Origin of the sequence: Halomonas stenophila, from assembly GCF_014192275.1 — a bacterium.
In the GTDB taxonomy this organism is placed as follows: Bacteria; Pseudomonadota; Gammaproteobacteria; order Pseudomonadales; family Halomonadaceae; genus Halomonas; species Halomonas stenophila.
The window spans coordinates 338,215-395,885 of the sequence record NZ_JACHXR010000001.1; the positions used below are offsets into that span (position 1 = coordinate 338,215).

Below are 57,671 nucleotides of genomic sequence, written 5' to 3' on the forward strand. Positions count from 1 at the left end.
CGCCTTGCCGGCCTGGCGCAGCCTCACCGCCCAGGAACGCGCCGATGTCCTCATGAAGTGGCACGACCTGATGCTCGAGCATCAGGATGACCTGGCCATGATCATGACCCACGAGCAGGGCAAGCCCCTCAAGGAGTCGGCCGGGGAGATCGCCTACGCGGCGAGCTTCCTGCGCTGGTTCGCCGAGGAGGCACGTCGGGTCTATGGCGAGACGGTGCCCGCGGCCAAGCCCCAGCAGCGTATCCTGGTGACCAAGCAGCCCGTCGGCGTGGTCGGCGCCATCACCCCCTGGAACTTCCCCGCCGCGATGATCACCCGCAAGGCCGGCGCCGCCCTGGCCGCCGGCTGTACCTTCGTGGTCAAGCCGGCCAGCCAGACCCCGTTCTCGGCCACGGCCCTGGCCCTGCTGGCCGAGCGAGCCGGCGTGCCCCGCGGCGTGTTCAACGTGGTGCCCGGCCGGGCCGCGGAGATCGCCGCGGCCCTCACCGAGTCTCCGCTGGTACGCAAGATCACCTTCACCGGCTCCACCGAGGTGGGGCGCGAGCTGATGGCCCAGGCGTCCCGCCACGTGCAGAAGATCTCCCTGGAACTGGGCGGCAATGCGCCCTTCATCGTCTTCGAGGATGCCGACCTGGATGCGGCGGTGGATGGCGCCATGGCCGCCAAGTTCCGCAACGCCGGCCAGACCTGTGTCTGCACCAACCGCTTCCTGGTGCAATCCAGCGTGGTCAACGCCTTCTGTGAGAAGCTGGCGGTGGCCATGAACAGCGAGCTCAAGGTCGGCGATGGCACCCAGAGTGGCATCAACATCGGCCCGCTGATCGACGACAAGGCCGTGGCCAAGGTCACCGAGCATGTCCAGGACGCCGTGGACCACGGAGCCGAGCTGTTGCTGGGCGGGCATGCCCACCCACTGGGCGGCAACTTCTTCACACCGACCCTGATCAGCGATGCCAGCGGCGCCATGAAGGTGGCCAGCGAAGAGACCTTCGGTCCCCTGGCCGCGGTCTTCCCCTTCGAGGACGAGGAAGACGCCGTGGCGATGGCCAATGACACCGAGTTCGGCCTGGCCTCCTACTTCTACTCCCGCGACCTGGGGCGCGTCTGGCGGGTGGCCGAGGCCCTGGAATACGGCATGGTGGGCATCAACACCGGGCTGATCTCCAATGCCGCCGCGCCGTTCGGCGGGGTCAAGGCCTCGGGCCTGGGCCGCGAGGGCGGTCACCAGGGCCTCGACGAGTTCCTCGAGACCAAGTACCTATGCATCGATCTCGGCGACTGAAGCCGAAAGCTTGAAGAGCGCCGCTTCGCCGCTGGAAGCGGGAAGACAAACACCCCGCCGAGCACGTTCGGCGGGGTGTTTCCTTAGTGGCGGAAGTGGCGCATGCCGGTAAACACCATGGCGATGCCGGCCTCGTTGGCGGCGTCGATGACCTCCTGGTCGCGCATGGAGCCACCGGGCTGGATCACCGCGGTGATGCCGGCCGCCGCCGCCGCGTCGATGCCGTCGCGGAAGGGGAAGAAGGCGTCGGACGCCATCACCGACCCCGGCACCGAGAGGCCCTCGTCGGCGGCCTTGATGCCGGCGATCCGGGCCGAGTAGACACGACTCATCTGGCCGGCGCCCACGCCGATGGTCTGGCCGTTCTTGGCGTAGACGATGGCGTTGGACTTGACGTACTTGCCGACCTTCCAGGCGAAGGCCAGGTCGCGCATCTCCTGCTCGGAGGGCACTCGCTCGGTGACCACGGTGAGCTCGTCGCGGCCGACCATGCCGAGATCCCGGTCCTGGACCAGCAGGCCACCGGTGACGCGCTTGAAGTCGTGGGCATGCTCGCGCTCGCCGGGCCAGTGGGCGCCGATGTCGAGCAGGCGCACGTTCTTCTTCCCGGCGACGATCGCCCGGGCCGCGTCCTCGACCCCGGGGGCGATGATCACCTCGACGAACTGGCGGTCGATGATGGCCTGGGCCGTGTCTTCATCCAGCGGCCGGTTGAAGGCGATGATGCCGCCGAAGGCGCTGGTCGGGTCGGTGGCGAAGGCCTTGTCGTAGGCCTCCCTGGGGCTCGCGCCCACGGCCACGCCACAGGGGTTGGCATGCTTGACGATCACGCAGGCGGTCTCGGTGAAGGTCTTCACGCATTCCAGGGCGGCGTCGGTATCGGCGACATTGTTGAACGACAGCGGCTTGCCCTGCAGGGTCTCGGCGGTGGCCACGCTGGGCTCCTGGCAGTCGGCCTCGACATAGAAGGCGGCAGACTGGTGGGGGTTCTCGCCGTAGCGCATGGCCTGCTTCTTCTTGAACTGCAGGTTGTAGGTGCGCGGGAAGCCATCCTCGCCGCCCGGCACCCGCTGGCCCAGGTAGTCGGCGATGGCCGCGTCATAGCCGGCGGTGTGCTCGAAGGCCTTGACGGCCAGGTCGAAGCGGGTGGCCTGCTGCATGCCGCCCCGGGCGACCTCCCCGAGGACCCGGTCGTAGTCACCGGCGTCCACTACGATGGTGGTATAGGCATGGTTCTTGGCGCAGGCACGCACCATGGTCGGCCCGCCGATGTCGATGTTCTCGATGGCCTCCTCGAGGGTGCAGTCGGGGCGGGCCACGGTGGCCGAGAAGGGATACAGATTGACCACCACCATGTCGATGGGCGCGATGTCGTGCTCGGCCATGACCGCGTCGTCCTGGCCCCGCCGGCCCAGGATCCCGCCATGGATCTTCGGGTGCAGGGTCTTGACCCGGCCGTCCATGATCTCGGGGAAGCCGGTGTGCTCGGAGACCTCGGTGACTGGAATACCATGCTCCTGGAGCAGGCGATAGGTGCCGCCGGTGGAGAGCAGCGCGACGCCCTGCTCGCTGAGGCCGCGGGCGAAATCGACGATACCGGTCTTGTCGGACACGCTGATCAGGGCGCGGCGGACCGGGGTGGGGGAGGAGGCTTGGGACATGGGCGTCACTCTATTACGGGCGTGGGGATCGAAAAAGCGAGGATCGAGAACGCGCAAGGGCGCCACAAGGCGCCCTTGCGGCCATCAGATCAGGGCGTAGTGCTTGAGCTTCTTGCGCAGGGTGCCGCGATTCAGGCCGAGCATCTCGGCGGCACGGGTCTGGTTCCCCTGGGCGTGCTCGAGCACCGAGGCCAGCAACGGCGCCTCCACCTCGGCCATCACCATGGCATGGAGGTCGGTGACGCTGCTGCCGTCGAGGTGCGCGAAGTAGCGGCGCATGGCGGCCTCGACGGCCTCGCGCAGGGGCATGTCGTCCCGCGGCAGGCTGCCGCCTTCGGTGACCTCGGCGAGATCACGGGAGGCCCGGGCATCGAGCTCGGGCAGCGCGGGATTCTGGTCAAAGGCTTGGCTGCTGGTCATGCGGCACAGGTTCCATCCGGCGTCATGGCCTGGGCGACACGGCTGGGCGCCATGTCCGGCTCATGACGAAACAGTTCGTCGATGAAGTGGCACTGGGCATCGGCGCTGTCCAGGCCATTGAAGGTGGCACGCAGGGCGCGGCGGCCGGTGTCATCGAAGCGGGCATCTCCGGCCAGGTACCAGCCGAGGTGCTTGCGGGCGATACGCACGCCCATGTGCTCACCGTAGAAGTCGTGCAGGGCCACCAGGTGGCCGCGCAACACCCGGGCACGCTCGTCGTCGTCGGGGGGCGGCAGCGGGCGGCCATGGCGGAGGTGGTGGTCGATCTCGCGGAAGATCCAGGGGTTGCCCTGGGCCCCGCGGCCGATCATCACCGCATCTGCCCCAGTATAGTCGAGGACCCGGCGGGCCTTCTCGGCAGAATCGATATCGCCGTTGGCGAACACCGGGATGTCCACGGCCGCCTTGATCGCAGCGATGGTGTCGTACTCCGCCTGGCCCCCGTAGCGCTGCTGGCGATGGCGGCCATGCACGGCCAGGGCCTGGATGCCCGCGTCCTCGGCCAGCCGGGCGACACGAACGCCGTTGTTGCTCTCGGCACACCAGCCGGTGCGGATCTTCAGCGTCACCGGCACCGCCACCGCGGCGACCACCGCCTCGAGGATCTCGGCGACCAGGGCCTCGTCGCGCAGCAGCGCGGAGCCGGCGGCCTTGTTGCAGACCTTCTTGGCGGGGCAACCCATGTTGATGTCGATGATCTCGGCGCCCATCTCGGCGTTGAGCCTCGCCGCCTCGGCGAGCATCCTGGCGTCGCCGCCGGCGATCTGCACGGCACGGGGGCCGGGCTCGCCGTGGTGGTCCATGCGCAGGCGCGACTTGCGCGTGTGCCACAGGCTGGGGTCCGAGGTCACCATCTCGCCCACCACCAGTCCCGCCCCCAGGCGCCGGCACAGCGCGCGGAAGGGTCGGTCGGTGACGCCGGCCATGGGCGCGAGCACCACCCGGTTGGGCAGGGTGTGGCGGCCGATGCGGGGCAGGGGACGGGATTCGGGCATGGTCACGGTCGGTGGCTCGAAGGGGGACATATCATACGCCCCCGGCCATCCTGGGTGAAGGCGCCGTTCGTCTGTCGCGGTTCGTTCAGGCGGCGCGCCGCCCGGACAGCCGCACCCAGCCCTCGCGCACCTCCGGTTCGTCCATGGCCAGGCCCTGGGCCACATAGGCGGCACGCACCTCCTCGGCCTGGGCCTCGAGGATCCCGGACAGCGCCAGGCGCCCGCCCGGCGCGACGCGCCCGGCGATCTCCGCGGCCAGCTCGACCAGCGGGCCGGCCAGGATATTGGCGATCACGACCGGAAAGCTCGCCGAGGCATCCAGCTGCTCGGGATAACAGAGCTCGAAGGCCGTGTCGGGGATCGCGTTGCGCTGGGCGTTGTCGCGGCTGGCGGAGAGCGCCTGGGGGTCGATGTCGGTGCCCGTGGCCCGTCTGGCGCCCAGCTTGAGGGCGGCGATGGCCAGGATGCCGGAGCCGCAACCGACGTCCAGCACCTCGCGGCCTGCCAGCTCCCCGGCCACGGCCAGGCCGTCCAGCCACTCCAGGCACAGCGCTGTGGTGGGGTGGGTGCCGGTACCGAAGGCCAGCCCCGGGTCCAGGTGGAGGTTGACCGCCGCCGGATCCGGTGCCGCGTGCCAGCTGGGCACGATCCACAGACGCTCGCCCATCCGCAATGGCTGGAAGTCATCCATCCAGGCCCGTTCCCAGTCCTGGTCGTCGAGCAATTCGTGCTCGATCTCCGGGCAGGGTTCCCCGGGCACGGCCTCGGCCCAGGCGGCCGCCAGGCGCTCGAGCATCGCCGACAGGCCTTCGAGGTCGTCATAGAGGCCGGTCAGCACCGTCTCGTCCCATAGCGGGGTGGTGCCCCGCTCGGGCTCGAAGAGCGGGTCGTCCTGGGCGTCCTGCAGGGTGATGGCGGTGGCGCCTTCGGCCAGCAGCAGCTCCTCGAGCAGTTCGGCCTGCTCCGGGGCGATGCGGGCCTTGAGTTGCAGCCAGGGCATGGTGGGGCTCCCGGGGATCGGAGTGGGGAAACGACGACAGGGCGGCGCCGGCCGCCCATGGGGAAGGCTCGACGCCGCGGCTAGAGTTCGAGCTTCTTCTCCAGGTAATGGATGTTCACGCCGCCCTGCTGGAAGTAGCCGTCACGGACCAGATCCTTGTGCAGGTCGATGTTGGTCTTGATGCCTTCGACCAGCAGCTCGTCGAGGGCGTTGCGCATGCGGGTCAGCGCGGTGTCACGGTCGACGCCCCAGGTGATCAGCTTGCCGATCAGCGAGTCGTAGTACGGCGGGACCGTGTAGCCGGTGTAGACGTGGGAGTCCATGCGCACGCCGAGCCCGCCCGGCGGGTGGTAGAGGGTCACCTTGCCGGGCGAGGGCAGGAAGGTCCTGGCGTCCTCGGCGTTGATCCGGCACTCGAAGGCGTGGCCGGCCAGCTTGACGTCCTCCTGGCGGATCGACAGCGGCAGGCCGGAAGCGATGCGCAGCTGCTCGCGGACGATGTCGACGCCGGTGACCATCTCGGTCACGGGGTGCTCGACCTGGACACGGGTGTTCATCTCGATGAAGAAGAACTGGCCGTCCTCGTAGAGGAACTCGAAGGTGCCGGCGCCGCGGTAGCCGATGGTGATGCAGGCCTCGCGACAGGCCTCGAAGACCTCGGCGCGGGCCGCCGGGTCGAGCCCCGGCGCCGGGGCCTCCTCCAGCACCTTCTGGTGACGGCGCTGCAGGGAGCAGTCGCGATCGAAGAGGTGGATGGCATTGCCCTGGCCGTCGGCGAGCACCTGGACTTCCACGTGGCGCGGCTTCTCGAGGAACTTCTCCATGTAGACGGTGCCGTCGCCGAAGGCCGAATGGGCCTCGGTACGGGTCACGGTCACCGCGGAGATCAGGTGGGCCTCGGTGTGCACCACGCGCATGCCCCGGCCACCGCCACCGGCGGCGGCCTTGATGATCACCGGGTAGCCGATGCGCCGCGCGGTCGCCACGATCTCGCCCTCGTCGTCGCCCAGGGGGCCATCGGAGCCGGGCACGGTGGGCACGCCGGCCTTCTTCATCGACTCGATGGCGCTGACCTTGTCGCCCATCAGGCGAATGGTCTCGGCGCGGGGACCGATGAAGGTGAAGCCGGAGCGCTCCACCTGCTCGGCGAAGTCGGCGTTCTCCGAGAGGAAGCCATAGCCGGGATGGATGGCGCTGGAGTCCGTGACCTCGGCGGCACTGATCAGCGCCGGGATGTTCAGGTAGGACTGCGCGGAGGAGGCCGGGCCGATGCACACGGCCTCGTCGGCCAGGCGCACGTGCATCAGCTCGCGGTCGGCCTTGGAGTGGACCGCGACCGTACGAATGCCCAGCTCCTTGCAGGCGCGCAGGATGCGCAGGGCGATCTCGCCGCGATTGGCGATGAGAACCTTGTCCAGCATGAGGGAGTCCGCCAGGTTGGTGGGAAGATCAGGAGATGACGACCATCGGCTGCTCGAACTCGACCGGCTCGCCGTCCTCGACCAGGAAGGCCTCGATCACGCCGTCACGGTCGGCCTCGATCTGGTTCATCATCTTCATGGCCTCGACGATGCACACGGTCTCGCCCTTCTTGACGCCCTGGCCGACCTCGACGAAGGCCTTGGCGCCGGGCGCGGGAGAGCGGTAGAAGGTGCCCACCATGGGCGACAGCACGGCCTGGCCCTGGTAGCCGGGGCCTTCCTCGGCCGCCGGTTCGGCCGAGACGGCCGGCTGGGGTGCGGCGGGGGCCGGCTGGGCCGGTGTCGGCCAGGCGGGGGCCTGGGGCTGGGGATAGGCGCTGCCGTTGGGGTGACGGCTGATGCGCACCGATTCTTCGCCTTCCTGGATCTCGATCTCGCTGATGTTCGACTCTTCCAGCAGCTCGATCAGTTTCTTGACCTTGCGGATGTCCATGACGATGTCTCGCTCGGGTGGATTCGGGGTCGCCCGGCGCTGTCAACCGGGGCCAACTCGCAATAGATCGCGGCAAGATGTCGACTCTTGGCGTCTCTATTGGCCTTGGATAGCGCTGCCGGCGGAGTTTGCCGAAAATCGGCAGCGATGTCCAGCGGGCTCGAACGGCGTTCGCTGGCGGCCGGGGGCCCGGTATCAGCCGCGCCGGCCCGACAGCCAGTCGCGGACGCTCTCGAGGTGGCCGGCCAGGTCGGCTGCGTCGACCTCGCCCTGGATCCGGGCCTCGCGCAACTCCCGGTCGCCGTCGAAGAATAGCAGGCTCGGCGGACCGAACAGCGCGAGGTGGTCGAGCAGGGCGCGACTCTCGGCATCGGTGTCGGTGACGTCCACGTCGATGCGGCGGAAGCCCGACAGCGCCGCGACCACCGCCGGCGCCGGGAAGACCTCGCGTTCCATGATCCTGCAGGAGATGCACCAGTCGGCCGTGACATTGACCAGGGCGGGCCGCGTGCCCTCGGCGAGCGCCGTCTCGAGCGCATCCAGGCTCTCCACCACGGTGACCGGGCTTGCCGGCGCGCCGCTCTCGGTGCCGGTCGCCATGGGGCCGGCGGCCGGCACGGCCGCCAGCGGGCGCAAGGGGTCATGAGCGCCCCGGGAGGCGCCGATCACCAGGGTCACCCCCCAGACCAGCAGCAGGATACCGGCGGCCTGGCGGACCCGCGGCCAGCCCTGGGCCTGCTGCAGGCTCAGGGCGCCAAGGGCCAGCGCCGTGCCCACGGCCAGGGCCGCCCACAGCAGCAGGGTGACCGGCGGCGGCAGCAGGCGCTCGACCAGCCACACGCTGATGCCCAGCAGGAGAATGCCGAAGGCGGCCTTGACGCCGGTCATCCAGGCCCCGGTCCGCGGCAGCAGGGTGGTGCCGAAGGTACCGACCAGCAGCAGCGGGCCCCCCATGCCCAGCGCCAGGGCGAGCAGGGCGGCGCCGCCCATCAGGGCATCCCCGGTGGAGGAGATGAATACCAGGGCCCCGGCCAGCGGTGCCGAGACGCAGGGGGAGACCACCAGCACCGACAGGGCGCCGGCCAGGGCCAGGCCGGCCGGGCCGCTCTTCTGGGCGCGGGCCTGGAGGGCATCGATGCGTCCGGCCAGGCGCGGCGAGAGGCGCAGGTCGATGGCGCCGAACATGGCCAGGGCGAACAGGGCGAAGAGCACGGCGAAGGTGATCAGCACCGGCGCCGACTGCAGGCGGGCCTGGAGGTTCAGGCCGGCGCCGAACAGCCCCATCAGCACTCCCACCCCGGCGTAGGTCAGCGCCATGCCGGCCACGTAGCTGGCCGAGAGGGCGAAGGCGCGGGGGCGGCTAGGGTGCTGGCCGACGATGATCGAGGAGAGGATCGGCACCATGGGCAGCACGCAGGGCGTGAAGGTCAGTCCCAGACCGGCGAGGAAGAACAGCCCCAGCACCAGCGGCAGGCTGGCCTCGCGAATCAGGGCGCGGAAGTGGCCGTCCTCGCTGCGGGGCATGCCGGGCCCGGCGACCGACGGCGCATCGCCCGCCGCGGCGGTGATGCCTGGTGCGGCCTCGCCGGCGGCCTCGCCGGCGGCACCGGCGAAGGCCGCCGGCGCCGGCCCCTGGGGCGCCTGCAGGGTCACCCGCTCCGGCGGGTAGCAGAGCCCGGCATCGGCGCAGCCCTGGAAGGTCAGGGCCACCTCCAGGGGGCCCGAGGCGGGCGTGGTCAGGGGGACCTCGAACACCACCCGGTCGTAGAAGACGTTGACGTCGCCGAGGAACTCGTCGGTCTTGGCCTGGCCGGGCGGCAGTACCGGCTCGCCCAGGCGAATGCCCTCCTCGAGGGATGCCACCTCGAAGCGGTGGCGGTAGAGGTAGTAACCCTCGGCGTTCTCGATGCCGATTCGGAGGGTCTCGCCGTCATGCCAGGCCTGGGGCTGGAAGGCCTCCATCACCGGCAGGAAGTCCGGCTCGTCGCGGTCGGCAAACCACTGGGCCTGGGCGGCCAGGGGGATCAGCAGCAGGAGCAGGGCGGCAGCGAGGCGACGGGCGTTGAGCACGGGGGTTCCTTACATCCGAACGGCAATGGCGCGGTTATGACTCGTGGGGTGTCCTGGGGTTCCGCCACGGGCACCGCTATGATCAGATGCTAGGATATCGCAGCGACGTGGGGGTCGTGGAAGACCGGCGTCGCGCGAGGCCGCGCCGAATCGTCGCGCCCTCGACTCATCAGCAGCTAGGGAAACAGGGATCATGGCTTTGACGCGAAAGGCGGCGGACAGGCGCCGCAACAAGGTCGAGGCGCTGGAGCGCCCGCAGTATGGCTGGATCTGGAAGCCGCTTCTGGCGGTGCTGGTCATCTATCTGCTGGTGGCGCTGGGACTGGGCATCTGGTGGAGCCGTACGCCACCCCCCTTCGCCCTGGAGCCTGCCGTGGCCGAGCAGCGCGAGGCGACCACGGCGGCCCGGGGGGCGGTGACCACGGCCGGCCTGAGGGCGGTGATCGAGACGCTGCTCGACAAGCCCGGCGGCTACCTGCGCAACGACCTCGCCCCGCCTGGGCTGTGGCTCGACAACCTGCCGGCCTGGGAGCTCGGGGTGCTCAACCAGGGCCGCCGCCTCTCCCGTGCGCTGCCGGCCATGGCCCGGGGCGAGGCGGGGGAGCTCGAGCGGGTCGAGGCGCAGCTGCAGGGCGATAGTCGCGACTGGTTCTATCCCTCCACCGAGCACCGCCTCGAGCAGGCGTCGAGCGGCCTCGGCGCCTACCTCGAGCGCCTGGGCGGGGATGGTGAGGTCGCCTTCGCCGGTGGTGGGCGAGGCCTGGCGCCCTGGCTGGCCGACGTGGCCACCGGCCTCGATGACCTGGGGAGTCGGCTGTCGGCCAGCGTCGCGCGTCCCGCGGCCCTCGCCGATCTGGATATCGAGGCCGAGGGACTGCCCCGCGAGACGCCCTGGTACCGGGTCGATAACGTCTTCTTCGAGGCCCGGGGGCAGGCCTGGGCGCTGCTTCACCTGCTCGAGGCGGTGCGCCATGACCAGGCCGACGTACTGGCGGCGGCCGGCCTGGCGGGGCGTTGGGAGATGCTGGTCGCCGAGCTCGAACGCAGCCAGCGGCGGCTGTGGAGCCCGGTGGTGCTCAACGGCTCCGGGTTCGGCGTCTTCGCCAATCATTCCCTGGTGATGGCCAACCATGTGGTGCGGGCCCGGGACCTGAGCCGGGAGCTGGCCAGGACGCTTGAGCAGGCGGTGCCGGTGACCGTGCCCGGGGCGGCCGACGAGGCCGCGGAAGACGCCGGCTCGCCGACCCAGCCACCCGCCGAGAGCGACGCGCCGGTCGCGGAGGGCGAGGCGGCATCGGCCGATCAGGCCGCGGAAGACGCCGGCTCGCCGACCCAGCCGCCCGCCGAGAGCGACGCGCCGGTCGCGGAGGGCGAGGCGGCATCGGCCGATCAGGCCGCGGAAGACGCCGGCTCGCCGACCCAGCCGCCCGCCGATAGCGACGAGCCGGTCGCGGAGGGCGAGGCGGCGCACTGATGGCCTTGAACGGCAACGGGCCGCCCGAGGGCGGCCCGTTTGGTGAGCGCGACGCTGCCGCCGGCGATCAGGCCTTCTGGTAGGCGGCCACGGACTTCTCGATGGCCTTGCGGGCGGCCTCGACGCCTTCCCAGGACTCCACCTTGACCCACTTGCCCTTCTCGAGATCCTTGTAGTTCTCGAAGAAGTGGGCGATCTGCTGGCGCAGCAGCTCCGGCAGGTCGGTGACTTCCTGGATGTCATCGTACAGGCTGGACAGCTTGGGGTGCGGCACGCATACCAGCTTGGCATCCTCGCCGGCCTCGTCGGTCATGTTGAGGATGCCGACCGGACGTGCCCGGATCACGCTGCCCGGCGCGACCGGGTAGGGGGTGACGACCAGGGCGTCGAGGGGGTCGCCGTCGTCGGCCAGGGTGTGCGGGATGAAGCCGTAGTTGGCCGGGTAGAACATCGGCGTGGCCATGAAACGGTCGACCAGCAGCGCTCCCATGTCCTTGTCGATCTCGTACTTGACCGGGGCGTGGTTGGCCGGGATCTCGATCGCCACGTAGATGTCGTCGGGCAGATCCTTGCCGGCGGGGATGTTGTCGAAGTTCATGATCGCGTCCTTCTTGGCGGATGGCCGGGTCGAGTGGAGAAAAATCCGGCGAATTATACGAAGCCAGGTCGGCGATTACCAATCCGACATAGGTGTCGGGTCGGTCGGTGCCCACTGGGGGCTTGCTGGGCGAGCCAGTGGCGGCGGCGGCGGTGTATCATGAGCGACCGATGGAAGGGCCGGCCCGACCGGCGAGATGCGCGACCGCAAGGAGACTTGTTCTTGGCACCCGCACAGTTGTCACTGAGTTACGGTCAGGCCTTCGTGGCGCCGGAGCGCCGCCGGCATCGCAGCTCGATGTCCGTGCGCCTCCCCGAGGCGCCGCTGCTGACGGCGAAGGGCGCCTGTGCCCTGATCAGTGACTCCACCTCCCGCAACCCCCTGGCCAAGCAGGCCGGTGACATCAGCGTGCGGGGGTTTCTGGCCGACTACTTCTCCACGCCCGATCACTGGGAGGTGAAGACCGCGGCCACCCGGGTGCTGCGCGCGCTCAACGCCTGGTGTTTCGGTCAGAGCCGCCAGGTCAGCGACGGCGGCTTCGTCAGCTCGCTCTCGGCCATGGTCTTTCGCGGGCGCGAGGCGCACCTGTTCCACATCGGCGACACCCTGGTGTTTCGGCTGCGTGGCGCCGAGTTCGAGCAGCTGTCCCGGGATCACGTGACCGATCTCGGCGGCTATCGCTACCCGTCCCGCGCGATCGGCATGGATGCCAGCGTCGACATCGACTACGCCCGGTTGCCCCTCAAGCAGGGTGACATCTTCCTGTTCACCACCCAGGGCGTGCAGGGCACCCTGATGCCTTCCGACTACGTGCGGCTGATCCGCGAGGATGCCAGCGACCTGGACGCCGCCTGCGAACGGCTGGCGCAGACCGCCCGGGAGCGTGCCCGGGAACGCGGCTACGGCAGCGATCAGTTCTGCTTCCAGCTGGTACGCATCGATGCCCTGCCCGAGGAGGAGCAGGACCACCCCGGCAAGGTCTACGGCGACCTGCCGATCCCGCCGGAACTGGCCGTGGGGGAGCGGCTCGACGGCCTCGAGGTGCGCGAGGTGCTGTCGCGCACCGCCCAGTCCCGGGTCTATCGCGTCCGCGACGTGCGCACCGACCGCGACCTGGTGATGAAGGCCCCGAGCCCGGAGCTCTCCAACCGCAACGCCTACCTCGAGCACTTTCTGCTCCAGCAGTGGGTGGTGGAACGGGTCCATTCGCCCTTCGTGGTGCGGGTGATGGAGCCCTCCCGGCCGCGGCGTTTCCTCTATTACCTGATGGCCTATGTGGAAGGCGAGACGCTCACCGAATGGGCGCGTCGCCACCCCCAGGCGGGGCTCGACCAGCGGCTCGATATCGCCGTCCAGCTGGGCAAGGCCATCCAGGCGCTGCATCATCGCGATCTGCTCCACCAGCGGGTACATCCCGACAACGTGCTGATCGATCCCCATGGCCAGGTGGTGCTGGCCGACTTCAGCGCCTGTCACCTTCGCGATGTGGACGGCCACCGTCGCTCCCGGGGGCTGCTGCGCCAGGTGGGCATCACCGAGCACAGCGCCCCGGAATATGCCCTGGACGACGCGGTGGGACGCCGCAGCGACCAGTTCTCGCTGGCCTCCACCGTCTACTGGCTGCTCACCGGGGCGCTGCCCTATGAGATGCCGCTCAAGGAGCTGCTGCGCCATACCGATCTGGAGCGGATGGCCTACCGCAGCGCCCGGATCCTCAACCCGGAGATCTCCCCGGCCCTGGACGATGCCCTGCGCCGGGCCCTGTCGCCGCAGCGTGCCCTGCGCTTCCGACGGCTGTCGGAGTTCCTGCACGCCCTGCGCGTGAACGGCGAGTCGCGCCGCAGGACGCGCGGCGCGCTGGGCGAGCCGACCCGGTTCTGGCAGGGCGTGGCGGGGATCCTGCTGTTGCTGCTGGTGCTCTCCTGGCTGCTGAAATAAAGCGCCAAGCTGCAAGCGCCGAGCGCCCAGCGCCCAGCTGCTCGGTGACGGGCGGAGGATGTTGAAGAAGCAAACGAGAAACCCCACTGGATGTTGAGTCCAGTGGGGTTTCCTCATTGAGGTCCGAAATAGCCGTGAGACATCATCCTGTGACGCTCGACGCTCGACGCTCGACGCTCGACGCTCGGCGCTTAGATCTTGAATTCCGGCAGCCTGCGCTCGACCCGGTGCTTGGCGAGCTTGGCCACCTTCGGCAGGCCGTTCTCGAACGGCGGGAAGTCCTCGCCCTGGATCAGCGGCGACAGGTAGCGGCGGCAGGCCTCGGTGATGCCGAAGCCGTCCTCGCGGATGAAGTCGCGGGGCATGAACTTCTCGCGGTTGGCGACCTCGGCCAGCGGGGCGGCCTCGACGGTCCAGCCATAGGGGGCATCGCCGGTGCGCATGATGGCCGGCATCTGGGCATTCTGCCCGGCGAGTGCCAGCTCCACGGCCTTCTCGCCCACCGCATAGGCCTGGTCGACGTCGGTCTTGGAGGCCAGGTGGCGGGCGGCACGCTGCAGGTAGTCGGCCACCGCCCAGTGGTACTTGTAGCCCAGGTCCTGCTTGATCATGCCGGCCAGCGTGGGCGCCACGCCGCCCAGCTGGCGGTGGCCGAAGGCGTCGGTGTTGCCGGAGTCGGCCAGGAAGGTGCCGTCCTCGTAGCGGGCGCCCTCGGAGACCACGATCACGCAGTAGCCGTACTGCCTGACGGATTCCTCGACCCGGGCCATGGCCGCGGCCCGGTCGAAGGCCACCTCGGGGAAGATCACCAGGTGCGGCGGCTCGCCCTCGCCCTCGCCGGCCAGGGCGCCGGCGGCGGCGATCCAGCCGGCATGGCGGCCCATCACCTCGAGCACGAAGACCTTGGTCGAGGTGGCGCACATCGAGGCGATGTCCAGGGAGGCCTCCAGGGTGGAGGTGGCGATGTACTTGGCCACGCTGCCGAAGCCGGGGGAGTTGTCGGTGATCGGCAGGTCGTTGTCCACGGTCTTGGGGACGTGGATGGCGGTGAGCGGATAGCCGAGCTTCTCGGACAGCTGCGAGACCTTCAGGCAGGTGTCGGCGCTGTCGCCACCGCCGTTGTAGAAGAAATAGCGGATGTCGTGAGCCTTGAAGACCTCGATCAGGCGCTCGTACTGGGCGCGGTGGGTCTCGATGTCCTTGAGCTTGTAGCGGCAGGAGCCGAAAGCGCCGGCGGGGGTGTGGCGCAGCGCCGCGATGGTCTCGTCGCTTTCGCGGCTGACGTCGATCAGGTCCTCGGTCAGGGCGCCGATGATGCCGTTGTGGCCGGCGTAGACCTTGCCGATCTGCTCGGGGTGGCGGCGGCAGGCCTCGATGACGCCGCAGGCGCTGGCGTTGATCACGGCGGTGACGCCGCCGGACTGGGCGTAGAAGGCGTTGTGCTGAGCCATGGGGCTATCCTGTTGCTGGTCGCATCAAGGGAAGCGCGCGGCGGCCGTCTCGCCAGGCGTGTCGAGCGCTTCCGGTTCGGGTCCGGACAAGGCCGCCGATTCTAGCCTATCGGCCCTGCGGCTGCATCCCGTCGGCGATCCGCGACGCCCGGGGTGGGGCGCTGGAGGGCGCGCGGGGGCCATGCTAGTCTGCCGCTTTCCACCGGTCGGCCGGGCCACCGGTATGATCGTTCGGCAGCGGAGACTCCATGCATCTTCACATCCTCGGCATCTGCGGCACCTTCATGGGCAGCCTGGCCCTGCTGGCCAGGGAACAGGGGCATCGGGTCAGCGGCGCCGACGCCAACGTCTACCCCCCCATGAGCACCCAGCTCGAGGAGGCCGGGATCGCGTTGATGGAGGGCTATTCGGCCGACCACCTCGTGCCGCGGCCGGACCTGGTGATCATCGGCAATGCGCTGTCCCGGGGCAATCCCGAGGTCGAGGCCGTGCTCGACGCCGGCCTGCCCTACGTCTCCGGGCCCCAGTGGCTGGCCGAGCATGTGCTGCCGGGGCGGCGGGTCATCGCCGTGGCCGGGACCCACGGCAAGACCACCACGGCCAGCCTGGCCGCCTGGCTGCTCGAGTCGGCGGGCCAGTCACCGGGCTTTCTGATCGGTGGCGTGCCTCGCAACTTCGGCGTCTCGGCGCGGCTCGGGGCCGTTGATGCCCCCTTCGTGGTGGAGGCCGACGAGTACGACACCGCCTTCTTCGACAAGCGCTCCAAGTTTGTCCACTACCGGCCCGAGATCGCCATCCTGGGCAACCTCGAGTTCGACCATGCCGATATCTTCCCGGACCTCGCGGCCATCGAGCGGCAGTTCCATCACCTGGTGCGTACCGTGCCGGGCAAGGGACAGCTGCTGGTGGCGGACGGGGAAGCGGCCCTGGAGCGGGTGCTCGCCGAGGGCTGCTGGACGCCGGTGTCGCGCTTCGGCGAGGCGGCCGACAGCCCCTGGCGCTTCGCCCTGGAACGCGAGGATGCCAGTCGCTTCCGGGTCATCCACCGCGGGGGGGAGACCGGGGTCGACGAAGATGCCGTGGTCGATTGGGGATTGACCGGCGAGTACAACGCGCGCAATGCCCTGGCGGCGCTGGCCGCCGCCCATGCCTGCGGCGTCGACCTGGCCCGGGGCTGCGCCGCCCTGGCGCGCTTCGAGACGCCTCGGCGGCGCCAGGAAGTCCGCGGGGAGGTGGCCGGCATCCAGGTCATCGACGACTTCGCCCACCACCCCACGGCCATCGCCGCGACCCTGGCGGGCCTGCGGGCGGCCACCGCCAGGGGGCGACTGCTGGCGGTGATCGAGCCGCGTTCCAACACCATGCGCCTGGGCACCCTGCGCGACCGGCTGGCCGGCAGCGTGGCCCGTGCCGATGCGGCCTACTGGTATCGGCCCGCGGGGCTCGACTGGTCGCTGGCGCCGCTGATCGAGGCCGGTCCGGTGCCCGGGCGGGAGTACGACGACCTGGAGGCCCTGGTCGCCGCCCTGGTCGCCGAGGCCCGGCCCCATGACCGCATCGTGGTGATGTCCAACGGCGGTTTCGGGGGCATCCACGAGCGACTGTTGACCGCCCTGGAGGTCGCCCATGGCTGATGCCTTCCGTGCGCCCGTCACCGTGGCCATCACCGGGGCCTCGGGGGCCCAGTACGGGCTGCGCCTGATCGACGCCCTGGTGGCGGCGGACCACGAGGTCTGGGTGATGATCTCCAAGGCCGCGCACCTGGTCATCGCCACCGAGACGCAGGCCGAGTTGCCGGCCCGCCCCGAGCGCCTCACCGCGGCGCTCGGCGAGCGCAGCGGGGCGCGGCCCGGGCAGATCCGCTGCTTCGGCCGCGAGGACTGGATGGCGCCGGTGGCCTCGGGCTCGGGGGCCAGCTCGGCGATGGTGATCTGTCCCTGTTCCACCGGCACCCTCTCGGCGGTGGCCTGCGGGGCCAGCAACAACCTGATCGAGCGCGCCGCCGACGTGGCCCTCAAGGAGCGCCGCCGGCTGATCCTGGTCCCCAGGGAGACGCCGCTCTCGGCGATCCACCTGCAGCACATGCTCGACCTGAGCCGTCTCGGCGCCGTGGTGCTGCCGGCGGCGCCGGGGTTCTATCACCAGCCCCGCACGGTGGAGGACCTCGTCGACTTTATCGTCGCGCGCATCCTCAACCAGCTGGACATCGAGCATCGCCTGATGCCGCGCTGGGGGGACCCGGCTTCGCCGGGAGCTTGAAGCCATAAGCTTGAAGCGGGAAGAAAACCCGACCCGGGCGGCGACCAGCAGTTAGGGAGGCGCTGCCAGGGCAATCGCAGTTGGGTGGCGAGGGGCGCCGGGGACAGGTCGTCGAGGGGGTCCTACGCCAAGGATGGCGTCGGTAGCGCCCAGGGAGGGGTTCACAGCGCCCCCTCGACGACCTGTCGACGGATCAGCCCCGAGCGACAACGCTAACTGCGATAGCCCTGGAGGCGCTGCCCAGCCAATTGACATGGAGGTTTCTCGAATGGTCAGCCTGGGCCTGCTGTCGGTCTTCGTGCCGACCTTCCTGCTCGTCTCGTTGACCCCGGGGATGTGCATGACCCTGGCCATGGTGCTGGGGATGACCCAGGGCGTGCGACGCACCCTGTGGATGATGGCCGGCGAACTGGTCGGCGTGGGCCTGGTGGCGGTCGCCGCCGGGGCCGGCGTGGCCGCGCTGATGCTGCGCCTGCCGGAACTCTTCGCGGTCTTCAAGTGGGTCGGCGGTGCCTACCTGGGCTACCTGGGGATCATGATGTGGCGCTCGCGGGGGCGCATGGCGATTCCCGAGACGCTGGATGCCGAGGCGCGGGCAGGCCGCCGTGAACTGGCCGTCCAGGGGCTGGTCACGGCGGTGGCCAATCCCAAGGGCTGGGCCTTCTTCATGGCCCTGCTGCCGCCCTTCCTGGATGCCTCGCGGCCCCTGGCGGACCAGCTCGCCGGGCTGATCGCGATCATCCTGTCCATCGAGTTCCTGGCGCTGGTGCTCTATGCCACCGGGGGCCGGACCCTGCGCCATCTGCTGGGCAGGAGTCGTAACGTGCGCCTGCTCAATCGGCTCGCCGGCACCCTGATGGTGGGGGTGGGGCTCTGGCTGGCGCTGGGCTGAGCGGCTAGGCCGGCCCCAGCCAGGCCACCCGGGCGACGCTCAACCCCAGCGAGGCCGCCACCAGCAGCGGCCAGGGGCAGGGGGCCAGGGGCGCGCGGGGATGGCGCTGCCAGGCCAGCTGCACCAGGGCACAGACCACCAGACCCAGCAGGGCGCCGCCGACCAGGTCGCTCAGCCAGTGAACGCCGATCACCAGTCGCGACAGCGCCATGGGCACCACCACGGCGATGCCCCCCCAGTAGACCCAGAAGCGTCGCCCCAACGGCAGCTCCCGGGCCGTGAAGGCGGCTGCCAGGCCGAACACCACCACGGCGGTGGAGGTGTGGGCGCTGGGATAGGCCAGCGACTCGGCCAGGTAGTCCGGCACGCTGGGTCGGGCGCGGCCGATCGCTGCCTTGCCCAGGATGTTCAGCAGCGCGATGCCGAGCAGGCCGGCGGCGACATGACCGAAGGCCGCCCGATGTCCCCGCCACAGCAGCCACAGGCCCCAGGGCAGGGTCAGGGCGATCACGCCATAGAGGTCGCCGATCTCGGCCATCCACTCGGCCAGCCATGCCAGGCCGGGGATCGCCAGCGCCGTCATGGCGGCGTCGAGACGTTCATCCATCGGCAGCGGGCCGTCGTGATGCAGCACCACCAGGGTCCAGGCCGACAGCGCCGTCAGCGAGGCCACCAGCAGCAGCCAGGTGCCCAGCGGCGGCTCCCGGTCATGGGGGCGCGCCAGCAGGCGCCAGGCCAGCCGGCCACGGGGGTGGCGACGGGACAGGCGTGCCAGCCCCCGGTAGACCAGGCCATGGCGATGGGTCTGGTGGCGCAGCCAGGAGAAGATCAGCGCCAGTGCCACCACCATCACGCCGAGCCCCACCAGCCACGGCCGCAGTGCCTCGGGAAAGCCCGGCAGGCGCTGCCAGGCGCGCCCCAGGAGGTAGCCCGGCAGGACATAGGCCGGTGCCCACAACAGCGCCGAGCCGAGGTTCGCCCAGGTGAAGGTGCGTGGCGGCATGTGCATCATCCCGGCGATCAGCGGCACCACGGGGCGCACCGGGCCGACGAAGCGCCCCAGCAGCACCGACAGCGGGCCGTGGCGCTGGAAGAAGCGGGCGCCCTGGGCGAGCCATTCCGGATAGCGCGACAGAGGCCACAGGGTGGTGACGCGCTCACGCTGGGTGTAGCCGATCCAGAAGCTGAGGCCGTCGCCGACCACGGCGCCGAGAAAGGCCGCGGCCAGCACCGTGCCGACGGCCACCTCCTGGTGGCCGGCCATGGAGGCGGCGGCGGTGATCAAGACCACGCCCGGCACCAGCAGGCCCACCAGGGCGAGGGATTCGATCAGCGCGATGGCGGCGATGAGAGCGACCAGCAGCGGCGGCGAGGGCGTCAGCTGGTAGAGGGTGTCGGCAAGGTTCACGTGACTCTCCGTTGTCGTGATCCACTGCGGCGGGGATCAGCCGTCGGCCAGGCCGTGGCTCAAGGCCTGCAGGCGTTGCTCGAAATGCGGCCAGGTCTCGTCGGGGCGGGGAAAGGCGAGCCGGGTGCGCAGCTGCAGGGGGCCGGTCTCCACCAGCACCACCTGGCTCAGGGCCTGGGTGAGGCGATGGCGAACCAGCAGGGCGCCGCTCTCGGTGGTGTCCGGCAGCAGCAGCCAGAAGGCGGCGTCGCCCTCCCGCCCCAGCACGTCATGCTCCCGGCAGCGGCTGATGACGCCTCGGCAGAGTCCCTCGAGCAGTGCCGTACGGGCCTTGGCGCCGAACTGCTCGCCGGCCATGTCGACCTGGGGCAGGTAGATCAGCAGCACCGCCAGGGGGCGTTCGAGGAATTCGGCTCGCTCGAACTCGCCGGCCAGGCGCTCGTGCAGGCTGTCACGGGTGACGGCCCGGCACTCGCGCTCCCAGGGATCGGTGGCGCGCAGCAGCGCCTGCTGGCGGAGTCGTTCCCAGGGCACCAGGGCGGCCACCGCCACCAGGGCCAGGTAGACGAGCAGCAGATCTCGCTCCGGCTCCCCGTTGCCCAGCAGGGCCAGCCAGATCGGCGTCAATGCCAGGTTGAGCAGCATGGCCGGGCCCAGCGGCAGCAGCAACAGCGCCAGTACCGGCGGCAGGCCCACCCACAAGGCGGGCAGGCCGGCCTGGCGAGGCAGCTCCACGGCGGTCAGCAGAAAGCCGCAGATCAGCACCAGGTACGCCGACGCCCGGGAGGGGGTGTGAGCCCCCGCCGCCAGCAGGGTCGCCACCAGCATCACCGGTGACAGCAGGGCCGGCAGCAGGATGCGGCCATAGTCGCCCATCAGGTAGAACCACAGGGCCTGTCCCAACAGCAGCAGGGTGGCAACGGCCAGGACGACGGGGAAGAGTCGCGAGGCGTGCGGGCGATGCTCATCCATGCTGGACGACCTCCTTGACCTCGAGGGGCGTGTCCTGGTGCGCCAGGGCGCGCCGTTCCCTGACCAGCGAGCCCAGCCGGGGGAGGGCGACGACCCGAGCCGTGATCGGTTCCTCGATGGCGGCGAGCAGCTGGTGACGGCGGGCGGCGGCCTGTTCGGTGTCGCGGTTGATCAACAGCACTCCCAGGGTGTGCCGGTCGAGCCGATAGCAGTGCTCAAAGCGTCGGGTCAGGTGACACAGGCGCTCGGCCAGCGGCCATAACCGCCAGCGCGATGTCCTCAGCAGCAGCAGCTCGGCATGTACCCGTTCCTGGGTGGTGCGCCGCCGCTCCCGCTGGAGGTCGTGATGGAGCTGGTGGCCGGGCCAGATCGGCAGGCCCGGCACCAGGCGGGCGCGTTCGCGCATGCGGCTGCGCAGGGCCTGCAGCTCCAGGGAGCGCGACAACCCCAGCAGCATCATGCCGGCCAGCAGCAGCCCCGCCAGGATCCATTGCTCGGTGCCCAGCAGGCCGGCCAGCAGCGCCCAGCTCAGGGTCGCCAGCAGGGCGTTGAGCAGCAGCATCCAGCGGGGCTGGGGCAGCATCAGCAGCACCGCCCAGGCCCATAGCCAGGTGAGGTGACGTTCGGGGGCCACCCACAGCACGGCGGCCAGCAGCAGGCCCGGCAGCACCTGCCAGGGCACGGTCGCCGGGTGACGATGACTGAACTCGAGCTGGGTCGCGGTGACGCCGAGCCAGATCGTGGTCAGCCACAGCAGCAGCGCATCCTCGAGGGTGCCGGTGCTGGCCGCCAGCGCGGCCGTGAAGCCGGCCGCCGCCACCAGATTGATCCGCAACAGGCCGATTTTGTACTTGCTCTGCATGGTGACTTAGTATGGTCCCTTTCCCCGATTCGACTCGACCCCCGGTCGCGGCCGCCGATGCTGCGGCCACCATTCCAGGAGACACTCTACGGCATGACAGCTCACGCCACCCACTCCAATCACGCCGAGGGCGTCGGCGATGTCGACGCCTACATGCAGCACCTGGGACAGCAGGCCCGCGAGGCGGCCACCCGGATGCGGCGGGTCGACACCGCCGCCAAGAACGCCGCCCTGCTGGCCATGGCCGAGCGCCTGGGCGAGGCGCGGGCCGAGGTGCTGGCCGCCAACGCCCGTGACCTGGCGCGGGGGCGCGACAGCGGCCTGGATGACGCCCTGCTCGACCGCCTGGCTCTGGACGAGGCGCGCCTGGATGCCATGATCGAGGGGCTTGGCCAGGTGGCGGCCCTGCCCGACCCGGTGGGCGAGATCGATGGCCTGCGCTCGCGCCCCAGCGGTATCCAGGTCGGCCAGATGCGCGTGCCGCTGGGGGTGATCGGCATCATCTACGAATCCCGGCCCAACGTCACCATGGAAGCGGCCAGCCTGTGCCTGAAGTCGGGTAACGCCTGTATCCTGCGCGGCGGCTCGGAGGCGCGGGAATCCAATGCGGCGATCGCCGCCTGCATCCGGGCCGGGCTCGAACAGGCCGGGCTGCCCGAGGGGGCCGTCCAGGTGGTGGCCACCACCGATCGGGCCGCCGTGGGGAAACTGATCAGCATGCCGGAGTTCGTCGACGTGATCATCCCCCGGGGCGGGAAGTCGCTGATCGAGCGTATCAGCCGGGAGGCCAGCGTGCCGGTGATCAAGCACCTCGATGGCGTCTGCCACGTCTACCTCGACGCCACCGCGGACCCGGAAAAGGCGCTGGCCATCGCCGTCAATGCCAAGACCCAGCGCTACGGCACCTGCAACACCATGGAGACGCTGCTGGTGGATGCCCCCCTGGCCGAGTCGCTGTTGCCGCGTCTGGCGGCCGCCTATGACGCGCTGGGCGTCGAGCTGCGCGGCTGCGAGCGCACCCGGGCGGTCCTCGACACGCTCGTCGTGGCCACCGAGGACGACTGGGCGGCCGAGTACCTGGCGCCGGTGCTGGCGATTCGCGTGGTCGACGGCATCGACGCGGCCATGGCGCATATCGAGCGCTACAGCTCGCGGCATACCGACGCCATCGTCACCGAGAACTACACCCTGGCCCGCCGCTTCCTGGCCGAGGTGGACTCCAGCTCGGTGATGGTCAATGCCTCCACGCGTTTCGCCGACGGCTTCGAGTACGGGCTGGGCGCCGAGATCGGCATCTCCACCGATCGCCTGCATGTCCGTGGGCCGGTGGGCCTCGAGGGGCTGACCACCCGCAAGTACGTGGTGCTCGGCGACGGCCAGGTCCGGCGGTGAGCGCGGTGCCCCCTCCGCCCCGTATCGCCATGCTGGGGGGCACCTTCGATCCGGTCCACCTGGGGCACCTGCGCAGCGCCGTCGAGCTCCACGAGGCGCTGGCGCTCGATCGTGTGCACATGGTGCCGGCGGCCATGCCGCCGCTGCGCGACACTCCCCGGGTGGCGCCCGAGGAGCGCCTGGCCCTGCTGCGGCTGGGGATCGGCGACACCCCGGGACTGTTCGCCGATCCCCGGGAACTGCGCCGCGAGGGGCCCTCCTACAGTGCCGATACCCTGGCCGAGCTGCGCGCGGAGTACGGCCGCGAGGCCCGACTGGTGATGGCGCTGGGCCATGATGCCTTCCTGCGCCTGGCCGACTGGCATGCGCCCGAGCGGCTCTTCGCGCTGGCCCACGTGGTGGTGATCGATCGCCCCGATCACGAGGCGCGCCTGCCGGCGGCGCTGACGGCGCTGGTCGGCCAGCGCGAGGTCGCGTCCACGGCGGCCCTGATGGCCGCGCCCGCGGGGGGGCTGCTGCGCCTCTCGCTGCCCTCGCGGATGGCGATTTCCGCCACCGAGGTGCGTCATCGCCTGGCCACCGGCGCCAGCGTGCGTTACCTGCTACCCGAGGCGGTGGAAGCGCGCCTGCTGGCCCGGCGGCTGTATCGTCATTAGGAACTGCCACCTCGCGCTCAAGTCGGTACAATATAGATATGACGACTTCCCGCTGAGAGGGGCTGACAAGAAGGGTATGCACATCGACGCACTCAAGACTCTGGTGGTAGACGCGCTGGAGGAACTCAAGGCCAGGGACATTGCGGTCCTGGACGTGTCCCGGCTGACCAGCGTGACCGAACTGATGGTGGTGGCCAGCGGCACGTCCAGCCGCCACCTGGCAGCACTTTCCAACAAGGTGATCCAGGCCGCCAAGGAGCAGGGCATGCCCCCGCTCGGCGTCGAGGGCGAAAGCGGTGCCGACTGGGTGCTGGTGGACCTCGGCGACGTGGTGGTGCACATCATGCTGCCCGAGACCCGCGAACTCTATGACCTCGAGCGTCTCTGGGCGGACCTGCCCAGCGACGAGGTCGCCCTGGAGGAAGAGGCACACGGCACCTCATGAGGGTGCGCCTGCTGGCGGTGGGCACCAAGATGCCCGACTGGGTGACTCGCGGCGTCGAGGAGTATCGCAAGCGCTTGCCCCGGGACTTCGCCCTCGAGCTCGAGGAGATCGCGCCCGGGCCACGCGGCAAGAACGCCGATACCCGCCGCGCGGTGGCCCAGGAGGCCGAGCGCCTCCGCGCCCGGCTGCGAGGCGACGAGCACCTGGTGGCCCTGGAGGTCGGCGGCAAACCCTGGAGCACCGAGCAGCTGGCGCGCCAGGCCGAGGGCTGGCGCCTCGAGGGCCGTGACGTGGCCCTGCTGGTCGGCGGTCCCGACGGCCTCGACCCGGCGCTGTCGGCCAGCGCCGATCAGCGCTGGTCGCTGTCCCCCCTGACCCTGCCGCATCCGCTGGTACGCATCCTGCTCGCCGAGCAGCTCTACCGGGCCTGGACCCTGATGGTCGGCCACCCCTACCACCGCTGAGCGGCCCGCATCTCCAAGGATATCGTCCCGCATGCGTCAGCAACGCGACACCCTGAAGAACACCGAACAGGAGCTGCGCGTCTTCCGCCTGCGGGCGCTGCTGGCGGTCCTGGTGGTGATCATCCTGACGGGCCTGCTCACCGGCCGGCTGTTCTACCTGCAGGTCGTGCAGCACGAGGTCTACAGCACCCGCTCGGAGAAGAACCGGGTCAGGGTGGAGCCGTTGCCGCCGACCCGTGGCCTGATCTACGACCGCAACGGGGTGCTGCTGGCCGAGAACCGCCCCACCTACAACCTGACCCTGGTCCGCGAGCGGGTCGACGACCTGGACGAGACCCTGTCGCTGCTGGTGGACCTGCTCGAGTTGCCCGAGGAGGAGGTCGAGGCCTTTCGCCAGCGTTCGCGCCAGCGCCAGCGCCCCTTCCAGCCGGCGCTGCTGATGAGCGACCTGGACGAGGAGCAGATCGCCCGGCTGGCGGTGAATCGCCACCGCCTGCCCGGGGTGGAGGTCGAGGCCCAGCTGCTGCGCTACTACCCCGATGCCGAGGACCTGTCCCACGTGCTGGGCTATGTCGGTCGCATCAACGCCGAGGAGCTGCAGACCCTCGACACCGGCGACTATGCCGGCACCCACTTCATCGGCAAGACCGGGGTCGAGCGCTTCTACGAGGACGAGCTGCATGGCCAGGCGGGCCTGCGCAAGGTGGAGACCAATGCCCGGGGGCGGGTGCTCCGGGAACTGGGCCGTACCGATCCGGTGCCCGGCGAGACCCTCACCCTGACCCTCGACAAGCCCCTCCAGCAGCTGGCCGTCGACCTGCTCGACGGTCGCCGCGGGGCCATCGTGGCGATCGCCCCCCAGAGCGGCGAGATCCTGGCCATGGCCTCGGTGCCCGGCTTCGACAGCAACCAGTTCGTCACCGGCATCGACGTGGCCGCCTACCGGGCCCTGCAGCAGGACCTCGACCTGCCGTTGTTCAACCGGGCGATCCGCGGCAGCTACCCGGCGGGGTCGACGATCAAGCCGTTCATGGCCATCACCGGCCTCAAGGAGGGCGTGGTCACGCCCGACACGACCATCTACGATCCTGGCTACTACCAGTTGCCCAACGACGACCGCCGCTATCGCAACTGGCTGCGCTGGGGGCACGGCCGGGTGGACCTGGAGCGGGCCCTGGCCGTCTCCAACAACACCTACTTCTATTCGCTGGCCCATGAGCTGGGCATCGACCGCATCCACGACAGCCTGGCGCAGTTCGGCTTCGGCCAGCGGGTCGCCGCGGATGTCGCCGGCGAGAGCCAGGCGCTGCTGCCGTCCCGGGACTGGAAGAAGGCGCGCTACAACCAGCCCTGGTACCCCGGCGAGACGCTGTCGGTGGGCATCGGCCAGGGCTATCTGCAGATCACGCCCCTGCAGCTCGCCACCGCCACGGCGGTACTGGCCAATCGCGGCGACTGGGTGCAGCCCCGCCTGGCCCTGGAGGTCGACGGCGTGCCGGTGCCCACCGCGCTGCCGGAGACGCCCCCCGACATCGATCTGACCAACGCGGCCTGGTGGGATCGCGTCTATTCGGGCATGGAGAAGGTGCTCTCGGGGCGTGAGGGCACCGCCCGGCGCTCGGGGGTCGGTCTGGAATACCGCATGGCCGGCAAGTCCGGTACCGCCCAGGTGTTCTCGCTGGGGCAGGACCAGCGCTACAACGCCGCGGAACTTGAGGAGCGACTGCGTGACCATGCCCTCTTCATGGCCTTCGCACCGGTGGAGGACCCGCAGATCGCCGTCTCGGTGATCGTCGAGAATGCCGGGGGCGGCAGCAGCCACGCCGCGGGCCTGGCCCGCGAGATGGCCGACTTCTGGCTGCTCGATCGCCAGGCGGGAAAGGCGCCGGTCGGTGCGGGCGAGGCCGGCAACCCCGACGATTCCGCCACGGAGGACGGCTGAGATGGCGATGCACGATCTGGCGCGGGGGCTGCGGGGGCGGCCCATCAAGCCCCCCCTGAGCGGCATGTCGCGCCGGCGCAGCCTCTGGGAGCGCATTCACCTGGACCCCTGGCTGCTGGCCATGCTGCTGGTGCTGATGCTCTCCGGGCTGGTGGTGCTCTACAGCGCCAGTGGCCAGCGGCTCGATGTGGTGATCGCCCAGGGCGTGCGCTTCGGGGTCGCCCTGACGGGCATGGTGATCATCGCCCAGTTCACGCCTGCGACCCTGCTGCGCTGGGCCCTGCCGGCCTACCTGGCGGGGATGGCCATGCTGGTGGCGGTGGAGGTCATGGGCGACATGGGCATGGGCGCCCAGCGCTGGCTGGTGATCCCCGGGGTGGTGCGCTTCCAGCCCTCCGAGATGATGAAGCTCGCCGTGCCGATGATGGTGGCGGCCTGGCTGAGTCGACGGGAGCTGCCGCCCGGCTGGCAGGACCTGGTGGTCTGCGCCGTGCTGATCGGCGCGCCGGTGCTGCTGATCGCCCGTCAGCCCGATCTCGGCACCTCGCTGCTGGTGGCCATGGCCGCGGTCTTCGTGATCCTGCTGGCGGGCCTGTCGTGGCGCGTCATCCTGTTGCTCGGGGGGCTGGCGGCCTCGGCGCTGCCGTTGCTGTGGATGACCATGCACGCCTACCAGCGCCAGCGGGTGCTGACCCTTCTCGACCCGCAGAGCGACCCCCTGGGGGCCGGCTGGAACATCATCCAGTCGACCACCGCCATCGGCAGCGGCGGGCTCTGGGGCAAGGGCTGGCTGCAGGGCACCCAGTCCCAGTTGGAGTTCCTGCCGGAGCGTCACACCGACTTCATCGTCGCCGTGCTCGGCGAGGAGTTCGGCCTGGTCGGCATGCTGGCGTTCCTGGCGCTCTACCTGATGATCGTCTGCCGGGGCCTGTGGCTGGCCGGCGCCGCCCAGGAGACCTTCGGCCGCCTGCTGGCCGGCAGCATCATCCTGACCTTCTTCATCTACGTGTTCGTCAACGTGGGGATGGTCAGCGGCATCCTGCCGGTGGTCGGGGTGCCCCTGCCGCTGGTCAGTTACGGCGGTACCTCCAGCGTGACCTTGCTGGCCGGTTTCGGTATTCTCATGGCCATTCATTCGCACCGCCGCCTGCTGCCACGTTAAGCTTTGTTTGAAAAGTCGGCGAGCGATGGCCAGACAAGGCAAAAATCGGCGAAAAGGCGGAGTTTACGCGGTGTAAATGAGTACTTTGAGCCGATTTTAACGCCGGATGGGCGAGCGCAGACAGTTTTCAGACAAAGCGTAGGGCGTCTTGCCCCGGTGGCAGGCACAAGATTCAGGGAGAGACGGGATGACGGTGACGACGCTTTCACGGGGACCCAGGACGCTGGCCCTGGCGCTGGGCGGGCTGCTGGCCCTGGCGGCCACGGGCGTATCGGCGGGGGACTTCGACCCCCAACGCGGGGAGGTCCGGGCGCTGGTGGACGAGGTGGCCGAGCGTGGCGTGACCCGTGACTGGCTCGAAGCGGCGCTGGCCCAGGCCGACTTCCGCCAGGAGGTGCTGGATGCCATGTCCAAGGCCGCCGAATACCACCTGGTCTGGCACGAGTACCGTGACATCTTCCTGGGCGAGGAGCGCATCGCCAAGGGCGCGGCCTTCATCGACGCCCATCGCGAGGCCCTCGAACGCGCCCAGGCCGAGTACGGGGTGCCGCCGGAGATCATCGCCGCCATCCTCGGCGTCGAGACCCGCTACGGCGAAGTGACCGGCGATCACCGGGTGCTGGACTCGCTGTCCACCCTGGCCTTCCATCACCCTCGGCGCGGTGGCTTCTTCCGCGGCGAACTGGCCGCCTTCCTGGAGATCGCCTACCGCCAGGAGGTCGCGCCGGACAGCATCGAGGGCTCCTATGCCGGCGCCATGGGCTACCCCCAGTTCATTCCCACCAGCTATCGCGCCTATGCGGTGGACTTCAACGGCGACGGCAAGCGCAACCTCTGGACCGACCCGGTGGATGCCATCGGCAGCATCGCCAACTACTTCGCCGAGCACCGCTGGCGGCCCGGCGCCCCCCTCTACCATGAGGCCGAGGGGCCGGCGACCCCGCCCGAGGGGATCGACTTCAACCAGGCCCGGCCAGCGTCCATGAGCGCGGCCGAGCTGCGCGAGCAGGGCATCACGCCCCGCGGCGAGTTGTCCGACGACACCCGCGTGGTGCCCCTGGCGCTGGCCATGGCCGACGGCTCGACCCGTTACCGGCTCGGGCGCGACAACTTCTACGTCATCACCCGCTACAACCACAGCTACCTCTATGCCATGGCCGTGACCGAGCTCGCCGAGGCGATCGCCGAGGCCCGTGGTCGTCCATCCGACTGGTTCGAGTCGACCGTCGCCGATCGGGAGGCTTCCCGATGAGGGCCTGGTGGCTGGCCGCGCTGGCGGTCCTGTGGCTGGGTGGCTGTGCCGGGGGCGGCGGCAGCCGTCCCGTCGACGTCGGTGGCTCCGCCGAGGCGCCGGCGACCCCCGGCGACGGCGAGCGCTACGCCATGAACAGCGATGCCTACCCCGAGGAGCCGCCGGACGTCAGCCGGGTGCCCGATGCGGTGCCGCGGGTGGAGGCCCCCTCCCAGGCGGGCAATCGGGCCACCTACGAGGTGTGGGGCGAGACCTATCACGTGCTGCCCGATGCCAGCGGCTACGAGCGGCGGGGCACCGCGTCCTGGTACGGCAAGAAGTTCCACGGCTACGCGACCTCCAACGGCGAGATCTACGACATGTACAAGATGAGCGCCGCCCATCGCTCGCTGCCGTTGCCCACCTATGCGCGGGTCACCAACCTGGACAACGACCGCTCGGTGATCGTGCGGGTCAACGATCGCGGCCCCTTCCACAGCGAGCGGGAGATCGACCTCTCCTATGCCGCCGCGGCGCGGCTGGACATCCTCGATCGCGGCACCGGCCGGGTGCGGGTCGAGGCCATCGATGCCCGCGACTGGCTGGCCCGCCATGGCGAGCCGGCCGCGGAGTCGCCCGAGCGGACGGCCGTGGCGACGGCGCCCGCCGCTGACGCCCGGTCGGCCGATGCCGTGGGCGGGGCGGATGACCGCGCCGCGCCGCCGGAGCCCGCGGACGCTCGCCCCGCGGAGGGCCGCTCCGCCACCAGCCGTGCCATCTACCTGCAGGTGGCCGCCCTGGGCTCGGCCGACAATGCCCGCGCCCTCAAGGCCAGGCTCCAGGCCTCGCTGGATCGCCCGGTGCGCGTGGCCAGCGCGGCCGGCATGCACCGTGTCCAGGTCGGCCCCCTCGAGAACTCGGCCCAGCTCGATCCGCTGCGTGGCGAGCTGCGCCGCGCCGGCTTCGACACGGCCTTCGTCGTTGACGGTAGCGAGTGAGCTCGGCGTTCCGTCATCGTCAATCGATCACCCTGATGCCCCCGAAGAGACCACCATCCATGAAAGTCCTGCGTTCGTCCCGTCTCCGCCGGCTCGTGCCGGCCCTGTTGGCCTGCCTGTCGCTGGTGGCCTCACCGCTGCTGGCCCAGACGCCACAGCCCCAGCCACAGCCGCAGATCCAGACCATGATCCCGTCGCCGCCGCAGCTGGCCGCGACCTCCTGGATCCTGATGGATGCCGACAGCGGTCGCGTGCTCGCCCAGCACAACCCGGACGAGCGTCTGCCGCCGGCCAGCCTGACCAAGCTGATGACCGCCTACCTGGTGGAGCGCGAGCTGAACAGCGGCAATATCGCCCCCGATGACCCGGTGCCGGTCAGCGAGGAGGCCTGGCGCACCGGTGGCTCGAAGATGTTCATCGAGGTCGGCGAGCAGGTGCCGGTCAGCGAGCTGCTGCACGGCATCGTCATCGTCTCCGGCAACGACGCCAGCGTCGCCATGGCCGAGTACCTGGCCGGAGGCACCGAACCCTTCGCCGATATCATGAACCAGCATGCCGCGCGGCTGGGGCTGACCAACACCCACTTCGTCAACCCCACCGGCTTGCCCGACGGGAACCACTACTCCTCGGCCCGCGACCTGGCGATGCTGTCTCGCCACATCATCCAGGACTATCCCGAGCATTACCGGATCTACCGCCAGAAGCAGTTCACCTACGGCGGGATCGAGCAGCCCAATCGCAATCGCCTTCTGTGGCGGGACTCCAGCGTCGACGGCCTGAAGACCGGCTGGACCGAGGAGGCCGGTTACTGCCTGGTGTCCTCCGCCGAGCGCGACGATATGCGCCTGATCTCGGTGGTCATGGGCACCGGCTCCGAGGAGGCCCGCGCCCGGGAGACCCAGAAGTTGCTGAGCTACGGGTTCCGCTACTTCGAGACCCTCAAGCTGTATGACCAGGGCGCCGTGCTCAACACGCCGCGCGTCTGGGGGGGCGACAAGAACGAGCTGCGCGTCGGCGTCGACCGCAATGTCTTCATGACCGTGCCTCGCAACCGCAACCAGGAGCTTGCCGCCCAGCTCGACCTCCAGGCGGATCTCACCGCGCCCATCGCCGCCGGCGAGACCGTCGGGCGCATGGAAGTGCGCCTGGGCGACGAAGTGGTCGGCGAGCGGGCGCTGCTGGCCCTGGAGGCCATCGAGGAGGGCGGCTTCTTCAAGCGCCTGTTCGACAAGGTGCAGCGCTTCTTCACCAACCTGCTGGGCGGTTTCTTCGACTGAGCCGGGCCGGCGCCCACCCGCGCCCTTGGTGGCAGGGCGCGGGTTGAGTAGAATGGTCGGGTATTCTTCCTGACGAGTGTGGAATGACCGACAAGACCCTGCGTGATCTTCGCCAGCCGTCCACCGGCCGCCGTGCCGGCACGTCGCCGAAGATCACCTTTCCCTGCGATTATCCGATCAAGGTCGTGGGCGATGCCGCCGATGACTTCGCCGCCATGGTGTGTCAGGTAGTCACGCGCCACGCGCCCGACTTCGACGCGCGGTGCATCCAGGTGGTGCCGAGTCGCAACGGCCGCTTCCAGTCCGTGCGGCTGACCCTGCGGGCCACCGGCGAGGTGCAGCTGAAGGCGCTGTTCACCGAGCTCAAGGCCAGCGGTCGCGTGCACATGGTGGTCTGAGGTGGAGCCGCTGCAGGTGCATCGCCTGGGGCGTCGCCCCTACGAGCCCGTATGGCGGGCCATGCGCGATCTCACCGACGGCCGCGACTCCGCCACCCCCGACCAGCTGTGGCTGGTCGAGCATGACCCGGTGTTCACCCAGGGGCAGGCCGGCAAGCCCGAGCACCTGCTGATGCCCGGCGACATTCCGGTCGTGCAGACCGATCGCGGCGGGCAGGTGACCTATCATGGGCCCGGCCAGGTGGTGCTCTACCCGCTGCTCGATGTGCGCCGCGCCCGGCTGGGCGTGCGCGACCTGGTGAGCGCCCTGGAGAACGCGACCATCGCCCTGCTCGCCGATCACGGGGTCGAGGCCCATGCCCGCCCGGATGCGCCCGGCGTCTATGTGGGCGAGGCGAAGATCGCCTCCCTGGGCCTGCGTATCCGGCGCGGGGCGAGCTTCCACGGCATCGCCCTGAACGTCGACGGCGACCTCTCGCCCTTCGATCGCATCAATCCCTGCGGCTATGCCGGCATGGCCATGACGCGCCTGGTCGACGTGGCGTCGTCTTCGCCGGGCGTGGCGGCGGTCGCCGAGCGCCTCGCCGACTGCCTGGCCCGGGAGCTGGGAAGAGAGCTGGTCGACACGCAGTTGCAAGGGACAGGCGCCGAGCCGCCCAGGGGCAAGCCGTAGGCCGGATAAGCCCGCGCAGCGAGCGCATCCGGCGTTCTGATGCGTCATGAATCAGAATCGGTGGATGCGCTAACGCTTATCCACCCTACGCCGCTTGGCCCCCGTCAGCCCACGTTGCGCGCGGGGATGAGGTTGGGGTCGGGCGACTGGCCCGGCACCTCGGCGGGGGAGGCCAGCTCCAGGCCCAGGTTGTTGTTCTCGAACACCCGGTCGGCACGGTAGCTGGAGCGCACCAAGGGGCCGGATGGCACCTCCATGAAGCCCTTCTCCAGGCCCAGCCGGCGATAACGCTCGAACTCCTCCGGGGTGACCCAGCGTTCCACCGGCAGGTGATTGCGGGTGGGACGCAGGTACTGGCCGAGGGTGACGATGTCGACGCCGATGGCGCGCAGGTCGTCGAAGGTCTGGAGGATCTCGTCGTCGGTCTCGCCGAGGCCCAGCATCAGGCTGGTCTTGGTGATGACGTCGGGGCGATGGCGCTTGGCGTGGGCCAGCACCTCGAGGGTCTTGCGGTAGCCGGCGCGGGGGTCACGCACGCGACGGGTCAGGCGCTCGACGGTCTCGACGTTCTGGGCGAAGACCTCGAGGCCCGAGTCGACGACCCGCTCGATGGCGCTGGGTGCGCCGTCGAAGTCGGGCGTCAGGGCCTCCACCGCGACCTCGGGGGTGCGGGCCTTGATGGCGCGGATGCAGTCGGCATAGTGGCCGGCGCCGCCGTCGGGCAGGTCGTCACGATCCACCGAGGTCAGCACGATGTAACGCAGGCCCATCAGCTCCACGGACTTGGCGGTATTCTCCGGTTCCTCGGCATCCAGCCAGCCCTTGGGGTTGCCGGTGTCCACCGCGCAGAAGCGACAGGCCCGGGTGCACACCGAGCCCATCAGCATGATGGTGGCGGTGCCGTTGCTCCAGCACTCGCCCATGTTGGGGCAGTGGGACTCGGCACAGACGGTGCTGAGCCGGTGCTGGGCGACGTTTTTCTTCACGGCGTCGAAGCGTTCGCCGCCGGGGATCGGGGCGCGCAGCCACTTCGGCTTGCGGCCGAGCTCCGGGCTCTCCTCGGCCTGCTGGCGTTGCTTCATGCCATCCTTGATGGCAGTCGCGCCGTGCTCGTTGCGATATTTCTCACCGCTGGACACATGCTTGGAGGTGTTGTTGCTCATGAGCTTGAAGCCTCTCCACTCGGCGGCTGGTCGCCAGGCGTGTGCGTTGCGGGTCGTCCGTTGACGGCAAGCGGGGACGGCCGGCGACAGGCGTGGCGTGTATCGGTCTTGGCGCGCTAAGTTACCATATTCGCGGCTTGGCTGGACAGGCGGCTCAGTCCGCGGCCAGGAGGATCGCAGATAGCAGGATCGCTTGGGGCTGATCCGTCGACAGGCCCCGGGGTGCCGGACCATTGAGGAGGCGCTGTGAACCCATCCCTGGGCGCTACCGACGCCCTGCGGCGCTCTCGCGTCCCGCTTCGCTTGCAGGTCCGGTGCTGGCCATCCATGGCCAGCCCGTTCGGAGCAATGCTCCTCACCCCTGGCGTAGGACCTCCTTTACGGCCTGCCCCCGGCGCCCCTCGCTATAGGCAACTGCGATAGCCCTGAGTCCGTGGCTTCGGGCAGGCAGGCCACGTCGTGGCTGGGCAGCGGGGCAGGGACGGCACTGAAGTGGCGCTGCAGCTCGTCCAGGTGATCGCGCACGAAGCGCAGGAAGAGCTCGGTCACCGGGGTGGGGAAACGCTCCCGATGATAGACGGTGCACCAGGAATGGCGCAGCGGGAAGCCGGGCAGCTCGAGCGGCGCGAGCAGCCCGGCCTCGAGTTCCAGGCGCACCGCCAGGCGCGGCAGCACCGCGACCCCGAGCTGGGCCATGACGCCCTGCTTGACCGCCTCGTTGGTGCCCATCTCGATGGCATGGGCCAGCTCGACGTCCTGCTCGGCGGCGAGTTCCTCCAGGGCGCCCCGCACGCCGGAGCCGGGCTCGCGCATCAGCACGTAGTGACGGGCCAGGTCCTCCAGGGTCGGCCGGTCGGCCGCGAGCAGGGGGTGGCCCGGCCAGACCACCGGAATCATCTCGTTGTCGAGGATCGGCATGAACACCAGCTCCTCGTCCGGGGGCACCCTGGCCATGATCACCAGGTCATCGCGCTGCTCGGCCAGGCGCTCCAGGGCCTGGCCGCGATTGCACACACGCAGGCGGATCTGGACGTTGGGGTAGTGGGCACGGAAGCGAGCCAGCAGGTGCGGTACCACATACTGGGCGGTGGACACCGCCGCCAGGTTGAGCTCGCCGCTGATGGTACCGTCGAGGTCCGACAGGCTCATCTGCAGCCGGGCGACCTGGCCGAAGATGGCCCGCACCGACGCCGCCAGGGCATCCGCGGCGGGCAGGATGTGCAGCGTGCGCCCGGCATAGCGGAACAGCGGCTGGCCCAGGACCTGTTCGAGCTGGCGCATCTGGGCGCTGACCGCCGGCTGGGTCAGTCCCAGGGCCTCGGCGGCCCGGGAATAGGACTGGCGTTCATGGACGGCGCGGAAGACCTGGAGCTGGCGGAAGGTCAGGCGATTGAGCAGTCGGGGGGTGGTCATGGCGTCGTCCAGTGGGGCGGGGCGCGGTAACGTCCGGGCATGCCGTGTCGACATGCTAGCATCGCCTCTCTCACGCTAGCCATTCGGAGTGATCATGTCGCGACTCGCCCCTGCCGTTTCCCGCCTGCTGGTCGCCGCCGGCGGTCCCGGAGGGCTTCGCCTGCGCCAGGCCTGTGCCGAACTCGGCCTGACGGCCATCCAGGCCGGCGGCAGCGCCGAGGCACTGGTGGCCCGTGCCCGGGAGGCGGGCTGCGAGGCGCTTCACCCCGGCGAGGGGGGAACTGCCGAGCAGCTGGCGCTGGCCGAGGCCTGCCGACGTGCCGGCGTGCGCTTCCTCGGCCCGCCGACCGAGCTGCTGGCGGCCATGGCCGAGGGCGGGGGCATGCGCCAGCGGATGCGCGAGGCAGGCTTGCCGTTGACCGCCGCGTCGGCGGGGCATGAGGTGCGGATGTCCCTGCTGGCCGATGGCCGGGGCCGGGTGATCTACCTGGCCCCCCGCCAGCGCCTGCACGAGGCGCTCTCGGTGGCGCCGCTTGGCTGGCTGACCGCCGAGCGCAGCGTCTATCTGGGGCGCCTGGCGGGGCAGGGCGTCGCCGCCCTGGGGCTGACGGGCCTGGTGGAGGTGCGGTTTCGCGTCGAGGGCAATCGCCTGGGGTTCGCCGCCATGGCGCCGGGGCTCACCGGCGAGGAGGCCCTGGACGAGGCCCTGAGTGGCCTGGATCCGGTGGTCGAGCAGCTGCGGGTGCTGCTCGGCGGGCGACTGCGAGAGCGCCAGCCGCGACTCGCGCCGCATGGCCATGCCCGGCTGTGGCAGCTGTCATTGCCCCCGGCGGCCCTGCTGAGTGGCGGACCGGGGCTGCGCCTGGACCGGGCACCCGGCGAGGCCGGGGCCCGCCTGCTGGCCTGGGGGCGCCGGGCCGAGGAGGCCCGAGACCGGGCGCGGCGGGGACTGGTCGAGCTGCTGGGCGAGGCGGAAGCGACGCGCCTGGCCACTCCCTGACGCGACCGTACCTCGCCGAGCGCTAATTTTTTCGCTATATTGCACTGCAGCAAAGACGAGTCTCACGCGGCGAATGTCCTTCGCCTTCCCATGGCCACCCATGGAGTCCAACGATGAATGCCCTGATGTCGACCCTGCCGCCAGCCGCGCTGTCCTTCATGGATCCCTTCGGTTTCGGTCGCGCCGCCTTCGACTACTGGCGCGACACCCTGGAGCGCAGCACGCTCTACCTGGATGTCATGCGCCAGCGCGGCAACCAGTATCTCGAGTATATCGAGCAGACCAAGCCCAATGTGCTGGGCTTCGAGGCCGAGGTGCTGCTGGACGGGCGTGACCTGCCGCGCCCGGTGAACTACGAGCTGCTGCGGATCCTGCCGCCCCAGGCGATGGAGACCGACCCGCGGATGCGGCCCTTCGTGGTCGTCGATCCCCGCGCCGGTCACGGGCCGGGGATCGGCGGCTTCAAGCCCGACAGCGAGCTCGGCGTGGCCCTGCGCGCCGGGCATCCCTGCTACTTCATCGGCTTCTTGCCGTACCCCGAGCCCGGCCAGACCGTCGAGGACGTGGTCGAGGCGGAGGTCGCCTTCCTGCGCCATGTCATCGACCTCCATGCCGAGACCGCGGAGAAGCCGATGGTCGTCGGCAATTGCCAGGCGGGCTGGCAGATCATGATGGCGGCGGCCCTGGAGCCCGAGGTATTCGGCCCGATCCTGATTGCTGGCGCGCCGCTGTCCTACTGGGCGGGCGAGCATGGCGGCGCGCCGATGCGCTATACCGGCGGGATGACCGGCGGCACCTGGGTGACCGCGCTGCTCGGTGACCTGGGCGCCGGACACTTCGACGGGGCCTGGCTGGTCCAGAACTTCGAGCGCCTCAATCCGGCCAATACCTGGTGGAACAAGCAGTATCGGCTCTACGCCAACGTCGATACCGAGGCCGACCGCTATCTGGAGTTCGAGCGCTGGTGGGGCGGGCATGTGGTGCTGGGTGCTCAGGAGATCCAGTACATCGTCGACAACCTGTTCGTCGGCAACCGTCTCTCCACCGCCCAGCTGATCACCTCGGACGGGCGTCGCATCGACCTGCGCAACCTGCGCTCGCCGGTGGTGGTGTTCTGCTCCCGGGGCGATAACATCACGCCGCCGCCCCAGGCGCTGGGCTGGATCCGCGACCTCTACGAGGACACCGACGACATCATCGCCAACGAGCAGACCCTGGTGTACTGCGTCCATGACACCACGGGACACCTGGGGATCTTCGTGTCGGGCAGCGTGTCCCGCAAGGAGCACGCCGAGTTCACCGCCAACATGGACTACATCGACGTGCTGCCGCCGGGGCTCTACGAGACCTCGGTCTCGCGGGCCGAGGAGCGCCCCGATGCCGAGCTGATCGAGCGGGACTACCTGCTCGAGTTCGAGCGCCGCAGCATCGAGGAGCTCGACCGGGAGGTCCAGCACCGCCCGGAGGACGATCGACGCTTCGCCACGGTGGCACGTATCTCCGAGATCAACCTGGGGCTCTATCGCCTCTTCGTGCAGCCCTGGGTCCAGGCGCTGGCGACCCCGGAGGCCGCCCACTGGATGCGGCTGTTGCACCCCAATCGCATGGGCTACCGGCTGCTGTCGGATCGCAACCCGCTGATGGTGCCGGTACCGGTGATGGCCGAGACGGTGCGCCGCGAACGCCACGAGGTGGGCCAGGACAACGTCTACCGGGCCGTGGAGGGCATCCTCTCCAGCCAGATCACCCATGTCCTCGACGCCTGGCGCAACCTGCGCGACCGGACCAGCGAGCGAGTCTTCCTGGACCTCTATGGCCAGCCCCTGTTGCAGGCCCTGGTCGGCCTGGGCGGCGACGCCCATGTGCATCGCCGTCGCCCCGGTGCCGAGCCGGAACACCGCCGCTTCGTCCAGCGCCGCCGGGAGGAGATCCATGCCCTGGTCGCCGAGGGCGGCAGCCACGAGGCGGTCATGCGCTCGGTCATCCATGTGCTGGGCGGCGCGCCCGCCAGCGACGAGCGCAACTTCAAGCGCCTGCGGGCCTCCCGTGCGGAACTCGAGCCGGGTATCCGCCTGGCCGACTTCAAGCACCTGGTGCGCGAGCAGTTCTTCATCCTCAACCAGGATCACGAGGCGGCGCTGGCGGCGATCCCGACGCTGCTGGCGGGGCAGACTGCCGAGCAGATCGAGGGGCACCTGGCGCATATCGACCACGTGCTGGCCGCCAGCGGTGAACTCAGCGAGCATGCCGCCGAGCGCTTTGCGCATATCCAGTCGCTGTTCCGCCAGGCCAAGCCGGCCGGCAGCCGGGAGACCGGCGGCGAGGGGCCAGCCTCGGCGGACGGCGCGGCCTTGGCGTCGCCCGAGGCGGATCGGGCCGAGCCGGCGGTGATCGAGAGCCGGCCGGCTGAGACCACGCCGGTCGACCCCCCGCAGGAGACCGCCGGCTCGGCCAAGCCCCCGCAGGCGGCTGCCCCGCCGGCCGAGGCTTCGCAGCCCGCGGCCACGCCGGCCAAGACGTCGAAGAACACCGCCGGCTCGGCCAAGCCACCGCAGGCGGCTGACCAGCCGGCCGAAGATGCGGGCAAGCCCGATCCGGCGGCCGCCAGCGACAAGCCGGCCTCCAACCGGCGTCGCAGCACGACTCGCAAGGCCAACCCGCGCCGCCGCAGCCCGGGCAAGCAAGACGACTGAACCGCACTCGCCTCGTTGTCACCCCGCCCCCGCCGGCCTACCGGCGGGGGCGTTTCGCTATTATCCCGGGCTTGTCGCCGTGGAATCAGCGGTCTAGGGTCATAGGCTCGGCCCCGTCGTGACTGGCGCGATGGCCGGTGCTGGGGTAGGGTAAGCCATTTTTCACCCGTCGAGACTGGGCGGGCCGAAACCGTCCGGCGCGAGCCTGCAGGCTCGCGCCTACAGAATTGTGGAGCACTATGGGCAAGTCACTGGTCATCGTCGAGTCGCCGGCCAAGGCCAAGACGATCAACAAGTATCTCGGCAACGACTTCATCGTGAAGTCGAGCGTGGGGCACATTCGTGACCTGCCGACCAGCGGCTCGGGCAAGGCGGCCTCGGACCCCAAGGAGCGTGCGCGCCAGGCCGCGGCGACCCGCAAGATGTCCGCCGAGGAGAAGGCCGAGTACCGCCAGCGCAAGGCCCACGACCAGCTGATCCGGCGCATGGGCATCGACCCCGACCATGGCTGGGAGGCCAACTACGAGGTCCTGCCCGGCAAGGAGAAGGTGGTCGCCGAGCTCAAGAAACTCGCCGACAAGGCGGACACCGTCTATCTCGCCACCGACCTCGACCGCGAGGGGGAGGCCATCGCCTGGCACCTGCGCGAGACCATCGGGGGCGACGAGGCACGCTATCGGCGCGTGGTGTTCAACGAGATCACCAGGAACGCCATCCAGGAGGCCTTCGAGGATCCCGGCCAGCTGAACATGCCGCGGGTCGAGGCCCAGCAGGCCCGCCGCTTCCTCGATCGGGTGGTGGGCTTCATGCTCTCGCCGCTGCTGTGGGCCAAGATCGCCCGCGGCCTGTCCGCGGGCCGGGTGCAGTCGGTGGCCATGCGCCTGATCGTCGAGCGCGAACGCGAGATCCGCGCCTTCGTCCCCGAGGAATTCTGGGACGTGCACGCCGACCTGAAGCCGGCCGACGACGCCGAGGCCTCGCCGGTGCGCTTCGAGCTGGCGCGCCAGGACGGCAAGGCGTTCCGGCCGACCTCCGAGGCCGAGACCCTGGAGCGCATCGCCGCGCTGCGCCAGGCCGCGCTGTCGATCACCTCGCGGGAGGACAAGCCGACCCGCTCGAAGCCCAACGCCCCCTTCATCACCTCGACGCTGCAGCAGGCCGCCAGCGGCCGGCTGGGCTTCTCGGTGAAGAAGACCATGACGCTGGCCCAGCGCCTCTACGAGGCCGGCTACATCACCTACATGCGGACCGACTCCACCAACCTCTCCGGCGAGGCGGTGGCCAGCGTGCGCGACTTCATCGGCGAGGAATACGGGGCGCGCTACCTGCCCGAGGCCCCCAACCGCTATTCCAGCAAGGAAGGCGCCCAGGAGGCCCACGAGGCCATCCGCCCCTCCGAGGTGGCCCGCCGGGCCAGCGACCTGGCCGGCATGGAGCGCGATGCCGAGCGCCTCTACGAGCTGATCTGGCGCCAGTTCGTGGCCTGCCAGATGATGCCCGCCGAGTACCTCTCCACCACCCTGACGGTGGAGGCCGACGGCTACGAGCTCAAGGCCAGGGGCCGCGTGCTCAAGTTCGACGGCTATACCCGGGTCATGAAGCCCATGGGCCGCAAGGACGAGGACCAGTCGCTGCCGGACCTCGCCGAGGGCACGCCGCTCACGCTCGAGGCCCTGGACCCCCAGCAGCACTTCACCAAGCCGCCGGCCCGCTACACCGAGGCGAGTCTGGTCAAGGAACTGGAGAAGAAGGGCATCGGCCGGCCGTCCACCTACGCCGCCATCATCTCGACCATCCAGGACCGCGGCTACGTCAAGCTGGAGAACCGGCGCTTCTATGCCGAGAAGCTCGGCGACATCGTCACCGAACGCCTCAAGGAATCCTTCCCCGACCTGATGGACTACTCCTTCACGGCGCGCATGGAGGACAGCCTGGATGAGGTGGCCGAGGGCGAGCGCCGCTGGCGCGAGCTGCTCGATGCCTTCTACGCGGAATTCCGCGAGGAGCTGGCCGAGGCCGAGAGCGAGGAGGGCATGCGGCCCAACCAGCCGGTGCCCACCGACATCGACTGCCCGAGCTGCGGGCGCAAGATGCAGATCCGCACCGCCTCCACCGGGGTCTTCCTGGGCTGCTCCGGCTACAACCTGCCGCCCAAGGAGCGCTGCAAGGCCACCATCGACCTGTTGCCCGGCGACGAGGCGGTGGCGGCCGATGCCGGCGAGGATGCCGAGACCGACGCCCTGCGGGCCAAGCATCGCTGCCCCAAGTGCGGCACCGCCATGGACAGCTACCTGATCGACGAGACCCGCAAGCTGCATATCTGCGGCAACAGTCCGGACTGTGACGGTTACGAGGTCGAGCCGGGCAAGTTCCGCATCAAGGGCTACGACGGCCCGACCATCGAGTGCGACAAGTGCGGCAGCGAGATGCAGCTCAAGTCCGGGCGCTTCGGCAAGTACTTCGGCTGCACCAACGAGGCCTGCAGGAACACCCGCAAGCTGCTGCGCAGCGGCGAGGTGGCACCGCCCAAGATGGATCCGATCCCGATGCCGGAGCTGGCCTGCCAGAAGGTCGAGGACCACTATGTGCTGAGGGACGGCGCGAGCGGCCTGTTCCTGGCGGCGAGCAAGTTCCCCAAGAACCGCGAGACCCGTCCGCCGCTGGTCGCCGAGCTCAAGGCCCATGCCGAGGAGCTGCCCGAGAAGTATCGCTACCTGCTCGATGCGCCGAGCGAGGATCCCGACGGGCGGCCCGCCCAGATCCGCTTCTCGCGCAAGCTCAAGGAGCAGTTCGTGATGACCGACGACAATGGCAAGGCCACCGGCTGGAAGGCGACCTACGCCGATGGCCGCTGGCAAGTGGAGGACAAGCGCAAGTGACGCCCCGTTCGCGTACCAACCAGCTGCTCTACCAGGCCGAGCTGCTGCTGGCGGTGCCGCCCGGCGACGACGAGCACCGCGAGGCCCGGCGCATGGCCGGCGAGGAGGGGGCCCTGGCCCTGCTGGAACTGGCCCTCGAGTCGCTGCTGCGCGAGGTCACCGAGCATGCCGCCCTCGAGCACCACGACTGGCGCGAGCTGCTCGACCCCGCGGGGACGCCGCTGGCCGAGCTCGAGCGCCTGCGCAGCCTGGCGGCCCGGCCCGACAGCTGGCTGGCCAGGCTGCTTGGCCGCCTGGAAGCCCTGCATTCCAGCGAGGGCGCGGCCCGCCGGGCCAGCGGCGCCGCCCAGGGGCTGATCGCCGTGGGCAGCGCCGCCGCCCTGCACGAGGAGCTCCGCGACTGCCTGGCCGAGGCCAAGCGCGAGATCGCCGCGCTGCGCGAGACCAGCGAGGAGTGGTAGCGGGGCCGGCGACGGTCAGTGCGCTGCCCGGCTTCCAGGGTTGTTGCAGCTGTGTTTGAAGAGGGGCGCCGGGGACAAGCCGAAGAGGAGGTCCTACGCCAGGGGTGAGGAGCACGGCTCCGAACGGGCTGGCCATGGATGGCCAGCACCGGACCTGCAAGCGGAGCGGGACGCAAGAGCGCCGCAGGGTGTCGGTAGCGTACATGGAGGTATTCACAGCGCCTCCTCGCAGGCTTGTCGACGGATCAGCCCCGAGCAGATACTACTATCTGATAGCAATGGCCCGGCTTCGCCAGGGGGTGAGAGATGTCGCCATAACCGGTACACTCTCGCCCCTTTTCCCCTGACCGGACCCCTCCCTTGATCGCTACCGCCAACGTCACCATGCAGTTCGGGGCCAGGCCCCTGTTCGAGAACGTCTCCATCAAGTTCGGCCGCGGCCACCGCTATGGCCTGATCGGCGCCAACGGCTGCGGCAAGTCCACCTTCATGAAGATCCTCGGCGGCGACCTCGAGCCCTCGGCCGGCCAGGTGATGGTCGAGCCGGGGGCCCGGCTCGGCCGGCTGCGCCAGGACCAGTTCGCCTTCGAGGACGAGCGGGTCATCGACACCGTGATCATGGGCAACCGGGAGCTCTGGGAGGTCGCGGCGGAGCGCGAGCGCATCTACTCGCTGCCGGAGATGAGCGAGGCGGACGGCATGGCGGTGGCCGACCTGGAGGTGCGCTTCGCCGAACTCGATGGCTACACGGCCGAGGCCCGGGCCGGCGAACTGCTGCTGGGGCTGGGCATCCCGCTGGCCCGGCACGGCGGACCGATGAGCGAGGTATCGCCGGGCTGGAAGCTGCGCGTGCTGCTGGCCCAGGCGCTGTTCGCCGACCCCGACGTGATGCTGCTCGACGAGCCCACCAACCACCTGGACATCAATACCATCCGCTGGCTGGAGGGGGTGCTGACGGCGCGTAACAGCACCATGATCATCATTTCCCACGACCGCCATTTTCTCAACAGCGTCTGCACGCACATGGCGGACCTGGACTACGGCGAGATCACGCTGTTCCCCGGCAACTATGACGACTACATGACCGCCGCCACCGCGGCGCGCGAGCGCCAGCACGCCGACAACGCCAAGAAGAAAGCCCAGATCGCCGAGCTGCAGGCCTTCGTCAGCCGCTTCTCGGCCAATGCCTCCAAGGCCAAGCAGGCCACCTCGCGGGCGCGCCAGATCGACAAGATCAAGCTCGAGGACATCAAGCCCTCCAGCCGGGTGAGTCCCTTCATCCGCTTCGAGCAGGACCGCAAGATCCACCGCAACGCGGTCAACGTCGAGGCGATCACCAAGGGCTACGAGACTGCCGCCCCGCTGTTCGAGCGGCTCTCGCTGACCGTCGAGGCCGGCGAGCGCATTGCCATCATCGGCCCCAACGGCATCGGCAAGACCACCCTGCTGAAGACCCTCGGCGGCGAGCTGGCGCCCGACGCCGGTGAGGTCCGCTGGACGGACAGCGCCGAGCTCGGGGTCTTCGCCCAGGATCACGGCGACGACTTCGCCAACGACGCGACCCTGTTCGAATGGATGGCCCAGTGGACCGATGGCGGCGAACAGGTGGTGCGCGGCGCCCTGGGGCGCATGCTGTTTTCCAGCGACGACATCGACAAGTCGGTGAAGGTCATCTCCGGTGGCGAGGCGGGGCGCATGCTGTTCGGCAAGCTGACGCTGACCCGACCCAACGTGCTGCTGATGGACGAGCCCACCAACCACCTGGACATGGAATCCATCGAGGCCCTCAACCTGGCGCTGGCGAACTATCCGGGCACCCTGATCTTCGTCAGCCATGACCGCGAGTTCGTCGCCTCGCTGGCCACGCGCATCATCGACATGGGGGAGGAGGGCATCAGCGACTTCACCGGCAGCTACGACGACTACCTGAGAAGCCAAGGGCTCTGACGCCGAGGCGTCGGACCGGCGCTTCCACACAAGTTGGCGGGTGTTGTGGCGTCAGTGGCGGTCGTTCCAGTGGCGCTGCATCTCGAGGAAGGTCAGCGACGCCGACCAGGTGATCAGCATGAAGCCGGTCAGCGACTCGGTGCCCATCAGGAAGCGCAGCGGCCCCTCCGGGTACACGTCCCCGTAGCCCAGGGTGGTGTAGGTGATGGCCGAGAGGTAGATGTAGTCGAGGCCGTTGACGACCGTGGCCCCGGCGACGCTGGCCGAGGTGGTCGCCTCCAGCCACCAGGCCGTCAGGCCGAACAGCCAGATCTCCACCACATGGGCGCCGAGCAGGCCGAACATCAGGCCCAGGAAGCGCCGTCGCCGGGTCGGGGAGGTCCGCCGCATCAGGCCGCTGAGCACGCTCGACACCTCGTAGTGCAGCAGCACGCAGATCACCACCAGGATGACGGTGGCACCCACCGCGGTCAGGTGACTGATATCGAGCAGGGCATCGGTCAAGGGCGCCTCCTTGGCGGTGGAATCGGGACGGGAGCGGTCGGCTCCCGTGGCCTCGATCTGCATCATCCCGACGTGACCTCCTCGGCCAGGGTATCAGTAGCAGCCCCGAGCGGGCACGGCCAGGATGCCGAGGTTCGCCGCCTGTCACGGGACATGCAGCGCCTCGAGGACTACTGAGCAGGCGACGCCCGGCGCCGAGCTGGCTAGGCTTGGGGGCAGGTTCTGCCCATCCGCCCCCTGCCAGGAGTGCCCATGCGCCAGTTCCCGCACCCTTTCCCGTCACCGTCCCCTGCGACCCTGCTGCCCACCCTCGCCACACTGATCGACACCCCGCCCGCCGGCGAGGAGGTGCTCGAGGCCCATGTGCTCCTCGACGACGCCCACCGGGCTCGGGCCAGCGATATCCACCTGGATCCCTTCGAGGGCGGGGTGCGCCTGCGCCTGCGCATCGATGGCCGTGTCGTCGATGCGGCCACCGTCGAGACAGGCCTTGGTCACCGACTCATCAACCAGCTCAAGGTCCTCGCGGGGCTCAACCCGGTACCGTCGCTGGCCACCTCCGAGGGCAGCTTCGGCTGGACATCGAGCGGGAAGGGCGAGGTCGACGCCGAGGAGCGCTTCCTGCGGGTCACGGCGGTGAAGTGCGTGGCCGGCGAGAAGCTGGCGGTGCGCTTCCTGGCACCGCCGCCCGCCTTCACCGACCCCTCGGCCCTGGGCCTTGGCGAGCAGGGGGTACGGGGGTTGAGGCGCTGGCTGGATGCCACGGGCGGCATGCTGCTGGTCGCCGGCCCCACCGGCGCCGGCAAGACCACGACCCTCTACACCCTCCTCGAGCAGCTGCGCCTCACCGACAGCCAGGTGGTCACGCTGGAGGACCCGGTCGAGTACGAACTGGCGGGCATCAATCAGGTGCAGGTCGACCCGGACCACGGACTCGATTTCGCCTCGGGCACCCGCTCCATGCTGCGCCTGGACCCCGACTATGTGCTGATCGGCGAGCTGCGCGATCCGGGGTCCGCCCAGGCGGCGGTCTGTGTCGCCAATGGCGGCCGCTCGCTGATGGCCACCCTGCATAGCCGCGATGCCGTGGGTGTGGTCTCCACGCTGCGCCAGCTGGGTCTCGACGATGCCGAGATCGGCGCCAGTCTCGGTCTGGTGATCGCCCAGCGGCTGGTGCGGCGGCTGTGTACGGCCTGTCGCCGGCTGGAGGCCGTGGATCCCGAGGATGCCGACTGGCTATCGGCGGTGGGGGCGCCGGTGCCCCGGCGCGCCTGGTCGGCGGTGGGCTGTGACCGCTGCCAGGGCCTGGGCTATCACGGCCGCACCGGGGTTTTCGAGCTCTGGCAGCCGTCCAGCGACGACCATGGCCGATTGTTGCGTCATGCCGACGAGACCGAGCTGCGCCATGGGCTGGTCGAGCGAGGCGAGCACCTGATGCTGGACGATGGCCTGGCCAAGGCGGAGAGCGGCGTGACGACCCTGCGCGAGGTGTTGCGGATGGGCGCTATCCTGGCGGCCTGACCCGGCGCAGCGCGTCCGGGTCGCCCTCGTCGGCGAGCGCTCGTCGGCGAGGGGGCATGACGAATCAGGCCACGGCCCCGGGCCCGACGCGCGAGGGGGAGACCTCGGAGCTGTCGGTGAATGGCGACGGGCAAGGGGCTGCGGCCTGGCAATGTCTCTCCCGTGCGACGCTGACATGCGCTCGGGAGGGCTCCCGGCCTGGTTATCTGCCGCCCCAGGACAAGATGCACCCCACGTCCCCTGACAGAGACAGCGGAATACGCTATAAAGGCGCTCACGTTTCCCAGTCACGATGCTTCCTGACGAAGAAGGTGGAGATGCCAGACCTTTCCCGTCGCCGATTCGGCTTGCTGGCCCTGACGGCCCCCCTCTGGCCATGGGCGAGCGTCCAGGCCAGTCCGACCCTGATGAACGATCTGCTGGCGCAGGCCACGTCACCGCGCTATCCCAGCGAGCTCTGGGTATTGGTCGACGACCGCGAGTCCTCGCTCAGCCTCTTCCGCGGCGAGGCACGGCTGGAGCACTATGCGCCGATCTCGCTGGGACGGGGCGGCGCCAAGCCGCAGCGCGTGAGCGGCGATCGGGCCACGCCGCTGGGCGAGTTCCGGGTGAACCGGTTCAACCGCCACAGCAAGTTCCACATCTTCGTCGGCCTGGACTATCCCACGCCGACCCATGCCCGGATGGCCCTGGCGTCGGGGCTCTACAGCCAGCAGGACTATGACGACTACTTCTCGTACTACCGTCGCCACGGTTCGCCTCCCCAGGAGACGGTGCTGGGGGGCTATATCGGCATTCATGGGGTCGGTGTCGGCGATCCCGAGATCCATCGCCGCTTCCACTGGACTAACGGCTGCGTGGCCGTCACCGATGCCCAGGTGGAGCGACTGTCGTCGATCATCGACATTGGCACGCGAGTCGTGATCCGCTAGGCTTTACATGCGCTAGGGACGCTCTAGTCGGTAGACAAGCGTTGTGTCTTGCTATAGAACAGCGTTTGACTCCTGTGACACGCAGCAGACATTGCTGCAGGAAGACCTGCACATTTGCAGGAAGCCTGTTCTGCAGGCATCACCAACGCAGTACCAAGGAAGACCCAAGGAGAACACCATGACTATGAAGACCACTCTGAAGCTGACCGCCGCTGCTGCCTCTCTCGCCGTACTGGCCGGCTGTGCCTCTTCCGGCGCCCTGGAAGAAGTCCGCATGACCGCCGAGTCCGCTCAGGCCGACGCCGCTGAAGCGCGCAGCATCGCCACCCAGGCACAGAACACCGCCAACCAGGCACAGCGCGACGCTCAGGCGGCTCTGCAGATGTCCCAGCAGAACCGTGAAGAGATGAACCGCATGTTCGAGAGTTCCATGCGCAAGTAATTCCGGATCACCACGCCAGGCACGCTGCCTGGCGATGTAGTATCAGAAACCACCCCTCCCTCGAGGGGTGGTTTTTTTCGCTCATTGCACGTTAGCGTGACCTGTGGGAGTGCTCAGGGAGTGCTCAGGGAGCGCGATGGCGCCGCCAGGCGCCCGGGGTATCTGAACCCTGTGGGAGCGCTCGATAGAGCGCGATTCTCTCGCCGCCCGCTGCGCTCCCACGAAAAGCCGCAACCCTTGCCAGCTTGTGTGGGAGCGCCGGTGTCGTCAGCCCTGCGGCGGCAGCTGGTCGTACAGGCTCGGTCGGGCGGCGATCAGCTCCAGGCGGTCATACAGGGTTTCCGGGGCCGGGGTCGGTTCGGCGGGCTCGGGGGCGGACTCGAGCGCCACCGGCATGCCGCCGGGGATCTCCACCACCTCGCGCAGCCGCGAGTAGTCGACCGGGTACTCGAGCCCTTCGATGCTGGCATCGACCTGGCCGAGTGCCTCGGTAACCCGCTGGATGCTGGTGCCCTGCTTATCGTCCAGGTAGGGGTAGGCCTGGACGTAGAGGGTGCCGTCGGACCAGCCCAGCTTGAAGCTCTCGTTGATCAGCCGCACCTGGGTGCCCACCGCGATCTGGTCGAACAGATGCTCCACGTCCTGCGGCAGCATCCGCACGCAGCCGTGGGAGACGCGCATGCCCACGCCCTCCGGCTTGTTGGTGCCGTGGATCAGGTAGCCGGGAATGCCCAGGCGCATCTTGCGGGTGCCCAGCGGGTTGTCGGGGCCGGCAGGCACCACGCCGGGCAGGGGGTCGCCGGCCTCGGCGTGCTCGCGGCGGATGGACTCCGGCGGGTACCAGGCCGGGTTCTCGACCTTCTGGGTGATGGTGGTGTTGCCCAGCGGCGTCTCCCAGTCCTGGCGGCCCACCCCGAGAGGGTAGGTCTGGACGATGCGCGGCTCGCCTTCCTCGGCCGGGGGATAGTAGTAGAGGCGCATCTCGGCGACATTGATCACGATGCCGTTACGCGGCGCATCGGGCAGGATGAACTGGCCGGGAATCGTCACCTCGGTGCCCTCGCCGGGATACCAGACGCTGACGTCCGGGTTGGCGCGCACCATGGCCCGGTAGCCGATACCGTGCTCGTGGCCGATATCGATCAGGGTGTCCTCCTTGTCGGCTTCGACGCTGTAGACCTCGCCGACGAGGTCGCCCTCCTCGGGCAGCAGATAGTAGCCGCGAGGCAGGTCCTCGCTGGCCTGCAGGGGGGCGGCGAAGGCGGTGCTCAGCCCGAGCAGCAAGGTGGTGCGGGTCAGGGCGCCGCGTAAAGAGGGTGCGGTCATGGTGGTCATGGTCTCGGGTCGGAGTTGTCATGGGGGCCGACCCCGTCCGTGGGGATCGGCAATGGTGTTAGAGTGCCCCAGCCGGTGCCGGTTCGCCAGTGGCTCGGGCCCTTCGGGCTGGCGCGAGGTTCGAGGCTCGAGGGCCGAGGGTCATGCCGCTTCGGCCTTGCGGTTGAGGGCATCGAGCAGTTGCTCCACGACGGCGAAGCGAGTCGCCTCGTCGGCCATGTCGGCCTCGAAGCGCAGGGTGTCGGCGCCCTCCAGGCGATAGCGTTGTGGCTCCCGCTGGATCAGCTCGACCAGGATCAGCGGGTCGACCCGGGTATGGCCGGCGAAGATCACCCGGCCCCGCTCGGGGCCGGCCTCGAGGCGCGCGATGCCCAGGCGCTCGGCGCGCTGGCGCAACCGGGTCTGGCGCAGCAGGGTCTTGACCGGCGCCGGCAGCAGGCCGAAGCGATCGATCATCTCCACCTGGAGCTCCTTGAGCTCGGCCTCGCTCTCGGCGCTGGCGATGCGCTTGTACATCACCAGGCGCTGCTGGACGTCATGCAGGTAGTCGTCGGGAATCAGCGCCGGCAGGTTGAGGCCGATCTCCACGCCCTCGTCCAGGGGCGCCTCGATGTTGGGCGTCTTGCCCTCGCGGATCGCCTTCACGGCGCGATCGAGCATCTGCATGTAGAGGCTGTAGCCGATCGCCTCCATCTGGCCGCTCTGCTCGTCGCCGAGCAGCTCGCCGGCGCCGCGGATCTCCATGTCGTGGCTGGCCAGGGTGAAGCCGGCGCCGAGGTCCTCGGCCTGGCCGATGGCCTCCAGGCGCTTGACGGCGTCCCGGGTCATCGCCCGCGGCGGCGGGGCCAGCAGGTAGGCGTAGGCCTGGTGGTGGCTGCGGCCCACCCGGCCGCGCAGCTGGTGGAGCTGGGCCAGGCCGAACTTGTCGGCGCGCTCGATGATGATGGTGTTGGCGCTGGGCACGTCGATGCCGGTCTCGATGATGGTCGAGCAGACCAGCACGTTGAAGCGCTTGTGGTAGAAGTCGGACATCACCCGCTCCAGGGCGCGTTCCGGCAGCTGGCCGTGGGCCACGGCCACCCGGGCCTCGGGCACCAGGCCGCGCACCGTCTCGGCGGCGGTCTCGATGGTCTTGACCTCGTTGTGCAGGAAGTAGACCTGGCCGCCGCGCAGGATCTCGCGCAGCAGCGCCTCCTTGATCACCGCCTCGTCGCGCTGCTGGACGAAGGTCTTCACCGACAGCCGGCGCGCCGGGGGCGTGGCGATGATCGACAGGTCGCGGATGCCGCTCATGGCCATGTTCAGGGTGCGCGGGATCGGCGTGGCGGTCAGCGTCAGGATGTCCACCTCGGCGCGCAGGCCCTTCAGGCGCTCCTTCTGGGCGACCCCGAAGCGGTGTTCCTCGTCGATGACCAGCAGGCCCATGTTGGGGAAGCGCATCGACTTCGAGAGCAGCTTGTGGGTGCCGATGACGATGTCGGCCCGGCCCTCCTCGATGCGCTTCAAGGCGGCGCTCTGGCCCTGGCCGGCGGTGAAGCGCGAGATCAGCTCGATGTTCACCGCGGTGTCGGCGAAGCGGTCGCGGAAGTTCTCGTAGTGCTGACGGGCCAGCAGGGTGGTGGGCACCAGGACCACCACCTGGCGGTCCGAGTGCACGGCGAGGAAGGCGGCCCGCATGGCCACCTCGGTCTTGCCGAAGCCGACGTCGCCGCACACCACCCGGTCCATGGGGCGGGGGGCGGTCATGTCGCCCAGCACCGCCTGGATGGCCGCGCGCTGGTCGGGGGTCTCCTCGAAGGGGAAGCTGCCGGCGAAGCGGGCGTACTCGGTGTCGGGCGGCGCACAGGCGAAGCCCTCCCGGGCCTCGCGGCGGGCATAGACGTCGAGCAGTTCGGCGGCGGTGTCGCGGATCTTCTCCGCGGCCTTGCGCTTGGCCTTCTCCCACTGTTCGGAGCCCAGCCGGTGCAGCGGCGCCAGTTCCTCGTCGGCGCCGGCATAGCGCGAGATCAGGTGCAGGCTGTCCACCGGCACGTAGAGCTTGGCGCCGTCGGCGTATTCCAGCGACACGAACTCGGCGGCCTGGCCGCCGGCCTCGAGGGTCTCGAGGCCCCGGTAGCGCCCGACGCCGTGGGCCTGGTGGACGACCGGCGCACCGGGCTTGAGCTCGGAGAGGTGGCGGACGGCCAGCTCGCTGTCGTCGGTGGCCTTCTCGCGGCGACGGCTCTGGCGCACCACCTCGCCGAACAGCTCGGTCTCGCTGATCACCGCCAGGTTCGGCGAGTCCAGCCACAAGCCGGCCTCGATGGCGCCCTCGGTGATGGCGGTGCGCTCGCCGGTGGCGAGGAAGGCGGCGAAGTCATCGACATGGGGCAGGGCGAGCCCCAGGGGCGCCAGCGTCTCCTCGAGGGCCTCGCGTCGGCCGCGTGACTCGGCGACGAACAGCACCCGGACCTCGGGCCGCTCGTCGAGGAAGGCCGCCAGGGCGGCCAGGGGCTGCTTGCCGCGGGCGTTGATCGTGACCTCGGGAGGCGTCCGGGCGGCCGGCACCCGGGCATGGCGATGGGCCGGGTCGTCGGTGAGCTCGACCCGCGGGTGGCGCTTGATGGCACCGAAGGCCTCGGCCACCGGCACGAAGGCCCGGTGGGGCGGCAGCAGCGGTCGGGTGGGGTCGACGCCGAGGTTATCAAAGCGACTCTCGATGGCCGCCCAGTGGTGTTCGGCGGCGGCGAAGGTGCCGGGGAGCAGGGCGACCCGGGTCCCCTCGGCGAGGTGCTCGAACAGCGTGGCCGTCTCGTCGAAGAACAGCGGCAGGTACTGCTCGAGCCCGGGGGAGGGGATGCCCTTGAGGGCATCGACATACAGCGGACACTGGCGGGGGTCGACGTCGAACAGCGTCTCGAAGCCCTCCCGGAAGCAGGCCACGGCCGAGCGCGACAGCGAGTACTCGTGGGCGGGCAGCAGCTCGACCCCCGCCACCTTGTCCTGGCTGCGCTGGGTGTCCGGGTCGAAATGGCGCAGGGTGTCGATCTCGTCGTCGAACAGGTCGATGCGCAGCGGCGACTCGCTCCCCATGGGGAAGAGATCGATCAGTGCGCCGCGCAGGGCGTACTCGCCGGGCTCGAAGACCGTCTCCACGGCCCGGTAGCCGGCCCGCGACAGGCTCTCCCGGAACTTCTCCCGGTCCAGGGTCATGCCCACCTCGAGGGTCATCACCCGGCCGGCGATGTAGTCCACCGGCGGCAGGCGCTGCATCAGGGTGTTGATCGCCACCAGCACGATGCCGTGCTCGCCGTCCTGGAGGCGGCGCAGGGTGCGCAACCGGGCCGAGACGATGTCCTGGTGCGGCGAGAAGCTGTCGTAGGGCAGGGTCTCCCAGTCGGGGAAGGGCAGCACCGGCAGGCGCGAGTAAAAGCCCAGTTCGCCCTCCAGGCGCTGGGCCTGGGCGGTGTCGGCGGTCACCACCAGCAGCGGCGCGTCCTCGGCCAGGTTGGCCAGGGACAGGGCCGTGGCGCTGCCGGGAGGCGTCTGCCAGTAAAGGGTGTCGCGCAGTCCCCGGGGACGCGCGGGATCGAGAGGCGAGAAAGTCGGCATGGCGTCGCTTGGGTCGTGTCGATGGGGTGACTGAGCGCATCATACCAGCCCGAGGGAGCCATGTAGTGAAACGCGGATTCCTGTAAAACCCCTACAGCGCCTGCGACCATCCCGTGATTGCCCTGGCGAACGGGGCCCCGGATAATACGCTCGTATCTCAATTCCCATAGAGAGGCCTCTCGTGAGTCAGCAACCCCTCGATACCGTCTTCCAGGAATGGCACGACAACCAGGCGATCGCCGAGCAGATGATCCCGCTGATCGGCAGCCTCTATCGTCACCACAACGTCGTGACCACCCTGTATGGCCGCTCGCTGTTCAACCGCAGCGTTATCCGCATCCTCAAGGACCATCGCTACGTCCGCAAGATCGAGGGGACCGAGCTCTCCGTCAAGGACACCTTCCCGCTGGTCAAGGCCATGGCCGAGCTCAACCTGGGGCCGGCCCACGTGGACGTCGGCAAGCTGGGCGTGGCCTACAAGAAGCGTGGCGGCGGCGATGCGGTGGCCTTCCTGCGCGAGGAACTGGCCGAGATCGTCGACGGCCATGATGCCGATGCCGGCAATGGCGAGCCCAAGGACGTGGTGCTCTACGGCTTCGGCCGCATCGGCCGGATCCTGGCCCGGGTGCTGATCGAGAAGGCCGGCGGCGGCAACCTGCTGCGTCTGCGCGCCATCGTGGTGCGCGGCCACGGCGACATCGCCAAGGACCTGGAGAAGCGCGCCAGCCTGCTGCGCCGCGACAGCGTCCACGGGCCCTTCGACGGCACCATCAGCGTCGATGCCGAGGCGCGCACCCTGACCGCCAACGGCAACGTCATCAAGGTGATCTATGCCGATTCGCCGGCCGAGGTCGACTACACCGCCTACGGCATCGACAACGCCGTGGTGGTCGACAACACCGGCATCTGGCGCGACGAGGACGGCCTGGGCCAGCACCTGGCCTGCAAGGGCGTGGCCAAGGCCCTGCTGACTGCGCCGGGCAAGGGCGACGTCAAGAACATCGTCTACGGCATCAACCATCAGGACATCTCTGCCGAGGATCGCATCATCTCCGCGGCGTCATGCACCACCAACGCCATCGTGCCGACCCTCAAGGTGCTCAACGACGAGTACGGCATCGCCCATGGCCACGTCGAGACGGTGCACTCCTACACCAATGACCAGAACCTCATCGACAACTACCACAAGGGCGACCGCCGCGGCCGTAGCGCGCCGCTGAACATGGTGCTGACCGAGACCGGGGCGGCCAAGGCCGTGGCGAAGGCGCTGCCGGAACTGGGCGGCAAGCTGACCGGTAACGCCATCCGCGTGCCGACGCCCAATGTCTCCATGGCCATCCTCAACCTGACCCTGGAGCGGGAGACCGACGCCGAGGCGCTCAACGACTACCTGCGTCGGATGTCCGTCGACTCCACCTTCCAGAAGCAGATCGACTACGTCGACTCGCCGGAAGTGGTCTCCACCGACTTCGTGGGCAACCGCCATGCCGGCATCGTCGATGCCCAGGCGACCATCGCCAACGGCAAGCACGCCGTCCTCTATGTCTGGTACGACAACGAGTTCGGCTACAGCTGCCAGGTCATCCGTATCCTGCAGCATATCTCCAACGTCAGCTTCCTGAAGTTGCCGCGCACCCAGGGCTGATGCCCTGCCGTCCCCGCCGCCCGGCGGGGACGGCGCTTCCTCGCCCCGGCCCCAAGCTCGCCTTCCTCAACGCTTTTTTCACCCTCTGCGACACTTCGCCCCTTGTCGCGGCGACCCCTTTGCGACCTTATGGCAGGTGGTCATCGCATTGGCTTCTCTTTATAATACCGGGGATTTTTCGGGGTGGTTCGAGCTCGCCTCGGGCCCGACTGGTAACATTCTGACAAGCAATAGAATTCTAATCCATTCGCACCCCTTTCCTTCGTATATCCGATCCATCAACTGGGCGAGACTATGATCGAAGTCAAGAAAGGCCTGGATCTCCCCATCACGGGAGCCCCGGAGCAGCGCGTCGAGAATGCGCGCCCGGTGCGCCACGTGGCCGTCCTGGGTACCGACTATATCGGCATGAAGCCGACCATGGAGGTCCGGGAAGGGGACAAGGTCAAGCTGGGCCAGCTGCTCTTCACCGACAAGAAGATCGACGGCGTGCGTTTCACCGCGCCGGCCGCCGGCGAGATCGTCGCGATTCACCGCGGCGAGAAGCGCAAGCTGCTGTCGGTGGTGATCAAGGTCGACGAGACCGAGGACGCCCTGGAGTTCACCGCCCACGGCCGTGACAAGCTGGAAACCCTGGAGCGCCAGACCGTGGTCGACCAGCTGGTCGAATCCGGGCTGTGGACGGCGCTGCGTACCCGTCCCTACTCGCGCACCCCCGCCATCGATGGCACGCCGGAGGCCATCTTCGTCACCGCCATCGACACCCACCCGCTGGCCGCCGATCCCGCCGGGATCATCAACGAGCAGCCCGAGGCCTTCGAGGATGGCCTCAAGGTGCTCGCCAGGCTAACCGAGGGCAAGGTCTTCCTGTGTGGCGCCCCCGACGCCCGGCTGCCCGGCGGCGACATCGAGGGCGTTCAGGTCGAGACCTTCGGCGGTCCGCACCCGGCCGGCCTGGTCGGCACCCATATCCATCACCTCTCGCCCGTGGCCCTGCACAAGCGGGTCTGGCACATCGGCTACCAGGACGTCATCGCCTTCGGCAAGCTGTTCGCCCAGGGCCGACTCGACGTCAGCCGGGTCGTGGCCGTCGGCGGCCCGCGCGCCGAGACGCCGCGCCTGCTGCGCACCCGCCTCGGGGCCAGCACCGAGGAGCTGCTGGCCGGCGAGGTCATCGAGCCCGAGGAGACCCGGGTGATCTCCGGGTCGGTGTTCTCCGGCTTCACCGCCGAGGGCAGCCTGCGTTACCTGGGTCGCTTCCACAATCAGCTCAGCCTGCTCGAGGAAGGCAACAAGCGTATCTTCATGGGCTGGATGTCGCTCGGTTCCAACCGTCACTCGGTGCTCGGCATCTACCTCTCGAAGCTCAAGGGCCTGCGCAACTATGCGCCGACCACGTCCACCAACGGCTCCGAGCGGGCCATGGTGCCGGTGGGGACCTACGAGGAAGTGATGCCGCTGGACATCCTGCCCACCCAGCTGCTGCGCTCGCTGATTGTCGGCGACATCGAGGCGGCGATGCAGCTCGGCTGCCTGGAGCTGGATGAGGAGGACCTGGCGCTGTGCACCTACGTGTGTCCCGGCAAGTACGAATACGGTCCCATCCTGCGTGACAACCTCACCATGATCGAGAAAGAGGCCTGATGATGGGTATCCGACAGACACTCGAGAATATCGAGCCGCACTTTCACAAGGGCGGCAAGTACGAGAAGTTCTATCCGCTCTTCGAGGCGGTCGACACCATCTTCTACACCCCGCCGAGCGTGGCCAAGACCACCGCCCACGTGCGCGATGGCATCGACCTCAAGCGGATCATGATCACGGTCTGGCTGTGCACCTTCCCGGCCATGCTCTTCGGCATGTGGAACGCCGGCTGGCAGGCCAACCTGGCCATCGCCGACGGCTTCAGTGCCATGGGCGGCTGGCGCGAGGCCATCGTCATGACGCTCGCCGGCGGCCATGATCCGGGCAGCCTGTGGGCGAACTTCGTGCTCGGTGCCACCTATTTCCTGCCCATCTACCTGGTGACCTTCGTGGTGGGCGGCTTCTGGGAAGTGCTGTTCGCGGTCAAGCGGGGGCACGAGGTCAACGAGGGCTTCTTCGTCACCTCCGTGCTCTATGCCCTGATCCTCCCGGCCACCATCCCGCTGTGGCAGGTGGCGCTGGGCATCACCTTCGGCGTGGTGATCGGCAAGGAGATCTTCGGCGGTACCGGCAAGAACTTCCTCAACCCGGCGCTGACCGGCCGTGCCTTCCTGTACTTCGCCTATCCCGCGCAGATCTCCGGTGACGCGGTGTGGGTGGCCGCGGACGGCTTCACCGGCGCCACGCCGCTGTCCACCGCCTTCCAGAGCGGCATGGCCACGCTGAGCGAGCAGTACAGCTGGTGGGACGCCTTCCTCGGCTTCATCCCGGGCTCGGTGGGCGAGACCTCGACCCTGGCGATCCTGATCGGTGCCGTGGTGCTGCTGTGGACCAAGATCGCCTCCTGGCGGATCATGCTGGGCACCTTCCTGGGCATGGTGGCGACCAGCGCCCTGTTCAACCTGGTCGGCTCCGATACCAACCCGATGTTCGCCATGTCCTGGTACTGGCACCTGGTGGTGGGCGGCTTCGCCTTCGGCATGGTGTTCATGGCCACCGACCCGGTGTCCGCCTCCATGACCAATCCCGGCCGGCTGATCTTCGGCATCCTGATCGGCGTCATGACCGTGCTGATCCGCGTGGTCAACCCGGCGTTCCCGGAAGGCATCATGCTGGCGATCCTGTTCGCCAACCTGTTCGCCCCGCTGATCGACCACTTCTTTGTTCAGGCCAACATCAAGCGCCGGATGCAGCGTACCGGCGTGCCGGCCGAGGAGACCGCCTGATGGCACAGAGCAACAACTCCATCAAGAAGATCCTGACGGTGGCGTTCGCACTTTGCATCGTGTGTTCGGTCATCGTCTCCACCGCCGCGGTCGGCCTGCGCGCCAAGCAGCAGCTCAATCAGGAGCTGGATCGCAAGTCGAACATCCTCAGCGTGGCCAACCTCTACGAGCCGGGCATGGATGTCGAGGACGCGTTCGAGTCCCGGGTCACCCCGCGGGTGGTCGACCTGCGCACCGGCGAGTACTCCGACCAGTTCGATCCGTCCACCTACGACAACTTCCAGGCGGCCCGGGATCCGGCGTCCTCACGCACCCTGTCGGGCGATCGTGACATCGCCGGCCTGTCTCGCCAGGAGCACTACAGCACCGTCTACCTGGTGGGCGATCCGGACGACCCCGAGCAGATCATCCTGCCGATCCGCGGCCAGGGCCTGTGGGGCCTGATGCGCGGTTACATCTCGCTGGAGGGTGACGGCAACACCTTCGTCGGGATCACCTACTACGATCACAGCGAAACGCCGGGGCTGGGGGCCGAGGTCAACAACCCGCGCTGGAAGGCCCAGTGGGAGGGCAAGCAGATCTTCGCCGACGGCGACGACGTCCAGCCGGACATCGCCCTGGTCAAGGGCGGCGCCAGCGGCGAGACCGAGGTCGACGCCCTGTCCGGTGCCACCCTGACCAGCAAGGGGGTGACCAACATGCTGAAGTTCTGGCTCAGCCCCGAGGGCTTCGGCGAGTACCTCGCCCGGTTCCGCAGCGGCGTCGCCCGGGACGAGGTACAGGGCGCTGCCACCGACCTCGACGACACTGAAGGAGCCTGATCATGTCTGCCGCAACCCCCAAGGGCGTCCTGACGACGCCGATCTTCAAGAACAACCCCATCGCGCTGCAGATCCTGGGGATCTGCTCCGCGCTGGCGGTGACCACCAGCATGAGCGTCTCGCTGGTGATGTCGCTGGCGGTGATCTTCGTCACGGCCTTCTCGAACCTGTTCGTGTCGCTGATCCGCCACCACATCCCGTCCTCGATCCGCATCATCGTGCAGATGACCATCATCGCCTCCCTGGTGATCGTGGTGGACCAGATCCTCAAGGCCTATGCCTACGAGATGTCCAAGCAGCTGTCGGTGTTCGTCGGCCTGATCATCACCAACTGCATCGTGATGGGGCGCGCCGAGGGCTTCGCCATGACGAACCCTCCCGGGCTGGCCTTCCTCGACGGCGTCGGCAACGGCCTGGGCTACGGCTTCATCCTGATGCTCGTGGGCTTCGTGCGCGAGCTGCTGGGCGCCGGCTCGGTGTTCGGTTTCACCGTGCTCACCCCGGTGCAGGACGGCGGCTGGTACGTGCCCAACGGCCTGCTGCTGCTGCCGCCGTCCGCC

At 69.3% G+C, this 57,671-nt stretch carries 47 protein-coding genes (2 of these 47 only partly in view); 30 read left to right on the plus strand and 17 right to left on the minus strand.

Features of this window, described 5'->3' with window-relative positions:
- Positions 1–1,282, plus strand: partial view of an NAD-dependent succinate-semialdehyde dehydrogenase gene (locus FHR97_RS01530; protein ID WP_183381999.1) — the 3' portion only. It extends 179 nt beyond the left edge of the window; the window shows 1,282 of its 1,461 coding nt (coding positions 180–1,461); the start codon falls outside the window, past its left edge; its stop codon occupies positions 1,280–1,282.
- Positions 1,283–1,365: 83 nt separating this feature from the next.
- Here the strand turns inward: FHR97_RS01530 and purH are convergent, their stop codons facing one another.
- From purH to dsbD, 7 genes are all read right to left on the minus strand, one after another.
- Complete coding sequence (gene purH / locus FHR97_RS01535) at positions 1,366–2,943, minus strand: bifunctional phosphoribosylaminoimidazolecarboxamide formyltransferase/IMP cyclohydrolase (RefSeq protein ID WP_183382000.1); 1,578 nt, start codon at positions 2,941–2,943, stop codon at positions 1,366–1,368.
- An 84-nt stretch (positions 2,944–3,027) separates the two neighbouring features.
- On the minus strand, positions 3,028–3,363 hold the full coding sequence (gene fis / locus FHR97_RS01540; RefSeq protein WP_183382001.1) for a DNA-binding transcriptional regulator Fis: 336 nt from the start codon (positions 3,361–3,363) through the stop codon (positions 3,028–3,030).
- Positions 3,360–4,418 (minus strand): tRNA dihydrouridine synthase DusB, encoded by a 1,059-nt coding sequence (dusB, locus tag FHR97_RS01545; protein ID WP_183382002.1) that lies wholly within the window; start codon positions 4,416–4,418, stop codon positions 3,360–3,362. Before dusB ends, fis begins: the two co-directional genes overlap by 4 nt.
- An 85-nt stretch (positions 4,419–4,503) precedes the next feature.
- The gene (gene prmA / locus FHR97_RS01550) at positions 4,504–5,418 is read right to left on the minus strand and encodes a 50S ribosomal protein L11 methyltransferase (RefSeq protein ID WP_183382003.1); all 915 of its coding nucleotides are present in this window, start codon (positions 5,416–5,418) and stop codon (positions 4,504–4,506) included.
- Between the two features lie 80 nt (positions 5,419–5,498).
- On the minus strand, positions 5,499–6,839 hold the full coding sequence (accC, locus tag FHR97_RS01555; RefSeq protein ID WP_183382004.1) for an acetyl-CoA carboxylase biotin carboxylase subunit: 1,341 nt from the start codon (positions 6,837–6,839) through the stop codon (positions 5,499–5,501).
- Positions 6,840–6,867: 28 nt separating this feature from the next.
- Positions 6,868–7,332 (minus strand): acetyl-CoA carboxylase biotin carboxyl carrier protein, encoded by a 465-nt coding sequence (gene accB, locus FHR97_RS01560; protein ID WP_183382005.1) that lies wholly within the window; start codon positions 7,330–7,332, stop codon positions 6,868–6,870.
- A 195-nt stretch (positions 7,333–7,527) separates the two neighbouring features.
- Positions 7,528–9,402, minus strand: coding sequence for a protein-disulfide reductase DsbD (dsbD, locus tag FHR97_RS01565; RefSeq protein ID WP_183382006.1), 1,875 nt, complete (start codon positions 9,400–9,402; stop codon positions 7,528–7,530).
- Positions 9,403–9,595: 193 nt separating this feature from the next.
- Here dsbD and FHR97_RS01570 point away from each other — a divergent pair, with 193 nt between their 5' ends.
- Positions 9,596–10,876 (plus strand): DUF2333 family protein, encoded by a 1,281-nt coding sequence (locus FHR97_RS01570; protein ID WP_183382007.1) that lies wholly within the window; start codon positions 9,596–9,598, stop codon positions 10,874–10,876.
- Between the two features lie 67 nt (positions 10,877–10,943).
- On the opposite strand, the gene ppa is transcribed toward FHR97_RS01570, so the two are convergent.
- Positions 10,944–11,474 carry an inorganic diphosphatase gene (gene ppa / locus FHR97_RS01575; protein WP_183382008.1) on the minus strand — a complete coding sequence of 177 codons (531 nt, stop codon included), beginning with the start codon at positions 11,472–11,474 and terminating at the stop codon, positions 10,944–10,946.
- A gap of 222 nt (positions 11,475–11,696) precedes the next feature.
- On the opposite strand from ppa, the gene FHR97_RS01580 reads away from it, so the two are divergent.
- Entirely contained in the window at positions 11,697–13,412 is a 1,716-nt protein-coding gene (locus FHR97_RS01580) for a bifunctional protein-serine/threonine kinase/phosphatase (protein ID WP_183382009.1), read from the plus strand.
- Between the two features lie 191 nt (positions 13,413–13,603).
- Here FHR97_RS01580 and FHR97_RS01585 read toward each other — a convergent pair whose 3' ends face one another.
- On the minus strand, positions 13,604–14,863 hold the full coding sequence (locus tag FHR97_RS01585) for a 6-phosphofructokinase (protein ID WP_183382010.1): 1,260 nt from the start codon (positions 14,861–14,863) through the stop codon (positions 13,604–13,606).
- A gap of 248 nt (positions 14,864–15,111) precedes the next feature.
- Here FHR97_RS01585 and mpl point away from each other — a divergent pair, with 248 nt between their 5' ends.
- The 3 genes from mpl (at position 15,112) to FHR97_RS01600 (ending at position 18,014) form a co-directional block, all read left to right on the plus strand.
- Positions 15,112–16,497 (plus strand): UDP-N-acetylmuramate:L-alanyl-gamma-D-glutamyl-meso-diaminopimelate ligase, encoded by a 1,386-nt coding sequence (gene mpl / locus FHR97_RS01590; RefSeq protein ID WP_183382011.1) that lies wholly within the window; start codon positions 15,112–15,114, stop codon positions 16,495–16,497.
- Entirely contained in the window at positions 16,490–17,122 is a 633-nt protein-coding gene (locus FHR97_RS01595; protein ID WP_183382012.1) for a flavin prenyltransferase UbiX, read from the plus strand. The genes mpl and FHR97_RS01595 overlap by 8 nt, the downstream gene beginning before the upstream one ends.
- A 268-nt stretch (positions 17,123–17,390) precedes the next feature.
- Positions 17,391–18,014: a LysE family translocator gene (locus tag FHR97_RS01600; protein ID WP_183382013.1), complete on the plus strand. Its 624-nt coding sequence runs from the start codon at positions 17,391–17,393 to the stop codon at positions 18,012–18,014.
- A 4-nt stretch (positions 18,015–18,018) separates the two neighbouring features.
- Here FHR97_RS01600 and FHR97_RS01605 read toward each other — a convergent pair whose 3' ends face one another.
- The 3 genes from FHR97_RS01605 to FHR97_RS01615 are packed head-to-tail and all read right to left on the minus strand — an operon-like array spanning position 18,019 to position 21,256.
- Positions 18,019–19,422 (minus strand): VTT domain-containing protein, encoded by a 1,404-nt coding sequence (locus FHR97_RS01605; protein WP_183382014.1) that lies wholly within the window; start codon positions 19,420–19,422, stop codon positions 18,019–18,021.
- Positions 19,423–19,458: 36 nt separating this feature from the next.
- Complete coding sequence (locus FHR97_RS01610) at positions 19,459–20,394, minus strand: diguanylate cyclase domain-containing protein (RefSeq protein WP_183382015.1); 936 nt, start codon at positions 20,392–20,394, stop codon at positions 19,459–19,461.
- Entirely contained in the window at positions 20,387–21,256 is an 870-nt protein-coding gene (locus FHR97_RS01615) for a hypothetical protein (protein ID WP_183382016.1), read from the minus strand. Before FHR97_RS01615 ends, FHR97_RS01610 begins: the two co-directional genes overlap by 8 nt.
- A gap of 93 nt (positions 21,257–21,349) precedes the next feature.
- On the opposite strand from FHR97_RS01615, the gene FHR97_RS01620 reads away from it, so the two are divergent.
- The 11 genes from FHR97_RS01620 (at position 21,350) to lipB (ending at position 31,894) form a co-directional block, all read left to right on the plus strand.
- Entirely contained in the window at positions 21,350–22,648 is a 1,299-nt protein-coding gene (locus tag FHR97_RS01620) for a glutamate-5-semialdehyde dehydrogenase (protein WP_183382017.1), read from the plus strand.
- A 29-nt stretch (positions 22,649–22,677) separates the two neighbouring features.
- Positions 22,678–23,304: a nicotinate-nucleotide adenylyltransferase gene (gene nadD, locus FHR97_RS01625; RefSeq protein WP_183382473.1), complete on the plus strand. Its 627-nt coding sequence runs from the start codon at positions 22,678–22,680 to the stop codon at positions 23,302–23,304.
- A gap of 76 nt (positions 23,305–23,380) precedes the next feature.
- Positions 23,381–23,749, plus strand: a complete 369-nt coding sequence (gene rsfS / locus FHR97_RS01630; protein ID WP_183382018.1) for a ribosome silencing factor — start codon at positions 23,381–23,383, stop codon at positions 23,747–23,749.
- On the plus strand, positions 23,746–24,213 hold the full coding sequence (gene rlmH / locus FHR97_RS01635) for a 23S rRNA (pseudouridine(1915)-N(3))-methyltransferase RlmH (protein ID WP_183382019.1): 468 nt from the start codon (positions 23,746–23,748) through the stop codon (positions 24,211–24,213). Before rsfS ends, rlmH begins: the two co-directional genes overlap by 4 nt.
- Before the next feature lie 31 nt (positions 24,214–24,244).
- The gene (gene mrdA / locus FHR97_RS01640) at positions 24,245–26,155 is read left to right on the plus strand and encodes a penicillin-binding protein 2 (RefSeq protein WP_183382020.1); all 1,911 of its coding nucleotides are present in this window, start codon (positions 24,245–24,247) and stop codon (positions 26,153–26,155) included.
- A 1-nt stretch (position 26,156) separates the two neighbouring features.
- Positions 26,157–27,317: a rod shape-determining protein RodA gene (gene rodA / locus FHR97_RS01645; RefSeq protein ID WP_183382021.1), complete on the plus strand. Its 1,161-nt coding sequence runs from the start codon at positions 26,157–26,159 to the stop codon at positions 27,315–27,317.
- Between the two features lie 187 nt (positions 27,318–27,504).
- Positions 27,505–28,569 (plus strand): lytic murein transglycosylase B, encoded by a 1,065-nt coding sequence (gene mltB, locus FHR97_RS01650; RefSeq protein ID WP_183382022.1) that lies wholly within the window; start codon positions 27,505–27,507, stop codon positions 28,567–28,569.
- On the plus strand, positions 28,566–29,546 hold the full coding sequence (locus tag FHR97_RS01655) for a septal ring lytic transglycosylase RlpA family protein (RefSeq protein WP_183382023.1): 981 nt from the start codon (positions 28,566–28,568) through the stop codon (positions 29,544–29,546). The genes mltB and FHR97_RS01655 overlap by 4 nt, the downstream gene beginning before the upstream one ends.
- Before the next feature lie 59 nt (positions 29,547–29,605).
- Positions 29,606–30,823 carry a D-alanyl-D-alanine carboxypeptidase family protein gene (locus FHR97_RS01660; RefSeq protein ID WP_246403647.1) on the plus strand — a complete coding sequence of 406 codons (1,218 nt, stop codon included), beginning with the start codon at positions 29,606–29,608 and terminating at the stop codon, positions 30,821–30,823.
- Between the two features lie 83 nt (positions 30,824–30,906).
- Positions 30,907–31,221 (plus strand): HP0495 family protein, encoded by a 315-nt coding sequence (locus FHR97_RS01665; protein WP_183382025.1) that lies wholly within the window; start codon positions 30,907–30,909, stop codon positions 31,219–31,221.
- 1 nt (position 31,222) lies between these two features.
- Positions 31,223–31,894: a lipoyl(octanoyl) transferase LipB gene (gene lipB / locus FHR97_RS01670; protein ID WP_183382026.1), complete on the plus strand. Its 672-nt coding sequence runs from the start codon at positions 31,223–31,225 to the stop codon at positions 31,892–31,894.
- Positions 31,895–31,998: 104 nt separating this feature from the next.
- Here lipB and lipA read toward each other — a convergent pair whose 3' ends face one another.
- On the minus strand, positions 31,999–33,057 hold the full coding sequence (lipA, locus tag FHR97_RS01675) for a lipoyl synthase (RefSeq protein ID WP_183382027.1): 1,059 nt from the start codon (positions 33,055–33,057) through the stop codon (positions 31,999–32,001).
- Positions 33,058–33,435: 378 nt separating this feature from the next.
- Positions 33,436–34,470 (minus strand): LysR family transcriptional regulator, encoded by a 1,035-nt coding sequence (locus tag FHR97_RS01680; protein ID WP_183382028.1) that lies wholly within the window; start codon positions 34,468–34,470, stop codon positions 33,436–33,438.
- Positions 34,471–34,564: 94 nt separating this feature from the next.
- Between FHR97_RS01680 and FHR97_RS01685 the strand changes: the two genes are divergently transcribed.
- From FHR97_RS01685 to FHR97_RS01705, 5 genes are all read left to right on the plus strand, one after another.
- Complete coding sequence (locus FHR97_RS01685; RefSeq protein WP_183382029.1) at positions 34,565–35,470, plus strand: biotin carboxylase N-terminal domain-containing protein; 906 nt, start codon at positions 34,565–34,567, stop codon at positions 35,468–35,470.
- A 113-nt stretch (positions 35,471–35,583) separates the two neighbouring features.
- Positions 35,584–38,163 (plus strand): DUF3141 domain-containing protein, encoded by a 2,580-nt coding sequence (locus tag FHR97_RS01690; RefSeq protein ID WP_183382030.1) that lies wholly within the window; start codon positions 35,584–35,586, stop codon positions 38,161–38,163.
- Positions 38,164–38,402: 239 nt separating this feature from the next.
- Positions 38,403–41,042: a type I DNA topoisomerase gene (gene topA / locus FHR97_RS01695; RefSeq protein ID WP_183382031.1), complete on the plus strand. Its 2,640-nt coding sequence runs from the start codon at positions 38,403–38,405 to the stop codon at positions 41,040–41,042.
- Positions 41,039–41,503, plus strand: coding sequence for a DUF6586 family protein (locus tag FHR97_RS01700; protein ID WP_183382032.1), 465 nt, complete (start codon positions 41,039–41,041; stop codon positions 41,501–41,503). Before topA ends, FHR97_RS01700 begins: the two co-directional genes overlap by 4 nt.
- 360 nt (positions 41,504–41,863) lie before the next feature.
- Positions 41,864–43,450, plus strand: coding sequence for an ABC-F family ATPase (locus tag FHR97_RS01705; RefSeq protein ID WP_183382033.1), 1,587 nt, complete (start codon positions 41,864–41,866; stop codon positions 43,448–43,450).
- Positions 43,451–43,501: 51 nt separating this feature from the next.
- Here FHR97_RS01705 and FHR97_RS01710 read toward each other — a convergent pair whose 3' ends face one another.
- A complete protein-coding gene (locus tag FHR97_RS01710; RefSeq protein ID WP_246403648.1) occupies positions 43,502–44,020 on the minus strand; it encodes an ion channel in 519 nt (172 codons plus the stop codon).
- A 186-nt stretch (positions 44,021–44,206) separates the two neighbouring features.
- On the opposite strand from FHR97_RS01710, the gene FHR97_RS01715 reads away from it, so the two are divergent.
- The 3 genes from FHR97_RS01715 (at position 44,207) to FHR97_RS01725 (ending at position 46,849) form a co-directional block, all read left to right on the plus strand.
- Positions 44,207–45,475, plus strand: a complete 1,269-nt coding sequence (locus FHR97_RS01715; protein ID WP_183382034.1) for a GspE/PulE family protein — start codon at positions 44,207–44,209, stop codon at positions 45,473–45,475.
- A 317-nt stretch (positions 45,476–45,792) separates the two neighbouring features.
- A complete protein-coding gene (locus tag FHR97_RS01720) occupies positions 45,793–46,407 on the plus strand; it encodes a L,D-transpeptidase family protein (RefSeq protein WP_183382035.1) in 615 nt (204 codons plus the stop codon).
- Positions 46,408–46,585: 178 nt separating this feature from the next.
- Positions 46,586–46,849, plus strand: coding sequence for an Lpp/OprI family alanine-zipper lipoprotein (locus tag FHR97_RS01725; protein ID WP_183382036.1), 264 nt, complete (start codon positions 46,586–46,588; stop codon positions 46,847–46,849).
- A 267-nt stretch (positions 46,850–47,116) separates the two neighbouring features.
- On the opposite strand, the gene FHR97_RS01730 is transcribed toward FHR97_RS01725, so the two are convergent.
- Both FHR97_RS01730 and mfd read right to left on the minus strand, forming a co-directional pair.
- Positions 47,117–48,184: a L,D-transpeptidase family protein gene (locus tag FHR97_RS01730; RefSeq protein ID WP_183382037.1), complete on the minus strand. Its 1,068-nt coding sequence runs from the start codon at positions 48,182–48,184 to the stop codon at positions 47,117–47,119.
- A gap of 141 nt (positions 48,185–48,325) precedes the next feature.
- Positions 48,326–51,775: a transcription-repair coupling factor gene (mfd, locus tag FHR97_RS01735; protein ID WP_183382038.1), complete on the minus strand. Its 3,450-nt coding sequence runs from the start codon at positions 51,773–51,775 to the stop codon at positions 48,326–48,328.
- Between the two features lie 181 nt (positions 51,776–51,956).
- Here mfd and FHR97_RS01740 point away from each other — a divergent pair, with 181 nt between their 5' ends.
- From FHR97_RS01740 to FHR97_RS01760, 5 genes are all read left to right on the plus strand, one after another.
- Entirely contained in the window at positions 51,957–53,420 is a 1,464-nt protein-coding gene (locus FHR97_RS01740) for a glyceraldehyde-3-phosphate dehydrogenase (protein ID WP_183382039.1), read from the plus strand.
- 294 nt (positions 53,421–53,714) lie between these two features.
- A complete protein-coding gene (locus tag FHR97_RS01745) occupies positions 53,715–55,064 on the plus strand; it encodes a Na(+)-translocating NADH-quinone reductase subunit A (RefSeq protein ID WP_183382040.1) in 1,350 nt (449 codons plus the stop codon).
- The gene (locus FHR97_RS01750) at positions 55,064–56,290 is read left to right on the plus strand and encodes an NADH:ubiquinone reductase (Na(+)-transporting) subunit B (protein WP_183382041.1); all 1,227 of its coding nucleotides are present in this window, start codon (positions 55,064–55,066) and stop codon (positions 56,288–56,290) included. The genes FHR97_RS01745 and FHR97_RS01750 overlap by 1 nt, the downstream gene beginning before the upstream one ends.
- On the plus strand, positions 56,290–57,111 hold the full coding sequence (locus FHR97_RS01755; RefSeq protein WP_183382042.1) for a Na(+)-translocating NADH-quinone reductase subunit C: 822 nt from the start codon (positions 56,290–56,292) through the stop codon (positions 57,109–57,111). The genes FHR97_RS01750 and FHR97_RS01755 overlap by 1 nt, the downstream gene beginning before the upstream one ends.
- 2 nt (positions 57,112–57,113) lie before the next feature.
- Positions 57,114–57,671 carry the 5' portion of an NADH:ubiquinone reductase (Na(+)-transporting) subunit D gene (locus tag FHR97_RS01760; protein WP_183382043.1) on the plus strand. Its footprint extends 111 nt past the window's final position, so only the first 558 of its 669 coding nucleotides appear in the window; it begins with the start codon at positions 57,114–57,116; its stop codon lies off the right edge, out of view.

Coding starts and splice junctions, on each gene's coding strand:
- purH (WP_183382000.1), bottom strand. CDS start 2,943: ATGTCCCAAGCCTCCTCCCCCACCCCGGTCCGCCGCGCCCTGATCAGC.
- fis (WP_183382001.1), bottom strand. CDS start 3,363: ATGACCAGCAGCCAAGCCTTTGACCAGAATCCCGCGCTGCCCGAGCTC.
- dusB (WP_183382002.1), bottom strand. CDS start 4,418: ATGCCCGAATCCCGTCCCCTGCCCCGCATCGGCCGCCACACCCTGCCC.
- prmA (WP_183382003.1), bottom strand. CDS start 5,418: ATGCCCTGGCTGCAACTCAAGGCCCGCATCGCCCCGGAGCAGGCCGAA.
- accC (WP_183382004.1), bottom strand. CDS start 6,839: ATGCTGGACAAGGTTCTCATCGCCAATCGCGGCGAGATCGCCCTGCGC.
- accB (WP_183382005.1), bottom strand. CDS start 7,332: ATGGACATCCGCAAGGTCAAGAAACTGATCGAGCTGCTGGAAGAGTCG.
- FHR97_RS01570 (WP_183382007.1), top strand. CDS start 9,596: ATGGCTTTGACGCGAAAGGCGGCGGACAGGCGCCGCAACAAGGTCGAG.
- ppa (WP_183382008.1), bottom strand. CDS start 11,474: ATGAACTTCGACAACATCCCCGCCGGCAAGGATCTGCCCGACGACATC.
- FHR97_RS01585 (WP_183382010.1), bottom strand. CDS start 14,863: ATGGCTCAGCACAACGCCTTCTACGCCCAGTCCGGCGGCGTCACCGCC.
- mpl (WP_183382011.1), top strand. CDS start 15,112: ATGCATCTTCACATCCTCGGCATCTGCGGCACCTTCATGGGCAGCCTG.
- FHR97_RS01595 (WP_183382012.1), top strand. CDS start 16,490: ATGGCTGATGCCTTCCGTGCGCCCGTCACCGTGGCCATCACCGGGGCC.
- FHR97_RS01600 (WP_183382013.1), top strand. CDS start 17,391: ATGGTCAGCCTGGGCCTGCTGTCGGTCTTCGTGCCGACCTTCCTGCTC.
- FHR97_RS01610 (WP_183382015.1), bottom strand. CDS start 20,394: ATGGATGAGCATCGCCCGCACGCCTCGCGACTCTTCCCCGTCGTCCTG.
- FHR97_RS01615 (WP_183382016.1), bottom strand. CDS start 21,256: ATGCAGAGCAAGTACAAAATCGGCCTGTTGCGGATCAATCTGGTGGCG.
- FHR97_RS01620 (WP_183382017.1), top strand. CDS start 21,350: ATGACAGCTCACGCCACCCACTCCAATCACGCCGAGGGCGTCGGCGAT.
- nadD (WP_183382473.1), top strand. CDS start 22,678: ATGCTGGGGGGCACCTTCGATCCGGTCCACCTGGGGCACCTGCGCAGC.
- rsfS (WP_183382018.1), top strand. CDS start 23,381: ATGCACATCGACGCACTCAAGACTCTGGTGGTAGACGCGCTGGAGGAA.
- rlmH (WP_183382019.1), top strand. CDS start 23,746: ATGAGGGTGCGCCTGCTGGCGGTGGGCACCAAGATGCCCGACTGGGTG.
- mrdA (WP_183382020.1), top strand. CDS start 24,245: ATGCGTCAGCAACGCGACACCCTGAAGAACACCGAACAGGAGCTGCGC.
- rodA (WP_183382021.1), top strand. CDS start 26,157: ATGGCGATGCACGATCTGGCGCGGGGGCTGCGGGGGCGGCCCATCAAG.
- mltB (WP_183382022.1), top strand. CDS start 27,505: ATGACGGTGACGACGCTTTCACGGGGACCCAGGACGCTGGCCCTGGCG.
- FHR97_RS01655 (WP_183382023.1), top strand. CDS start 28,566: ATGAGGGCCTGGTGGCTGGCCGCGCTGGCGGTCCTGTGGCTGGGTGGC.
- FHR97_RS01660 (WP_246403647.1), top strand. CDS start 29,606: ATGAAAGTCCTGCGTTCGTCCCGTCTCCGCCGGCTCGTGCCGGCCCTG.
- FHR97_RS01665 (WP_183382025.1), top strand. CDS start 30,907: ATGACCGACAAGACCCTGCGTGATCTTCGCCAGCCGTCCACCGGCCGC.
- lipA (WP_183382027.1), bottom strand. CDS start 33,057: ATGAGCAACAACACCTCCAAGCATGTGTCCAGCGGTGAGAAATATCGC.
- FHR97_RS01680 (WP_183382028.1), bottom strand. CDS start 34,470: ATGACCACCCCCCGACTGCTCAATCGCCTGACCTTCCGCCAGCTCCAG.
- FHR97_RS01685 (WP_183382029.1), top strand. CDS start 34,565: ATGTCGCGACTCGCCCCTGCCGTTTCCCGCCTGCTGGTCGCCGCCGGC.
- FHR97_RS01690 (WP_183382030.1), top strand. CDS start 35,584: ATGAATGCCCTGATGTCGACCCTGCCGCCAGCCGCGCTGTCCTTCATG.
- topA (WP_183382031.1), top strand. CDS start 38,403: ATGGGCAAGTCACTGGTCATCGTCGAGTCGCCGGCCAAGGCCAAGACG.
- FHR97_RS01710 (WP_246403648.1), bottom strand. CDS start 44,020: ATGATGCAGATCGAGGCCACGGGAGCCGACCGCTCCCGTCCCGATTCC.
- FHR97_RS01715 (WP_183382034.1), top strand. CDS start 44,207: ATGCGCCAGTTCCCGCACCCTTTCCCGTCACCGTCCCCTGCGACCCTG.
- FHR97_RS01720 (WP_183382035.1), top strand. CDS start 45,793: ATGCCAGACCTTTCCCGTCGCCGATTCGGCTTGCTGGCCCTGACGGCC.
- FHR97_RS01725 (WP_183382036.1), top strand. CDS start 46,586: ATGACTATGAAGACCACTCTGAAGCTGACCGCCGCTGCTGCCTCTCTC.
- FHR97_RS01730 (WP_183382037.1), bottom strand. CDS start 48,184: ATGACCACCATGACCGCACCCTCTTTACGCGGCGCCCTGACCCGCACC.
- mfd (WP_183382038.1), bottom strand. CDS start 51,775: ATGCCGACTTTCTCGCCTCTCGATCCCGCGCGTCCCCGGGGACTGCGC.
- FHR97_RS01745 (WP_183382040.1), top strand. CDS start 53,715: ATGATCGAAGTCAAGAAAGGCCTGGATCTCCCCATCACGGGAGCCCCG.
- FHR97_RS01750 (WP_183382041.1), top strand. CDS start 55,064: ATGATGGGTATCCGACAGACACTCGAGAATATCGAGCCGCACTTTCAC.
- FHR97_RS01755 (WP_183382042.1), top strand. CDS start 56,290: ATGGCACAGAGCAACAACTCCATCAAGAAGATCCTGACGGTGGCGTTC.